Here is a 48,142-nt window from a genome sequence, read left to right on the forward strand (position 1 = left end):
CTGGCGCAGCCTGCATGCGGGCCATGCGGGCGGCGGCGTGCCGGTCATCCAGGCCGACACCTCGCCCCTCAAGATCGCGCCGAAGACGGCCGACGGCGTCGAGATCCCCGATCAGAACAAGCAGATCTACGAGCCCAAGGCCAAGGACGGCCAGATCCGCATCGTCAACCGCGAGGAGCAGCCCCTCGACGTGGCCCAGGCCGCCCGCTCGGCGCAAGGGGCCGATGCCGGCACGGGCGCGTCCCCGGGCAGCGTCACGCCGGGCGGCAGCACCCCGCAGGGCGGATTGTCCGATGCCTTCGGCGAGCCGCGCCGGGTGCGCACCGTCTCGGTAAAGCCCGACACGCCGCCCCCCGCGCCGCAGCGCGAGGCCCAGGCCGAGACGGCCACGCCGTCGCCGATCCCGACCATGACCATGCCGGGCGACGAGCCCGCCCCGCGCGCCCGCCCCGGCCGGCAGGCGGCGGCGGCGCTGCCGACGCCCGTGCCGACCCCGACCGCGCCCCCGCCCGCCGCGGAGGCGACCCCCGTGGCGGCGGCGCCGGCCCCGGTCCGCCCGAAGGCGCCCCAGCGGGTCGCTTCGGTGGCGCCGGACGCCGTCCTGCCGGTCGAGCCGCCGGCGACCACGTCGGCGACGACCTCGACCGCAGCGACCAGCCAGGCCGCAATCGGCGGATTCTCGGTCCAGCTCGGCGTGCGCACCAGCGAGCGCGACGCGCAGGTCGCGTTCAAGCAGATGCAGGCCAAGTACACCCAGCTCGCCGGCCAGCCGGAGCTGATCCGTCAGGCCGAGGTCAACGGGAAGACCATCTTCCGCGTCCGCGTCGGGCCCCTCGGCAAGAACGAGGCGACGAGCCTGTGCACCCAGCTCCAGGGTGCCGGCGGCCAGTGCTTCGTGGCCAAGAACTGAGGGCGCGCCGGGATCTAGGATCGCGGGGTTTCGGGCCAAGGTTTCGGTCTAGGCCCCGGAGATCCCGCCGCATCCCGGATGCGACAGAAGCGGGCAGCCGGAGCGCCGCCCGGCGGTTCCTCCGGGTCCGGCCTTGCCGGCGCCGCGCGGCGGCCTGATCCTGCCCGCCTCCAGTGGTCTCTTCCCGCGCCGATGCGTTACGTCTCCGCCAAATATCCCTCCGCCAAACATCCCTCGGCCAAACCTCCTTTGCCCAAGCGTCTCACCACCATGCCCGCGCGAGCCCCCCGATGACCTCCCGTGCCCTGATCCTCGGTTGCGCCGGCCGGACCCTGTCCGCGGAGGAGGCCGCCTTCTTCCGCGACGCGCGGCCCTGGGGCTTCATCCTGTTCAAGCGCAACATCGGCACGCCCGAGGAGGTGCTGGCCCTGACGCAGGCCCTGCGCGCCACGATCGGGCGCGCCGACGCGCCGATCCTGATCGACCAGGAGGGCGGCCGGGTGCAGCGCATGGGCCCGCCCCATTGGCCGGCCTATCCGGCGGGCGGGCGCCTCGGACGCCTCAACGGCTCCGGGTCCGCGATGGCGTGGCTCGGCGCCCGGCTGATGGCGCATGACCTCGCGCATGTGGGCATCAACGTCGATTGCGCCCCCGTCCTCGACGTGCCGGTGGCGGGCGCACACAACATCATCGGCGACCGCGCCTATGGCGACCGGCCCGAGACGGTGGCGGAACTCGGCCGCGCCGTGGCCGAAGGCCTGATGGCGGGCGGCGTCCTGCCGGTGATGAAGCACATTCCCGGCCACGGCCGCGCCGCGGTCGACAGCCACCACGGCCTGCCGGTGGTCGAGGCCTCGCGCGAGGCGCTGGCGGCCCAGGATTTCCGGCCCTTCCGGGCGCTGGCCGACCTGCCGATGGCGATGAGCGCCCACGTGGTCTTCACCGGCCTCGATCCCGAGCGCCCGGTGACGCAGTCGCCTGTCGTGATCCGGGACATCATCCGCGGCGCCATCGGCTTCGACGGCCTGCTGATGACGGACGACCTCTCGATGCACGCGCTCACCGGGCCGTTCCGGGCCCGGGCCGAGGCGGCCTTCACGGCCGGCATCGACGTGGCGCTCCATTGCAACGGCGAGGCGCAGGAGATGCGCGCCGTGGCCGAGGGCACCCCGGAGCTGGCGGGCGCGGCTTTGCGCCGGGCCGAGGCGGCGCTCGCCCGGATCGCGCCCGAATGCGCGGCCTTCGACGTGCGCGAGGCCCGGGCCCGGTTCGAGGCCGGCCTCTCGGCCGCCGCCTGAGACCGAGCGACGCTGGGGCCGCAAACGGTTGGTGCCCAAGCCGATTCGTGCCTTGTGTTCGCGGGGTGCGATCCTTAGGTTCGCGCCAACCCGATCACGCAGGACGGCGCCGCGCCCCCGTTAGGCCGCGGCGCAGGAGGTTGCCATGGGCAGCATGAGTATCTGGCACTGGGTCATCGTCGCGGGCATCGTGATGCTGCTGTTCGGCCGCGGCAAGATCTCCGACCTGATGGGCGACGTGGCCAAGGGCATCAAGGCCTTCAAGAAGGGCATGGCGGACGACGAGACCCCGGCCCAGGCGCCGGTGCAGGCCCCGCCCGTCTCCGCCGCCGAACCAGTGCGCACCCTCCCGCATGCGGGCGAGCCGACCCCCGGCACCGCGATCCCGGCGAGCCACATGCCGGCCGGCGACCGCAAGGCCGTCTGAAGCCCCCGCGAGGGCGCGTCGCCCGCGGCGCGCGCGTCGGGACCAGGAACCGCGGGCATCAGGGCCAGCGAGCCGCCGGGACACCCGCTCACCCGCGCGCTCGAGGCCGCAGGACCGTCGACGACATGCTGGACATGAGCTGGGGCGAGGTGATGCTGATCGGCGGCGTCGCCCTCATCGTCATCGGGCCGAAGGATCTGCCGAAGGCGCTGCGCACCGTCGGCCAGATCACCGGGAAGCTGCGCCGCATGGCGGGCGAGTTCCAGATGCAGTTCAACGAGGCGATCCGCGAGGCCGAGCTCGACGAGGTCCGCCGCGAGGTCGACGGCATCAAGCGCTCCGTGAGTTCGGGCGCGCCGAGCTTCAACCCGGTCCAGACCATCCGGGACGAGCTGAAGGGCGCCGTCGAGGCGCAGGAGGCTCAGAAGCCCAGTCCCCAGACGCTGGCCGACGCCACCGCCCAGCTCCGGGCCGAGACGGCCGGCAGCTACGACGTGCCGCGCCCGGCTGCGGCCCCCTCTGCCGCGCTCCCCTCCGCGGCCGATCCCCTCGCATCTCCCGCCACCGCGCCGGCCCAGCCGGCCCCGAACCCGTGACGCCATGATCAACGAGGCGGACGACGCCGAGATCGAGGCCTCCCGGGCCCCCCTGCTCGAGCACCTGATCGAGCTGCGCGCGCGACTGATCAAGTCGCTCGCGGCCTTCGTGGTGATGTTCTTTGGGTGCTTCTTCTTCTCGCGCCAGATCTACAACGTGCTGGTCCACCCTTACGTCTCGGTGGTGGGGGCGGAGAACGCCAAGCTGATCGCGACCCACTTCCTCGAACAGGTCTTCACCAACATCAAGCTCAGCGTGTTCGGGGCGGGCTTCCTCGCCTTCCCGGTGATCGCGACGCAGATCTACGCCTTCGTGGCGCCGGGCCTCTACCGCAACGAGCGCAAGGCCTTCCTGCCCTATCTCGTCGCCACGCCGATCTTCTTCATCCTGGGCGCCCTGGTGGTGTTCTTCCTGGCGATGCCGCTTCTGATCCAGTTCTCGGTCTCGCTGCAGCAGGTCGGGGTGGCGGGGGAGCCGACGATCGCGCTGCTGCCCAAGGTCGACGAGTACCTCTCACTGATCATGACGCTGATCTTCGCCTTCGGCATCGCCTTCCAGCTGCCCGTGATCCTGACGCTGCTCGGCCAGATCGGGGTCATCGACTCGGCCTTCCTGCGCGAGAAGCGCCGCTACGCCATCGTGCTGGTCTTCGTGGCCGCCGCGATCCTGACGCCGCCCGACGTGATCTCGCAGCTCTCGCTCGCGGTGCCGATGCTCCTCCTCTACGAGGCCTCGATCTTCTCGGTCGCCCGCGTCGAGAAGCTGCGCGCGGCCCGGCGTCTCGCCGAGGGGCTCGACCCGTAGGGGCGCGTTGCCCGTCCGGGCTCGCGGAGCGCCCAGCAGCGGACCGGCATGGACAAGGCGCCGGCCTTCTCGACGGGATCGGGTGGCCACCTGCCGAAAACGGGGTCCGGAGCGACCGCGGATCGAGGGTGTGGGATGCGCCCGCCCTTGTCCGGCCGTCCGCGATGCTGCAAAGCGTCCACGCCCCGCATCCGAGCCGCACCATGCACGACATCCGCGCCATCCGCGACAATCCGGCCGCCTTCGATCTCGACCTGCAGCGGCGCGGCCTCGCGCCGCTCTCGGGCGAGCTCCTCGCGCTGGACGACGCCCGCAAGGCCGCGGTCTCGGCCGCGCAGGCCAACCAGGAGCGGCGCAACGCGCTCGCCAAGGAGATCGGCGCCGCCAAGAAGGCGAAGGATGAGGCGCGGGCGCGGGAATTCATGGAAGAGGTCGCGCGCCTCAAGGCCGAGGCGCCCGAGCTTGAGACCCAGCAGGGCGAGGCGGCAAAAATCCTCGACGCGCGCCTCGCCGCGATCCCGAACCGCCCGAACCCGGACGTGCCCGAGGGCGCGGACGAGCACGGCAATGTCGAGTACCGCCGCTTCGAGCCGACCCATCCCTGGCTCGAGAAGGGCCGCCAGCATTTCGAGATCGGCGAGGCCTCGGGCCTCATGGATTTCGAGGCGGCGGCCCGGCTCTCGGGCTCCCGCTTCGTGGTGCTCAAGGGCCAGCTCGCCCGGCTGGAACGGGCACTCGGCCAGTTCATGCTCGACCTGCACACGAGCGAGCACGGCTATACCGAGGTGGCGCCCCCGATCCTGGTGCGCGACGAGGCGATGTTCGGCACGGCGCAATTGCCGAAATTCCGCGACGACCAGTTCGCCGCAGGCGACGGCTACTGGCTGATTCCCACGGCGGAAGTGCCGCTGACCAACCTCGTGCGCGAGGCGATCCTCGCCGAGGACGAATTGCCCCTGCGCTTCACCGCGCTCACGCCCTGCTTCCGGGCGGAAGCGGGGGCGGCGGGGCGCGACACCCGCGGCATGCTGCGCCAGCACCAGTTCAACAAGGTCGAGCTCGTCTCGATCACGGCGCCCGAGAAATCCGCCGAGGAGCACGAGCGCATGCTCGCCTGCGCGGAGGCGGTGCTGAAGGCCCTCGAACTGCCCTTCCGGGTGATGACCCTCTGCACCGGCGACATGGGATTTGCCTCGCAGAAGACCTACGACATCGAGGTCTGGATGCCCGGCCAGGAAACCTATCGCGAGATCTCGTCCTGCTCGGTCTGCGGCGATTTCCAGGCGCGGCGCATGAACGCGCGCTTCCGCCCGAAGGAGGGCAAGGGCGTGCAGTTCGTGCACACCCTCAACGGCTCGGGCGTGGCGGTGGGCCGGGCGCTCATCGCCGTCATGGAAAATTACCAGAACCCGGACGGCAGCGTCACGATCCCGTCCGCGCTGCAGCCCTACATGGGCGGCCTCACCCGGATCGAGGCGCCTGCGGCCAAGGATGCGGCCAAGGATCCGGCCAAGGACGCAGCGAAGGAAGGAACGAAGAGCTGATGCGCATTCTCGTCACCAACGACGACGGCATCCACGCCCCGGGGCTGGAGACGCTGGAGACCATTGCCCGCGCGATCTCGGACGACGTCTGGGTGGTGGCGCCGGAGACCGACCAGTCCGGCGTCTCCCACTCGCTCTCCCTCAACGACCCGCTGCGCCTGCGCCAGGTCTCCGAGAAGCGCTTCGCCGTGAAGGGCACGCCGTCCGATTGCGTGATCATGGGGGTGCGCCACATCCTCAAGGAGCACGGGCCGGACCTGGTCCTGTCGGGGGTCAATCGCGGCCAGAACGTCGCCGAGGACGTCACCTATTCGGGCACCATCGCGGGGGCGATGGAGGGCACCATCCTCAACGTGAAGTCGATCGCGCTGAGCCAGGCCTACGGGCCGGGCGGGCGCAGCGGCATCAAGTGGCACTGCGCCGCCCATCATGGGCCGAAGGTCATCGCCAGGATCCTGGAGACCGGCATCGAGCCCGGCATCCTCGTCAACGTGAACTTCCCCGATTGCGAGCCCGACGCGGTTTTGGGCACCGCGATCACCGCGCAGGGCCAGCGCAACCAGGCGCTGCTTGCCATCGATGCCCGGCAGGACGGGCGCGGCAACCCGTATTTCTGGCTCGCCTTCGCCAAGGCCCGGTTCGAGCCGGGCCACGGCACCGACCTGAAGGCGATCGCGGAGAACCGCATCTCGGTGACGCCCCTGCGCCTCGACCTCACGGACGAGCCGACGCTCACCCGCTTCGCGCAGGCCTTCGCCGAGTGAGGCGCCCGGCCCGCGCGAACGGGCGCCCGCTGACCCCTTAAGCCTTCGCGGCCCCCGCGGCCGGCCGCGCCCGCGCGCCGGCCCTGGCTTCGCCGGGCGCATCCGTGCGAGCGTGACGCCGTGCCGACGACCGATCTCAGCCTCGACCCGGACGGCCCCTGCGCGGCCGTGGAGAACGCCGCCTTCGTGCTGGCCCTGCGCGAGCGGGGCGTGCGCGAGACCAGCGTGCTGCGCGCCATGGAGCGGGTTCCGCGGGAGGGCTTCGCCCCGGCGGCCTTCCGCGACCTCGCCCGCCGGAACCTCGCCCTGCCGCTGGCCTGCGGCGCCACCATGACGGCGCCGATCGTGGTCGCCACCATGCTCACCGCCCTGAAGCTCGCGCCCGGCGCGCGGGTCCTCGAGATCGGCACAGGCTCCGGCTACGCCACCGCCCTGCTGGTCGCGCTCGGCGCCGCCTCCGTCACCAGCCTGGAGCGCTACGCCACGCTGGCGGCCTCGGCCTGCGCCCGGCTCGGTGAGGCGGGCCCGGCGCGGGTGATCCAGGCCGACGGGCTCGCCGGACTTGGGGCCGGGCGCTTCGATCGCATCCTCGTCAACGGTACGGTACCGAGCCTGCCGCTTGCCTGGGCCGACGCCCTCGCGCCGGGCGGGCGTCTGGTCGCCGGGCTCGCCGGCCCCGGCGGCAGCCGCCTCGTGAGCGTGGAGCGCGGCGAGGGCGGCCTGGCCGAGAGCCTCGGCGCGCCCTTTCGCCTCGCCGCCCTGTTGCCGGGCCTCGCGCGGGTGACGTGAGGGGATCGGGCCACCCCGATCGCGCGGCGCGGCCTGCCGCGCAGGCATCGGGCGGGCGTCGGACGGAACTTGGCAAGCACGCCCCGCCGAACAACCGGAAAGTTCCACCGAGACGGGAAACGTGGTGAACGGGAACGGTTGCTTAACCTGAATCCGATTTGAATGACGTCATCAAGTTGCGTCAGGCAAACGGGTGCGTCGATGCGGGTTCGCGGTGCTGGTCGGGGGATGCGGACGTTGTCGCGCTTCGCCCTCATCGGAGTGATCGGTGGCGGGGCCGCCGCCTGCTCCTCGGACGCCTCGCGGCTCGGGGGGCCCTTCACCAACCCCTTCGCCTCGAACCTGTCGAGCGAGCCCGCCGCCACCGGCAGCCTGCCGGATGCGGGCGACACCGCCCCGGCCCCGGCGATCCGGACCGGGCGCATCCAGTCCGAGGCGCTCGGCGCGCCGGGCGCGGCTCCCGCCGCGGTTCCGTCCCGGACCCTCGCGAGCCGCCCGATCCAGCCCCCCGCCCAGACCACCCGCGTCGCCGCGACCGGCGCCGCCGGCTGGAGCGCGCAGGGCGGCACCGCCATCACGGTGGCGCAGGGCGACAGCCTGAACCAGATGTCCACCCGCTTCGGCGTGCCGGCCTCCGCCATCCTGTCGGCCAACGGCCTGACCAGCGCCGCCCAGGTGACGCCGGGCCGCCAGATCGTGATCCCGGTCTACAACGCCTCCGGCATGAACCCCGCCGCGACCCCGATGAGCGCCCGCACCGTGCCGCCCGCGCCGCAGGAGCGGCTGCAATTCGGCAAGGCCAAGGAGGCCCCCAGGAGCGCCGAGAAGGCGGCCGAGAGGCCGGTCGACAAGGCCGCCGAGGCCAAGCGCCAGGCCGAGGCCGCCCGCAAGGAAGCCGAGGTCCGCAAGGAAGCCGAGGTCCGCAAGCTCGCCGAGAAGAAGGCGCACGAGGAGGCCGCCCGCAAGGAGGCGGATGCCAAGCGCCATGTCCGCCCCGGCCAGACTGCCAAAGCCGAGACCAAGACCGAGACCAAGCCGGTGGCCAAGGTCGCCGACAAGTCAGACCCGAAGGCCGAGGCCCTGAAGGCCAAGGCAGAGGCGAAGGCGGAGGCCGCCCGCAAGGCGGAATCCGAGGCCAAGCTCGCCAAGGCCGAGGCCGCCAAGGATGCGGCCAAGGACGCAGCCAAGGACGCGGCCAAGGACGCGGCCAAGAAGCTCGCCGAGGCCAAGGCCGCGAAGGAGAGCGCCGAGAAGGTCGCGAAGGCCGAGAAGGTCGCTGCCGCCAAGCCGGAGAAGTCCGAGCCCGTCAGCACCAGTGCCATCGCGGCGGCCGCGCCCGCCGCCCCGTCGGAGGCCTTCCGCTGGCCCGCCAAGGGCCGGGTGATCTCGGGCTACGGCTCCAGCGGCAACGAGGGCATCAACATCGCGGTGCCGGAAGGCACGTCGGTCAAGGCCGCCGAGGACGGCACCGTGGCCTATGCGGGCTCGGACGTGAAGGGCTACGGCAAGCTCGTGCTGGTGCGCCACCAGAACGGCTACGTCTCGGCCTACGCCCATAACGGCGAGATCGACGTGAAGCCGGGCGAGAAGGTGAAGCGCGGCCAGACGATCGCGAAATCGGGCGCCTCGGGCAACGTGACCTCGCCCCAGCTCCATTTCGAGATCCGCAAGGGCGGCGCGCCGATCGACCCGATGACGCAGCTCGCCAGCAACTGAGACTCCCGCCGCGCGGGCTTGATGGGGAGGGGCGGTCCCGGCCGGGGCCGCCCCTTCGCGCGTCGGGCCGGCGCCGCGATCAGTCCAGGCGCTGCCCGAGGCGGCCGGCGAGATCCTGGATGAACTGGAAGGCGGAGCGGCCCGAGCGCGAGCCCCGGGTCGCGGCCCATTCCAGCGCCTCGGCCCGGACCCGGTCCGGCTCGGCCCGGAGCCCGTAGCGCTCCACATAGGCGCGGATCATCGCCAGGTACTCGTCCTGGCTGCATTTGTGGAAGCCGAGCCAGAGGCCGAACCGGTCGGAAAGGGAGACCTTCTCCTCCACCGCCTCGCCGGGATTGATCGCGGTCGAGCGCTCGTTCTCCACCATCTCGCGCGCCAGGAGATGGCGCCGGTTGGAGGTCGCGTAGAACAGGACGTTCTCGGGCCGGCCCTCGATGCCGCCGTCGAGCGCCGTCTTCAGGGACTTGTAGGAGGTGTCGTCGGCGTCGAACGAGAGGTCGTCGCAGAACACGATCCAGCGGTGAGGGTCGCCCCGGAGCGTCGCCATCAGGTCCGGCAGGGCCTCGATGTCCTCGCGGTGGATCTCCACGAGCTTCATCGGCCGCGCCCCCTCGGGCCGCCGGGCATTGATCTCGGCCTGCACCGCCTTGACCAGGGAGGACTTGCCCATGCCTCGCGCGCCCCAGAGGAGCGCGTTGTTGGCGGGCAGGCCCTTGGCGAAGCGCTCGGTATTCTCCGCCAGCGTGTCGCGGGCCCGGTCAATGCCGGTGAGGAGCCCCATCTCGACCCGGTTGACCCGCGGCACCGGGATCAGCCGGCGCTCCGGCCCCCACAGGAAGGCGTCGGCGGCGCCGAGATCGACCGGGGCCCGCGTCGGCGGGGCGGCCCTCTCCAGCGCGGCGGCGATGCGCTCGAGGAGCGGCAGGAGCGTATCGAGCGTGGTGGGATCGTTCATGAAATGGTCCGCTTGCACGGGACGGGACGAGCCGCGCTTTTAGGGGCAGCGCGCTCGAAAATCACGGGCGTTCGGCCACCTTTCGCGCCGGAATGCCCCTGAAGTGCCTTTCGCCTCACCCCCGCGGCGTTGCTTTCACTTAGGCCGTGGCTATAGTCCGCGCGCTTTTCGGCCGGGCCCGGATATCCCCCCGGCGGCAGGCCCCCCGCTTCGGCGACCCGTTTTATGGAGTTACGCGCTTGATCACCCCCGCCTTCGCGCAAGGGGCCGGCACCGCTGCTGCTGGCGGAGCGGACATCGCCTTGCAGGTGGTTCCGTTCGTCCTCATCTTCGTGATCATGTACTTCCTGATCCTTCGCCCGCAGCAGAAGCGGGTCAAGGATCATCAGGCATTGGTCAAGAACGTCCGCCGCGACGACACCATCGTGACGAATGGCGGTCTCATCGGCCGCGTCGTCAAGGTGTCGGACGAGGCTTCCGAGATCGAGGTCGAGATCGCCCCGAATGTCCGCGTGAAGGTCGTGCGCACCATGATCTCCGAGGTCCGCGTCAAGGGTGGCCCCGTCAAGGCGGCTTGATAGACCGCTCGAAGATGCCGGCCTAACCCGCCGGCATCACACCAAGAAAAGCAGGACCGGCGGATGTTGCGCTTCTCTCGAACCAAGATCATCGCGACGCTCGCCGTCATCATCATCGGCCTCAGCCTGGCCCTGCCCAGCTTCTTCCCGGCCGAGAGCCGCAAGGCCTTCATGGCCTCGCTCCCAGGCTGGTTCCCGAGCTGGATCATCCCGCAGCGGGCGATCGTGCTGGGCCTCGACCTGCAGGGCGGCTCGCAGCTCCTGCTCGAGGTCGACCAGAACGAACTCGTGGCCTCGCAGGCCAAGGCGTTGCGCGACGACGTCCGCCGCATCCTGCAGCAGGAGACCGTGCGGGCCGAGGGCGGCATCCAGCTCCTGCCGCGCGGCGTCCAGGTCCGGATCGCGGACGCCGCCCGCGCCAAGGTGTTGCCGAAGCTGCAGGAGCTGGCACAGCCGATCGCCAATCCCCTGGTCGGCCAGACCGGCGGGCGCACCATCGAGATCACCGACCAGCCCGATGGGCTGATCCGCCTCGCCCTGACGGATGCGGGCGTCAACGAGCGCACCCGCCGCGCCGTCACCCAGGGCATCGAGGTCATCCGCCGCCGCCTCGACTCGACGGGCACCACCGAGCCCTCGATCCAGCAGCAGGGGGCCGACCGCATCCTGATCCAGGTTCCGGGCGAGCAGAACCCGGAGCGCCTCGAGAAGCTCCTCGGCTCCACGGCGAAGCTCGAATTCCGGATGCTGGCGGATTCGCCCTCCGGCGACGTCGATCTGCTGCCCTCGAAGGACGAGAAGGGCGCCAAGGTGCCGGTGGAGCGCCGTGTCATGGCCGATGGCGGCGACCTGACCGACGCGCAGCCCGCCTTCGACCAGCAGACCCACGAGCCGATGGTGAGCTTCAAGTTCAACCTGAAGGGCGCCCAGCGCTTCGGGCAGGCGACCGCCGAGAACGTGGGTCGCCGCATGGCGATCGTGCTCGACAACGAGGTGGTCTCGGCCCCCGTCATCCGCACCGCCATCACGGGCGGCTCCGGACAGATCACCGGCAACTTCACGGTGCAGCAGGCCAACGACCTCGCGGTGCTGCTGCGCGCCGGCGCGCTGCCGGCGAAGTTCACCGTGGTGGAGCGCCGCGTGGTCGGCCCCGGTCTCGGGCGCGATTCCATCGAGGCCGGCAAGCTCGCGACCCTCGTCGCCGCCGGCCTCGTCGTCGCCTTCATGTTCATGACCTACGGGACGTTCGGCTTCATCGCCAACATCGCGCTGGTGGTTCACGTCGGCCTGATCCTCGGCCTGATGTCGGTGCTGGAGGCCACGATGACGCTGCCGGGCATCGCCGGCATCGTGCTCACCATCGGCACCGCGGTCGATTCGAACGTGCTGATCTACGAGCGCATGCGCGAGGAGCAGCGGGCCGGGCGCTCCCTGATCTCCGCCCTCCAGGCGGGCTTCGACCGGGCCTTCGCCACCATCATCGACTCGAACTCGACGATGGCGATCGCCGCGATCATCCTGTTCTTCCTCGGCTCCGGCCCCGTGAAGGGCTTCGCCGTGGTGTTCATCCTCGGCATCCTCACGACCGTCATCACGGCCGTGACGCTGACGCGGATGATGATCGCCGTATGGTACAACACCTTCCGGCCCAAAACCCTGCCGTTCTGAGGCCTTGCCGTTCTGAGGCCTTGCCGACCTGAGACCTTGCCGTTTTGAGACCTTGCCGACCTGGGACCTGGCCACCCTAGGACTTGGCCGCCTCAAGGGCACTGCCGTTCCGACGGCGTGCCGGCCGAACGATGGATGCGGGGAGGGGCCTCGGGGCCGTCTTCCCAGGGAATTCGAGACCGATCATGCGCCTGCTCCGCCTCTGGCCCGACGAGTCGCACTTCGACTTCATGCGGTATCGCCGATTCAGCTTCCCGCTCTCGGCGGCGATGTCGGTGATGACCGTCGTGCTGTTCCTCACGGTGGGCCTGAATTTCGGCATCGACTTCAAGGGCGGCACGCTCGTCGAGCTGCAGGCCAAGTCCGGCACGGCCGATGTCGCCGCGGTGCGCCACACCGCCAACGGCTTCGGCTTCGGCGAGTCCGAGGTGCAGGAGCTCGGCGGCCAGGGCAACATCCTGGTGCGCTTTCCGCTCCAGGCCGGCGAGCAGGGCCAGACCGCCGTGATGCAGAAGGCGCATGCCGCCTTCGACACCGATTACGAGTTCCGCCGCACCGAGACGGTCGGACCGCGCGTCTCCGGCGAGCTGGTCCAATCGGGCACCCTCGGCGTGGTGCTCTCCGTCGTCGCGGTGTTGCTCTACCTGTGGTTCCGGTTCGAGCGGGAACTCGCGCTCGGCGCGATTGTCGGCACCCTGCACGACATCGTCCTGACGGTCGGGATCTTCATCCTCAGCCGCATCGAGTTCAACATGACCTCGATCGCCGCGATCCTGACCATCGTCGGCTACTCGCTCAACGAGACCGTGGTGGTGTTCGACCGCACCCGCGAGCTGATGCGTCGCTACAAGACCATTCCGACGGTCGAGCTCCTCAACCTCTCGATCAATTCCACCATGTCGCGCACGGTGATGACCTCGATCTCGACCGCCCTGTCCCTGACCGCGCTGGTCCTGTTCGGCGGCGAGGCGATCCGGGGCTTCGCGGTGGTGATGCTCTGCGGCGTCGTGATCTGCACCTACTCGGCGATCTTCGTCTCGACTCCGGTGTTGATCTATCTCGGCCTGATGCTGTCGGGCGCCAAGAACGCGGCGCGCGAGCGCGGCGGCTTGGCACAGGCGGCGGAGTAGGAGACACCGACCGGATGAACGAGCCCCGCCGTCTGCATGACGGCTTCGTCCCCGGCCGCCATCTCATCGACGCCTACGGCGATGGCGGCTTCCGCTTCGCCGAGATGTCCCATCGCGGCTCGATCCTGGTCCTGCCCTCGGGCGTCCGGGCCTGGGACGTCGCCGAGGCCCGGAGCATCGACCGGACCGCGCTGCGCCCGGTTCAGGCGGAATCCGCCGCGATCGAGCTTCTCCTCGTCGGGACGGGGCTCGACATCGTCCCGCTGGCGCCTGACCTGCGCGCGTGGCTGAAGCAGAACGGCATCGGCCTCGACGTGATGCAGACAGGGGCGGCCGCCCGCACCTACAACATCCTGATGGCGGAGAACCGGAAGGTCGCCGCCGCATTGATCGCCGTCGCGTGAGCGAGATCGAGACCAGCCCCCGGACCGGCAATGGGCCCGGCAACGGGCCCGACTTCGCCTTCAGCCATTGCGAGGGCCTCATCCGCGAGGGCGACCCGGACCGCTACTTCGCGACCCTGTTCGCGCCGGCGGCTTCGCGCCCGCACCTCTTCGCCCTCTACGCCTTCAGCCTGACGGTGGCGCGGGTGCGCGAGGCCGCCGCGAACCCGATGGCCGGAGAGATCCGCCTGCAATGGTGGCGCGACGCGCTGCAGGGCGAGGCCCGCGGCGATGTCAAGGCGAACCCGGTCGCGGCGGCTCTGGAGGATGCCATCGTGACGCGCCGCCTCGGGCGCCAGCCCTTCGTGGACCTGATCGATGCCCGTGTCTTCGATCTCTACGACGATCCGATGCCGCGCGCGAACGATCTCGAGGGTTATTGCGGCGAGACCGCCTCGTCCCTGTTCCGCCTCGCCAGCCTGATCCTGTGCGACGGCGCCGAGCCGGGTGGGGCGGCGGCTGCCGGGCATGCGGGGGTCGCCTACGGCATCACCGGCCTGCTGCGCGCGCTGCCGTGGCACGCGCGCGCCGGGCAGGTCTATCTTCCGGCCGACACGCTGCGGGCCCATGGCGTCACCCGCGAGGACATCGTGACGGGCCGGGGCGGTCCAGGCCTGCGCGGGGCTGCGGCGGACCTGAGGGCCCTCGCGCGGCGCCATCTCGCGGCCTACGAGGCGGCCCACGCCACGATCTCGCCCGCCGCACAGCCCGCCTTCCTGCCGCTGGCGCTGGTGGAGCCCTATCTCGCCGCCATGGAGCGCCCGACCTACGACCCGCTCAACACGGTGGTGGAGATCCCGCGCTGGCGCCGCCTGTGGCGGTTGTGGCGGGCCGCGCGCCGCATCCGGTAGGCGCCCGCCGCCGGATCATGCGGCGAGGCAGGACTTGGCCACCTCCGGATCGATGCTCACCAGCGTGTCGATCTCGGATTTGGGCATCGGCGCGCCGAAGAGGTAACCCTGGCCGAAATCGCAGCCCTGGGTCGCGAGCCAATCGACGCTCGCATTTGTCTCGATCCCTTCGGCCGTGGTCACCAGCCCGAGGCTGGCACTGAGCTTGATGATCGCGTCCACGAGCTTGGCCCGCTCCTCGCTCATCGAGATGGTGTCGATATAGCTGCGGTCGATCTTCAGCTTGTCGAACTTCAGCTCGCGCAGATGGTAGAGGCTGGAATAGCCCGTTCCGAAATCGTCGAGTGCGATCCGCACCCCGAGGTTCTGCAGGGAGGTGAGGGTCGCTCGGGCGGCTTCCAGATCCTGCACCAGCGCCGTCTCGGTGATCTCGACCTCCAGGCGGTTCGGCGCCAGCCCGGTCTCGGTCAGGATGGCCAGGATCCGCTCGGAGAGCCAGGTATCCTGGAATTGCTGCGGCGAGATGTTGAGGGCGATCTGCAGGTGGGCCGGCCAGTCCCGGGCGTCGATGCAAGCCTGACGCAGGAGGCGGTAGCTCAGATCCGCGATGAGCCCGGTCTCCTCGGCAATCGAGATGAAGCGGGCGGGTGCGAGCAATCCGCGGGTCGGATGGCGCCAGCGCGCCAGGACCTCGACGCCGATCAGGGTCTGCTCCGGAAGCGAGACGACGGGCTGGTAGAAGGGCTCGATCTCCCCGTTCAGGATCGCGGCGCGCAACTCGCTCTCGAGCTGGGCGCGCGCCTTCAACTCGACATCCATGGCGCTCTTGAAGACCCGGTAGGTGCCGCGACCGTCCTTCTTGCCCTGGTACATGGCGAGGTCGGCGGCGTGCAGCACGACTTCGGCGTCCACGTCCTCGCCGGTGATGAGCGCGATGCCGACCGTCGCGCCGACCCGCAGCGCGTTGCCGTTCCACAGAACGGGGGCCGCGATGCTGCCGATCACCGCCTGCGCGAGCCGCGCCAGCGCCTCGCTGCCGCCCTCGAGGGGAACCAGCATCGCGAACTCGTCGCCGCCGATGCGCGCCGCGACGCCGCGGGCCGGGAGCAGGCCGTCGAGGCGCTCGGCGACCGTGCACAGAACCGCGTTGCCGGCCGCGTGGCCGTAGAGGTCGTTCACGGGCTTGAAGCGGTCGAGGTCGACCAGGAGGACGGCGGAGGACGGCTCGGCCCCGGTCGCCCGCCGACTCAGCTCGACGGCTTCGAGGAAGAGCCGACGATTGGCCAGGCCCGTCAGGGCGTCGTGGCGCGCGACGGCTTCGGCGCGCGCCGCCGTGGCGTCCCGCTCCCGCATGGCCAAGCGCAGCTTCAGGGACTTGCGCAAGCTCACGACGATCATGGCGAGCCCCATGAAGAAGCCCAGCATCAGCTGGTCCGACAGGCCATGGGCGAGGATGAAGTGGTTGAGGGTCCCGAAGGCGTGGAACTGCGCCCCGATGATCCAGCAACAGGCGCCGATCATCAGAAGGCAGAGCGCGTCGTAGAGTTCGCCTTCTCCCCAGCTGCCGCGTCGTTTCTCTGCCATGAGCCGTTGCCCCTCTCCGCGCCCGAGAGGGGAGCCGGCGCGCTTAAAGCGGCGTAAACTCGAAGGGCCATTTCGTACGCGATTGTACCGTCAGGCCGGATGGCGGTCCTTTGAGGAAAAGATGCTTAAGGAACTCAGCGGATGTCCGGGCAGCGGATCCGCTCGGCGGACCTCAGCCCCCGGCCGCGGAATCACCGGCTGGCATGCATGCAACAGCCTTTGAACACATAATAACTCCGCGTTGAGCCGGCCGAACCGCTCTGCTAGCACACCCTCAAGGGTCCGACCGAGAATCGGGCCAGCGGAGGAGCGCGACGCCCGTGGAAACCTGGAATCAAGTCTACGACCCCTTCGGGAACGCATGGCTCTCGACGCTGGCGGCTTCGCTGCCCGTCATCGCCCTGCTCGGCATGATCGCGAGCGGCAAGGTCAAGGCGCATATCGCGGCCGTCCTGTCGCTGGTCCTCGCCTTCGCGGTGGCCGTCGTCATCTTCGGGATGCCGGCCGGCCTCGCCACACGCGCCTCCCTTCTCGGCATGGTGACGGGGTTCTTCCCGATCGGCTGGATCATCCTCAACGTCATCTTCCTCTACCGCCTCACGGTGGAGAAGGGCTGGTTCGCGACCCTCCAGCAATCGGTGGCGGGGATCACGCAGGACCGGCGCATCCAGCTCCTCCTGGTCGCCTTCGCGTTCGGCGCCTTCTTCGAGGGCGCGGGCGGCTTCGGCACCCCGGTGGCGGTGACGGGCGCCATCCTGATCGGCCTCGGCTTCTCGCCGCTCGCCGCCTCCGGCCTCTCGCTCATCGCCAACACCGCCCCCGTCGCCTACGGGGCGCTCGGCGCACCGATCCAGGGCCTAGCCTCGGTCACCGGCTACGATCCCTACATCCTCGGCGCCATGATCGGCCGGCAGTTGCCCTTCTTCTCGCTCCTGGTTCCGTTCTGGCTGATCTGGGTGTTCGCGGGCTTCCGCGGCATGATCCGGGTCTGGCAGCCGATCCTGGTCTGCGGTGCCTCCTTCGCGGCCGCGCAGTTCCTGATCTCGAACTACGTCAATCCCTGGATCGTCGACATCGGCGCCTCGCTCATCTCGATGGGCGCGCTGGTTCTGTTCCTGAAGGTCTGGCAGCCCGCCGAGATCTGGACCTCGCCGGCCCTGCGCGGCAACGATCCCTCGATCGGCTATGGCAGCCCCGCCCGGCCCGCATCGGTCGGCGCCGGCGTCCCCGGCGACCTACCGGGCGCCGCGCCGATCGGCCGCCAGGCCTCGTCGCGCGAGATCCTGATGGCCTGGGTGCCGTGGATCATCCTCTCGGTGGTCGTGGCGGTCTGGGGCACGGGCTGGTTCAAGGGCATCGTGAACCCGCTCTTCACCTGGAAATACGAGGTCCCGGGCCTTCACAACATGATCATGAAGGTGCCGCCGGTCGAGGCGAAGCCGAAGGCGGAAGCCGCCGTGTTCCTCTTCACCTACATGTCCTACACGGGGACCGGCGTTCTCATCGCGGCGGTGATCTCGGGCCTGATCATGCGCTTCTCGCCGATGCGCCTGATCACCGCCTATTTCGAGACGATCTGGGTGCTGCGCTACTCGCTGATCACCATCGCGGCGATGCTGGCGCTCGGCGTGCTCACGCGCTACGCGGGCGTCGACGCGACGCTGGGCCTCGCCTTCGCGGGCACCGGCATCCTGTACCCGTTCTTCGGCACCTTGCTCGGCTGGCTCGGCGTCGCGCTGACGGGCTCGGACACGGCCTCCAACGTGCTCTTCGGCGGCCTGCAGAAGATCACCTCTGAGCAGCTCGGACTGTCGGGCATCCTGATGGCCTCGGCGAACTCGTCCGGCGGCGTCATGGGCAAGATGATCGACGCCCAGTCGATCGTGGTCGCCTCGACCGCCACCGGCTATTTCGGCCAGGAAGGCAAGATCCTGCGGTTCGTGTTCTGGCACTCGATCGCGCTGGCCTGCCTCGTCGGCGGCCTCGTGATGCTGCAGGCCTACGTCCATCCCTTCAGCGCGATGGTGATTCACCCGGCCGCTCCCTAGCGCGCTCCGCCGCGCCCGCTGCCGATCAGCCCGCCCCGGTCCGCCGGGGCGGGTTTTTTTCATGCGGGCGGGATGAACGGCGGCGCCCGGGACGTGACTTTTCCCGGAGCGCGCGGACGCCACATCTCGAAGGATGTTCGTCCGTCGTGGCCCCTCGAGAGACAGCCTCGCCGCCTTGCCCGGCCTGGACACCGCGCGCCTGCGCATCGCCGGCCTCGCTCCGGACCATGCCGAGGCCGTGCGGGCGCTCACCGACGATCCGGCCATCACGGGCGCCGTCGATTTCCTGCAGGCGCCCTTCACCCTGGAGAATGCCCAGGATCTGATCCGCAGCGGGCACCGCGGCACCGATCGCTTCCTCGGCGCCTGGTCGAGGGACGGGCGGGGCCTCGTCGGCGTGGTCGGAACCCATCTCAGGGGCGAGCGCGCCATCGAGGTCGGCTACTGGATCGGCGGCGCCGCCCGCGGCCAGGGCTACGCCGCGGAGGCCGTCGGCGCCGTTCTGGCACTCCTGTCGCGCCGCTTTCCCCACCGCCTCATCGTGGCCGAGTGCCGACCCGGAAACGTGGCCTCCTGGGGCCTGCTGCACAAGCTCGGCTTCCGCGAGACAGGCGAGGAGGGCCACCGGCCCGGGCGGCGTGTCCTCGTGCGCGAACAGGCCTGACGTCGCGCCGCCGCGATCGCGCGTGATGAGTCACGTGATCCTGCCCCAATTCGCCGGACCAGGCATGAAGATCCCACGGATCGTCCGGCAGGCAGGGCACGAAGGCGACCGACCGACCCCATGGCCCGCAGGATCGCCACCCGCGCGATCCAACCCGGCGAACTATTCGGCCGCGAGCGGCGCCGGCGTGGGCGCGGCGATCCAGCCGGCGAGGTCGGCCCGCGCCCGGTCGGTCATCGCCCGCTTCTTCAGCGCCGCCTTCTCGGGCCCGCGCAGGCGCCGTCCGGTCTCGTTGCGCGGCGCCTGGGCGAGGGGCGGGAACAGCCCGAAATTGACGTTCATCGGCTGGAAGGAGCGGGGTGCGCCCGCATCCTCGGCCTCGATATGACCGCCCGTGATGTGGGCGATCAGGGCACCGAGGGCCGTGGTCTGCGGCAGGGGCGGGAGCGCGCGGCCCTCGGCTTCCGCGACCGCGAACCGGCCGGCCATCAGGCCGATGGCGGCGCTCTCGACATAGCCCTCGCAGCCCGTGATCTGGCCGGCGAAACGCAGCCGCGGCTCGGCCTTCAGGCGCAAGGTCGCGTCGAGGAGGCGGGGCGAGTCGAGATAGGTGTTGCGGTGGAGGCCGCCGAGCCGGGCGAATTCCGCGTTCTCCAGGCCCGGAATGGTGCGGAAGACCCGCACCTGCTCGGCGTGGCGCAGCTTCGTCTGGAAGCCCACCATGTTGTAGAGGGTGCCGAGCGCGTTGTCCTGGCGCAGCTGGACGATGGCGCAGGCCTTCACGGTCGGGTTATGGGGGTTGGTGAGGCCCACGGGCTTCATCGGGCCGTGGCGCAGGGTCTCGGGGCCGCGCTCGGCCATCACCTCGATCGGCAGGCAGCCGTCGAAATAGGGGGTCGAGGCCTCCCATTCCTTGAAGCTCGTCTTCTCGCCCGCGATCAGCGCGGCGATGAAGGCGTCGTACTGCTCCCGGTCGAGGGGGCAGTTGATGTAATCCGCGCCGGTCCCGCCGGGGCCCGCCTTGTCGTAGCGGGACTGGAACCAGGCCTTGCCTATGTCGATCGAGTCGCGGTGGACGATCGGCGCGATGGCATCGAAGAAGGCGAGGGATTCCGCCCCCGTCAGTTCGCCGATCGCCGCGGCGAGGGCCGGCGAGGTGAGGGGGCCCGTGGCCACGATGACGCGCTCCCAGGCGGCCGGGGGCAATCCATCGACCTCCTCGCGGGCGAGGGTGATGTTCGGATGGGCCTCGAGCGCCCGCGTGACGCTCTGCGAGAAGCCGTCGCGATCGACCGCCAAAGCCCCGCCCGCCGGCACCTGATGCGCGTCGCCCACCCGCATGATGAGCGAGCCGAGGCTGCGCATCTCCTGATGCAGTAGGCCGACGGCGTTGCCGTTGGCATCGTCGGAGCGGAAGGAATTCGAGCAGACGAGTTCGGCGAGCCCGTCCGTCTGGTGCGCGTCGGTGCCGCGCAGGGGCCGCATCTCGTGGAGGACGACCGCGTGGCCGCGCTCGGCGATCTGCCAGGCGGCTTCGGAGCCTGCGAGGCCGCCGCCGATGACGTGGATGGGTGCTGTTCCGGACATGCCCCGGCATATCGGATCAGCCGGTTTCGAATCAACGCATGTCTGAGGCGCGGGGGTGTTGCGAAGCCCCAGAAACGACAGCGCCCGCCGGGAAGGGCGGGCGCTGTTCGGTCCGACGTCCGGAGCCCCCGGCGGGCGGGCGCTCAGAGGGCGTTGCCGCGGGCGATGCGGCGGATCTCGCTGCGGCTGATGCCGAGATCGTCGAGATCGCGGTTCGACAGGCGGGAGAGCTCCTGCACCGTCTCGCGGTAGCGCAGGTAGTTGCGGATCTTGGACACAAGGAACGACATGGCGGGTACTCTGCTCTGCAGGGGATCGTCGGCGTTCTGGGCCGGCATCCTCTTGTTATGTTGCATTGCGATGTAGGCGCGGAGCCCCGTCTCCGTCAGATCCGCCGCCGGAGCCCTGCCATGCAGATTCGGCAAAGCAAGCCCAGGATTTCGACAGAAACCCGCGCTGCACACATCGAAGGCAGCCGATTTCGCGCCGAAACTCGTGATTTTTACCGAATCTTGAGAATGCTGCAGCGCACGCAATCAGTGCAGCTGGGGACTCATCAGGAACCGCTCGCGGTCGGCCGAGGTCACCGCAAGCTTGAGAATGCGCCCCTCCCGCCGAACGGTCAGGGGCACCCGCACCCCGGCCTCGCCGAGCGCCCAGACCCGGCGGAAGAAATCCGCGAGGTCGGCGATGGGCTCGCCCGCCACGGCCTCCACGACGTCGCCGGCGCGCAGGTCCGCGCTCTCCGCCGGCCCCTCGTCGGCGAGCCCCATGACCACCACGCCCTCGTCACTCTCCGTGGCGTAGAGGCCGAGCCAGGGGCGGGCGGGGCGGTTCGGCCGGCCCCGCGCGGTGAGGTCGTCGAGGATCGGCGCGAGCAGGTCGATCGGCACCACCATGTTGATCATGCGCGCGCCCCCGGAGCCGCCCTGCTGCAATTGCAGGGATCCGATGCCCAGGAGTTCGCCGGTGGCGCCGATCAGGGCGGTGCCGCCCCAATGGGGGTGCGACGGGGCCGTGAACAGGGCCTCGTCGAGGAGATATTCCCAGTAGCCCGCAAATTCCTGCCGGGCGATCACCTGAACGGCGACGCTGCGCGTCCGGCCGCCGGCCCCGGCCACGATCGCCCTGTCCCCGATTCCGAGGCTCTCGGAATTGCCGATCGGCAGGGCCGGCAAGCCGAGGGGCTGCAGGGCCTGGACAAGACCCAGGCCCGTGGCCGCGTCGAAGCCGACCACGTGCCCGGGCACGGAGCGCCCGTCATGGGTGGTGAGCCAGACCGTGTCGGCCTCCATGATGAGGTAGCCGACGGTGAGCACGAGCCCGTCGGCCCGGATCACGACCCCGTTGCCCGCCCGTTCGGTGCCCAGCGTCTCGGCCGTGAAGGCCTCGGGCGGAACGCGCGTGGACAGGGCCACCACCGCGCTCAGGGCGCGGTCGAGGTCATAGGCGTAATCGCCCGGCTTGGGCTGCACGGAAGCGGGGATCTTCCAGTCGCCGTGCGAGGCCATGGGTCTGCGATCCTTCCGGTTGGGGGGCCGCCCGCGGCGTCCTGCGGCGTGCTCCTGCCTCAGATAGGTCGCCGCCGAGGCCCTCGACACCCGGCGCGGCGCAGAGGCCGCCGGGTCGCAAGCGCGGGATCCCGCCGGCGAGCCGGCTGAGAAGTTCTACCCAGGATCGTTCCGTGATCGGGTCCACAGGGCGCGAAAATGATCTAGGGTGAGGCTCACCACCTTGGCCCGCAGGAACCCCCAACCCCATGTCGCGCAACGAGAAGGTCCATCCCCTTGCGTGACGACGCAGTCCTGGCCGGGCTCCTGCAGGCGATCGCACGCCAGGACCAGGCGGCGCTGCGCAAACTCTACGACCTCACCGCCCCGCAACTTTACGGGGTCATCCTCCGTATACAGCGCGACCGGTCCGGTGCGGAGGATGTCCTTCAGGATGTCTACCTGCGGGTCTGGCAGGCCGCCGGATCCTACACGCCGGAAGCGGGCCGACCGCTCCCTTGGCTCTGCGCCATCGCGCGGAACCGGGCGATCGACGTCATCCGCCGCAAAGGAGAGGTTCAGGGCCCGGTGCGCGAGGACGGAGAAGACTGGCTGGAGCGGCTTGCCGATCCGAGCGACAGCGAGGCGAGCCTCCTGAGCCGCGACGCGCTGCGGGCCTGCCTCGCGCGCCTCGATCCGGCGCATCGCGACTGCGTGGTGCTGGCCTATTGCCAGGGCTATTCCCGCGAGGAGCTGGCCCAGCGCTACGAGCGCCCCGTGAACACCATCAAGACCTGGCTGCACCGCGCGCTGGCGAGCCTCAAGGGCTGCCTGGAGGTGGTCTCGTGAGCGCGGGCGCCGCAGGCCCCGACGACCGCGACCTGCGCGCGGCCGAATACGTCCTCGGGACGCTGTCCGCATCCGAGCGGGCCGCGTTCGAGCTGGAGCGCACCGTCGACCCGGTGAGCGAGGCCGCGGTCAGGGCCTGGGAGCGGCGCCTCGCCCCGCTCGTCGAGGTGATCCCCGAGGTGCAGCCGAGCCAGCGCGTCTGGGAGGCGATCGTGCGGGCCTTGCCGGGCGGGGCCGCCAACGACAACCGGGTCCGCGACCTCAGCCGCCAGGTTCGGCGCTGGCGTCTCGCGACGGCGGGAGCCGGCCTCGTGGCGGCCGGGCTCGGGCTGTTCGTCGCCCTCTCGCCGCGCCTAATCCCGCCCGCGGCTCCGCCCGCGGGCGCGCGCTACGTCGCGGTCGTGACGAGCGGCGGCGCCCTGCCGGCCCTCATCGTCAATATCGACACCGCGACCGGCACGGCCTCGGTGCGGCCGGTGAGCGCCGAGACGCCGGCCGGGCGCAGTCTCCAGCTCTGGTACGTGGGCACCGGCGAAGCACCGAAGCCCCTCGGGCTGATCGGCGCCGATGCGAGCCGGATCCCGCTGCCGGACGCGGCCCGGACGGGGCAGGGCGTGTTCGCGGTCTCGGTGGAGCCGCCGGGCGGCTCGCCGACGGGCCAGCCCACTGGTCAGGTGATCTATACCGGCCAGCTGATCCGCGACTAGAGCGTTTTCGAGCGAGGTGGATGCCGGCTCGCGTCAAGAAAATGCGACTGCACAAGGAGTTAGACCATTTTGCGTGATCCAAGGATTACGGAAAGTGGTCTAGCGGGCCCCCGAGACGAGAACGCCCCCGGCTCCGGGAGCCGGGGGCGCTCGCGTGCGCCGTGCGGCCCGCCGACCGGATTATTCCGGCCTGCGGGCGTATCGCGTCCGATCAGGGCTGCAGGACGCCGTTCACGACGTGGATGACGCCGTTCGACTGCATCACGTTGGCGATCGTGACGGTGGCGGTGTTGCCCTTGGCGTCGGTCACGTAGACCTTCTTGCCTCGAGTCTGCACGACGAGGGGCGTGCCCTGGACCGTCTTGATCTGCGCCTCGCCGCCGCCCTGCTTGACCAGAGCCGCCAGGTCGCTCGCGGTCAGCCGGCCGGGAACCACGTGGTAGGTCAGGATGCTCGTCAGGGTCGCCTTGTTCTGCGGCTGAACCAGCGTCTCGACGGTGCCCGGCGGGAGCTTGGCGAAGGCCGCGTTCGTCGGTGCGAAGACCGTGAACGGGCCGGGTCCGTTCAGCGTGTCGACGAGGCCGGCAGCCTTCACGGCGGCGACCAGCGTGGTGTGGTCCTTCGAGTTGACCGCGTTCTCCACGATGGTCTTCGAGGCGTACATCGGCGCCCCTCCGACCATCGGGTTCTTGGCCAGGGCCGCGGCCGGCAGCGCGGCGCCGACCGCGAGCGCGAGGGCAACAGCGGCGAACCGGGACGCGCGCGCGCGGCTCTGCAGGGACTTCATCATGGGCGTAACCTCATCTCGGCCCCATCTTCGGGGTCACGCCGGCCTCTACGGGGTGGCCGGCGATAAGGTTTCGCGCAATCGATCTCTTGGCCTCTCTCCACGCCGATAGATCCGGCGGAGGTATCACAAACGAGAAAGCCGCCCGGCCCAGAGGGACGGACGGCTCTTCCGAGGATCGGTCCCGGCCTGGATCGCTCCAGGCCGGTGCCCGACGGGTCTCAGTACTTGCGGATGAGCGGCGCCGGAACCGGAGCCGGAGCAGCGGCCACTGTGTAGAGCGGCGCGATGATGCGGAACCAGCCGTCCGTCGAGTAGTTGTCGCGGGTCCGACCGAACGCGGTGGTGTAGGTCGCGCCGGTGGCGACGTCGCGAGCGATGTAGAACTGCGCCGTGAAGGGTCCGAAATCGTAGCCGATGAGGCCACCGAGGGCGAAGCGACCGCGGTTGCCGGCAGCGGCGCTGAACGGGCCGATGTCGAAGTTGACCGTGCCGTAACCGACGGCGCCGATCTCGAACTTGCCGAACTTCTTCGTCGCGGTGAGGTCGAGGTTCAGGGAGTCGGAGATATTGATCGGGCCGATGGCGGCGCCGACGATACCGGGGAAGCGGCCGGGCGAGTCGTAGATGTTGGCGGTCAGGTTGGCGGTGAGGTTCCAGCCGTCACCGGTGTAGCTGCCGGCGACGCCGAAGCGGTAGGTATTCGACGAGAGCTGCGGCAGCACCGGGGTGCCGGCGAGGCCGATGCCGAGCGAGCCGCGGTCGCCGTTCAGGTCGTTCAGGTAGACACCGCCGAGAAGGCTGACGCCGAAGTTGTTGCCGAGGTCGAACGCCCAGATACCGCCGACGAAGGTGCCGACGTTGATCGAGATGTCGCGGTTGGCGACGCCGGCCCGGTTACGGGTCCAGGCGAACACGGTGGGGGGAGCGACGAGCAGCTCGATGCGGCCATCGAGGGGCTTGAGCGGGGTTGACCACACGAGCACCGGGATGTTCACGGCCGTATCCGGCGAGAACGGCGCATCGGTGCGACGGTAGGTGAACGTGTTCAGGGCATACACGCCCTCGGGGAGCGGTGCGCCGGTGGCGAGACCGACCTGCTCACCGGGAACCGTGGTCGTCTGGGCAAAGGCGGCCGTCGCCGTCATGCCGACCGAGAGCGCCACCGCGCCGGCGGCGAGCCACTTCTTCATCATTTTGTCTTTCCTTCCCAAGGATTTCAGGCGTCCGCCCCGTAGCCTTGCGCACTGCATTGTCGGCCTGCCGTTACAGTCGGCTTCCGTTCCAATGGTGCCAAGCGCCCCCTTACGGCCCCACCTCAAGTCTCAACGTCGAGAACTATTCTACAGACCGCCGCCGAAAGACAGTGGAATGCCTGCGGCCTCGGCACAGAGTACCCAACCGTTGCTCAAAAGCCGCATCTTTTGCGCAGCGCAGCACAGGAATTCCTGCCTGTTTGGGACAGTTATGAGCCATCTCGGAACACGGAAACGCTGGGAATTTCGGCAGAATAGCGCAGAATGCTCAAGCTCTTGAGGCGTCCGGTGGCTCGGGAGAAATGCGCAATCGAGCCCCGGAGAAGGCGCAACGGCGCCGCCGCGACGCAGCCGGCCGGGCGGGGCCGGTCGCGGCCGGCCGGGCCGCGACGGAGCCTGCCGGACGGCCCCTTCCGCGCGATCGGCCGGGGGCCGGGTCCTCGAATCGCGGGTCCGGCGCGGCGGCGAATCGGGCGCGCCGCCTCCGGCTACTCCGCGGCGGCGCGACGGCCCAGCGGCGGCTCCGCGGCCGGGCGGCGGGCCAGAACGTCCCGGAGGAAGCGGCCGGTATGGCTCTGCTTCGACTTGGCGATCTGCTCGGGCGTGCCCTCGGCCACCAGGAGGCCGCCGCCGTCGCCGCCCTCGGGGCCCATGTCGATCACCCAATCGGCGGTCTTGATGACCTCGAGATTGTGCTCGATCACCACGACGGTGTTGCCCTGGTCGACGAGTTCGTGGAGCACCTCCATGAGCTTGGCGACGTCGTGGAAATGCAGACCGGTGGTCGGCTCGTCGAGGATGTAGAGGGTGCGCCCCGTCGCCCGCTTGGCGAGTTCCTTGGAGAGCTTCACCCGCTGAGCCTCGCCGCCCGAGAGCGTCGTCGCCTGCTGGCCGACCCGCACGTAATGCAGGCCCACCCGCGCCAGCGTCTCCATCTTCTCACGGATCGACGGCACGGCCTTGAACAGGTCGGCCGCCTCCTCGACCGTCATGTCGAGCACGTCGGCGATGGATTTGCCGCGGTAGCGCACCTCCAGCGTCTCGCGGTCGTAGCGCCGCCCCTTGCAGACGTCGCAGGTGACGTAGACGTCGGGCAGGAAGTGCATCTCGATCTTGATGACGCCGTCGCCCGAGCAGGCTTCGCAGCGCCCACCCTTCACGTTGAAGGAGAAGCGGCCGGGCTGGTAGCCCCGCGCCTTGGCCTCGGGCAGCCCCGCGAACCAGTCGCGGATCGGCGTGAACGCCCCGATATAGGTGGCGGGGTTCGAGCGGGGGGTGCGCCCGATCGGCGACTGGTCGATGTCGATGACCTTGTCGAGGTTCTCCAGCCCCTCCAGGCGCTCGTAGGGCGCCGGGTGTTCGAGCGCCCCGTTCAGCTTCTTGGCCACCGCCTTGTAGAGCGTGTCGATCACGAGGGTCGACTTGCCACCGCCCGAGACGCCGGTGATGCAGGTGAAGGTGCCGAGCGGGATCTCGACGGACACGTCCTTGAGGTTGTTGCCCCGGGCGCCGACGAGCTTGAGCTTCCCCTTGCGCGCCTTGCGGCGGGCGGCGGGCGTGCGCACGGTCATCTCGCCGGTGAGGTACTTCGCGGTGAGCGAGGCGGGATTCCTCAGAACTTCCTCGGGGGTTCCCTGCGCGATGATCTCGCCGCCATGGATGCCGGCGCCGGGCCCGACATCCACCACGTAATCGGCCTGCAGGATCGCGTCCTCGTCGTGCTCCACCACGATCACCGAATTGCCGAGGTCGCGCAGGCGCTTGAGGGTGCCGAGCAGGCGCTCGTTGTCGCGCTGGTGCAGGCCGATCGAGGGCTCGTCCAGCACGTAGAGCACGCCGGTGAGGCCGGAGCCGATCTGCGAGGCGAGGCGGATGCGCTGGCTCTCGCCCCCGGACAGCGAGCCCGAGCCGCGGGCGAGCGTGAGGTATTCGAGGCCGACATCGACCAGGAAGGTGAGGCGGTCGCGGATCTCCTTGAGGATGCGGACCGCGATCTCGTTCTGCTTGTCGGTCAGCCGCGCGGGCAAGTCGGAGAACCAGCGATGCGCGTCGCGCACCGAGAGCGCCGTGACGGCGCCGATGTCCTGCAGGGCGACCTTCACGGCGAGCGCCTCGGGCTTGAGCCGCTTTCCGCCGCAGGCCTCGCAGGGCGTCTCGCCCATGAAGCGGGCGATCTCGTCGCGGGAGGCGTCGCTCTCGGTCTCCTTGTAGCGGCGCTCGAGATTCGGGATCACGCCCTCGAAGGGCTTGTTCACCTCGTAGGCCCGCAAGCCGTCATTGTAGGCGAAGCGGATCGATTGCGGGCCCGAGCCGTACAGGATGACGTCGCGGGCGGCCGCGGGCAGCTCGGACCAGGGCACGGTCGCCTTGAAGCCGTAATGCTTGGCGAGCGCGTCTAGGGTCTGGCCGTAATAGGGTGAGGTCGATTTCGCCCAGGGCATGACGGCGCCGCGCCGCAGGCTCAGGGCCGGGTCCGAGATCACGAGCTCGGAGTCGATCCGCATCTCGTGGCCGATGCCGCCGCAGGTCGGGCAGGCCCCGAACGGGTTGTTGAAGGAGAACAGCCGCGGCTCGATCTCGGCGATCGTGAAGCCCGAGACCGGGCAGGCGAAGCGCGACGAGAAGGTGATGGGCTCGGGCGTCTCGCCACCCTCCGGCGCGTCGGCGAACTCCACCAGAGCGATGCCGTCGGCGAGTTCCAGCGCCGTCTCGAACGATTCGGCCAGGCGGGCGCCGATATCGGGCCGCACCACGATGCGGTCTACCACGACGTCGATGTCGTGCTTCAGCTTCTTGTCGAGCTTCGGCACGTCGTCGATCGAGTATTGCTCGCCGTCGATGCGCAGGCGCTGGAAACCCTTCTTCTGGAACTCCGCGATCTCCTTGCGGTACTCGCCCTTGCGGCCGCGCACCACCGGGGCGAGCAGGTAGAGGCGGCTCTTCTCCGGCAGCGTCAGCACCCGGTCGACCATCTGGCTCACGGTCTGGCTCTCGATCGGCAGTCCGGTCGCCGGCGAGTAGGGGATGCCGACCCGCGCCCAGAGCAGGCGCATGTAATCGTAGATCTCCGTGACCGTGCCCACCGTCGAGCGCGGGTTCTTCGAGGTGGTCTTCTGCTCGATCGAGATGGCGGGCGAGAGCCCGTCGATCTGGTCGACGTCGGGCTTCGACATCATCTCGAGGAACTGGCGGGCATAGGCCGAGAGCGATTCGACGTAGCGGCGCTGCCCTTCGGCGTAGATCGTATCGAAGGCGAGCGACGACTTGCCGGAGCCGGACAGCCCGGTGAACACCACGAGCTTGTCGCGGGGGATCGTCAGGTCGACGTTCTTGAGGTTGTGCTCGCGGGCGCCCCGGACCGAGATCACCCGGGTGTCGCGCGCATGGTCGAAGAGCGCCTCAAGGCGGGCATCGGCCTTCACGGCCCGCGCCGCCTCGCTCTCGGCCCGCCGGGCGGCGACCGCTTGGTCCGCGCCCACCGGACGTCCACTCGCCTTGCCGGCCTTCGCCGCAGGCTTGGTGCCAGCCGTCGAAGGCTTGGTGCCAGCCGCCGCAGGCTTGGCTACGGTCCCGGCAGGCTGGGGGGAAGCGGTCTTGACGTCGGCTTGGACTTTGGCTTTGGCCATGGGGCGACGGGTCTCTTCAGGTCGTTCGGGCGGCCCAACGGGCCTGAAACCGGGAAGCCGAGCGTGCGGACGGCGCATCGGCGTGGGGCACCGAGCTGGGGCCGCAGCGGGCCTTAGCTAGAACAAACGCGGTACATCGGCAACAGACCCGATCGGATTCCGGAACCGGAGCCGCAGAGATAGGGTCCGTGCCCGGCGAAGACTTGGCCGTACATCGATTCCACCATGGCACGCGCGAGGCCAACGCGCGGATGCGCGCTCAGGACTCGGCGAGAGAATCACGCAGACGCCCGATACTCCGGCCCAACCCGGTTCGAGCCACAGGACAGCGAGCTCTCATGTAAGGCTTCCTGCGCCCGATCCAACCCGGGCGAGCCCGTCCGGAGCGCCGCGCGGGCCGCGTTCGACGTCGGAATCGGCGTGAGGCCGGCCAATCCTGCATATTTATTTGTCTATTTGCTTCAATATTGGTCATCGGAATAAGCGGAAACCAGTCATTTACGGCATGCCAGCAAGAGAAGCCGATCTACACAACCGAAGATCGGCATGGGCATGAAGTCGGGTGGTTTCGTCGCGTCTCTCCGGGGCCGTATCTTGGCGGTCGCGCTCGCGCCCTGTCTCGCCTTCGCGGCGGTCGCGGGCCTCGCGGTCTCCGATCGGATGGCGCAGCGCTCCGACATGGCGGAGGTCCAGGGGCTCGTCGGCCTCGCCTCGCAGGTGAGCGCCTTCGTGCACGAGGCCCAGCGGGAGCGGGGCGCCTCCAGCCTGTTCCTCGGCTCGAAGGGCACGCAGTTCCGGGCCGAGCTCGATGCCCAGCGCAGCCGGACGGATGCGGCCCGCACGAAGCTCACGGCCGCGGTCTCCGAGGATGCGGTGGCGGGCTTCGGCCCGGCCTTGGCGCGCCAGGCGAGCCTCATCCGCGACGGCCTCGCCCGGGTCGAGGCGCAGCGCAAGGCGGTCGACGCGCTCCAGTCGACGCCGCCCCAGACCATGGCCTTCTTCACGGGCCTGATCGGCCAGGGCCTTAGCATCGTGCAGGAGATGGCCAAGGTCGCCCGCCATGTCGGCATCGCCAACCGGATGGCGACCTACGGGTCCTTCCTGTCCCTGAAGGAATTCGCCGGCCAGGAGCGCGCCGCCGCCTCGGCGGCCTTCGCGATGGGCAGCCTGGACCTCGCCGGACTCGAGCGCCTGACGACCCTCTCGGCCAACCAGGCCACCTACGAGAGCCTGTTCCGCCTGCGGGCGGAATCCGCGCAGGTCGGCGCCTTCGAGGCGAGCGAGGCGGGCGAGGCGGCGCGCGAGGTCGCGCGTCTGCGCAGGCTCACCCTCGGGACGCCGCCCGGCGAGGCGCTCGCCTTCCGCGACAGCCCCCTCTGGTTCAAGCTCTCCACCCAGCGCATCGACGGCCTCAAGGGCGTCGAGGACCGGCTCACCGGCGACCTGATGCAGGCCGCCGGTGAGGTCCGCGCCGCGGCCGACCGGAGCCTCGCCCTCTGGGCCGGGGCGGGCCTTGCCACCTTCCTGCTCTCGGGCGCGCTCGCGTTCGGGCTCGGCACCGCCGTCGCCCGGCCGCTCATCCGGATGTCGCGCGCGCTCACGGCGATCGGCCGGGGGGAGGGCGCGGTCGAGATCCCGCAGGGCGGTCCCCGCGAGGTGCGGGCCATCGCGGCCGCCGCCGTCGCGTTCCGCGACAGCGTGAGCGAGCGCCGCCGGATCCACCTGGAGCAGGAGGCGATGGCCGAGCGGAGCGCCGCGACCCAGCGCGCGGCGGCCCTCGGCCTCGCCGACAGCTTCGAGGCACGGGTCGGCGGGATCGTGGAGGCGGTCTCGAGCGCGGCGGCCCAACTGGAGGCCGCAGCCGGCGGGATGGCCAGGGCGGCGGGCGACACCGCCACGCTCAGCCAGCAGGTCGCCCAGGCCTCGCACGAGGCCGCGCTGTCGGCCGACACCGTCGCGGCCGCCACGGAGGAGCTCTCCGCCTCGGTGCGGGAGATCGGCACCCAGGTCACCGCCTCCGCCGATCTCGCCGCCGCGGCCGAGCGGGATGCCGAGGGCATGGCCGGGGAGGTCAACCGCCTCGCGGCCGCCGCGGGCAGCATCGGGCAGATCGTCGGGCTGATCTCGGACATCGCCGGCCAGACGAATCTCCTGGCCCTCAACGCCACGATCGAGGCGGCGCGCGCCGGCGAGGCGGGGCGCGGCTTCGCGGTGGTGGCGAGCGAGGTCAAGAACCTCGCGGGCCAGACCGCGCGCGCCACCGACGAGATCGCCGCCAAGGTCGCGGAGATCACGGCCTCGACCCAGACCTCGGTCGCCGCCATCGGGGGCATCACGGGGGTGATCCAGCGGCTCGCCCGCATCGGCGGCGACATCGCGGCGGCGGTCGAGGAGCAGGGTGCCGCCACGGGCGAGATCGCCCGCACCACGGCGCAGACCTCGGAGGGCACGCGCGCGGTCTCGGGCCACATCGCGGGCGTCAGCGAGGCGGCCGGCACCGCGAGCGCCGGCTCGGCGCAGATCCTCTCCGCCGCGACCAACCTGTCGGCCCAGGCGCGCGACCTGCGGGGCGAGGTGAGCCGCTTCCTGGCGACCATCCGGGCGGCCTGACGGCCGCGGCGCCTGACGGCCGCGGCGCCTGACGGCCGCAAGGCATGGTGACCTGACGGGCGGCGCGGCCCGCCCGCCTCGATGCCGGGACGGGGCGCGGATCGGAGGGGCCGCCGACGGAACCGGCGCCGGTCCCGCGCCATCCGGTGTCCCGGAGCGGGCTTCCTCCTCAATCCACGGATTGGAAGCCGGCGAGGGGCGCCTCCACCCGGCAGACGACGCCGCCCGGCTCGTAGAGGAGCGACACCTCCCCGCCGATGGCGCCGGCGAGGCCCCGCTCGATCAGCCGGGAGCCGAAGCCCCGGCGCGCGGGCGCCCGGACGATGGGGCCGCCCTGCTCGGTCCAGGCCATCCGCAGGCTCGGCTCGGCGCCCCCGTCGAGGATCTGCCAATCCACCACCACGCGGCCCTCCGGCACCGAGAGGGCACCGTATTTCACCGCGTTGGTGGCGAGCTCATGCATCATCAGGCTGAGGGAGAGGGCGGCCTTCGGCCCCACCTCGATCGCGGGGCCGCGGATCGCGAAGCGTCCGGGCTGGCGATCGTCGTGGATCGAGAGGGCGCCCGTGATCACCGCATCGATGTCGGCGCTCTCGCGCGCGCCGGTGAGGAGGATGTCGTGGGCCTTGCCCAGGGCGATCAGGCGGGCGGCGAGCGATTCCTTGGCGGTCTCGAAATCGGGTGCGTTGCGCAGCGTCTGCGAGGCGATGGCCTGGACCATCGCGAGGGTGTTCTTGAGCCGGTGGCTCAGCTCGCGGTTGAGCAGCCGCTGCTGATCCTCGGCCTGGAACCGCCCGAGGGCGTCCCAGGCCCGCTCCGCCACCTCGCGGGCGAAGGCGACCTCGCCGGGCGCCCAGTCGCGCGGCTCGGACGCGTGGGCGAAGAGCACCCCGACGAGGTTGCCCCGCTGGATCAGCGGGACCTCGATCAGGGCCCGCACGCCGAGCGCGGCGTAGCCAGCCGCATCTCCGGCGAAGTGCGGATCCCCCGTGACGTCGGGCACCGCGACGGTCTCGCCCCGGCGTAGGCACTGGGCGGTCGCGGGGAAGTCGGCGAGGGGACGCGGCGCGGCATCGGCGGCGGCCGCGGAGGCCGGCCAGATCCCCCCCGGGGCGGACAGGCCCGCCCGCGGGTCGACCGACCGGTACCCGGCGCGGGCCGTGCTCAGGGTCCTCCCCAGGATCGCCGCCGCGGCGTTGAGCATCGATCCCCGCGCGCCGGAATCGCGCAGGGCGTCGCCGAGCTCGATCAGGGCGCGCTGGCGCTCCTCGGCCAAGCGCTCCTGCGTGATGTCCTCGATCATCGCGGTGGTCTGGATCGCGTCGCCGAGGACCTGCGAGACAAGGTTGACCCGGCCCCAGATCAGGCGCCCGTCCGCGCGCCGGTAGCGCTTCTCCAGGGTCTCCTGCATGATCTCGCCGTTGGCCAGGCGCCGGTGCAGCGCGTCGCGCGCCACCGCATCCTCGGCCGGCGTCCACTTCGCCACCGATTGCCCGAGAATCTCCTCCGGTTGGGCCCCCCAGATCTCGCAGAGCTTGGCGTTGACCCGGAGCGCCTTGAGGCTGCGCGGATCGAGTTGGACAATGCCCAGATTGGCGCCCTCGAACACCGCCCGGAATTGCGCGCCCACCTGGTTGCGCTCGGTGACGTCGAGGAGGGCGCCGATCATGCGCAGCGGCGTGCCGGCCGCATCCCGCACCATGTAGCCGCGGTCGAGTACCTCCGCGTAGGTGCCGTCCGCCCGCAGGAAGCGGTACTCGTGGCTCCACTCGCTCACCCGGCCCTCGACCACCGCCCGGATATCGTCGTCCACCTGCGCCCGGTCGTCGGGATGAACCCGCGCGATCCACCACGCGCCGGTCGGCTCGACCTGATCCGGCACCCAGCCATAGGCGGCCTGCAGCGCCTCGTTCCAGACCATCGTGCCGGTGCTCAGATCCCAGTCCCAGATGGCGTCGTTGGTGGCCCGGGTGACGAGACGGTAGCGGTCGCGGATCGCCTGAAGGGCGAGTTCCCCTTCCTTGCGGGCGCTGATGTCCAGCAGGGTGCAGACCAAGCGGGTCGCGCGTCCGCCCGCCACCACGCGGCGCCCCCGCGCGCTGAGCCAGCGCCGCGCCCCGTCGGGAGCGCGGATGCGGAACGCGCTGTCGAACAGCCCGGTGCGGCGCGGATCGAGGCAGGCCTGGATCTCCGCGTCGATGCGGGCCCGGTCCTCCGGATGCAGCCTCGGCAGGAAGCTGCCCGCATAGGTGACGGGCTCGTCGGGCGCCGCGCCGAACAGGGTGCGGGTGCGCCCGTCCCAGGTGAGCCGGTCGGCCACGAGGTCGTAATCGAACACGCCCAGATCCGTCGCCTCGATGGCGAGGCGCATCAGGAGCGCGGTCTCGCCGAGCCGGACCGCGCTCGCCTCGCGGATCTCCTGCGTCTCCTGCCGCTGGACGATGTCGGCATTCCGCCGCGACACCGCGCGACGCAATTCCAGCCGCGCCATGATCTGGCGGGCGAGGGCACCGAGGCCCGCCGCCTGCCCCGGATTGAGTCCCGCGGGTCGCGGGACCACGTCGAGCACGCAGAGGGTCCCGAGCCCGAGGCCGTCCGGCGTCTCGAGGCGGGCGCCGGCATAGAAGCGCAGGCCCTCGGGGCCGGTGACGCCGGGATGGTCGCGGGTGCGCGGATCGGCCGTGAGGTCCGGGATGACGAGGAGGCCGGGGCCAGCGAGAACCGCGGCGCAGAGCGCGTCGTCGAGGCCCGTCTCGCCGGCCGCGGGACCGATCCGCGCCGCGACCCTTGGCCGGCCTGTCGCCACGAAGCACAGCCGGGCGGCGGGCGCCGCGCAGAGTGCGCTCGCCACGAGCACGGCATCGTCGAACCCCGCCTCGGGCGACGTGTCCATGAGGCCGTAGGCGAGGAGGGCGGAGACCCGCTCGTCCGTGACCTCCGCCTCAGCGCTGGCCGAATCCTGCGTCATCGTCTCGGTCGGCGGGTTCTCTCAGGATGCTGGAGCGATGAACGTGCGAAGCGCCGGTTGAGATGCGCCGGGACCGGTGAGCCGCCGCGTCGGTCGGGGCCGGGCGGGAATCATCGGTTCGCGCGCTCGATCACCGCTGCCGGGTCGAGGCTGCGCGCCGCGCGGGCGGGCTCCGGCGGACGAACCCGGAGGAGCTGGCCATCCGGGCCGTAGACTGCGCCCAGCACCGTCTCGAAATGCCGCTTGACGTTGCCGTGGCACTCGCAGGCGACGCGCTCCATCTCGGCGCGGTTGCGGATGGTGATCCGCCCGCGCCCGACCTCGACCAGCCCCTGCTCCTGCAGGATGCGGAGGATGCGCGTGAGATAGGTGCGCTGCACGCCGAGCATCGCGGCGAACAACTCGTGCGTGACCGGCAGGGTGTCCGTGCCGAGCCGATCCTGCAGGGTCAGGAGCCAGCGCATGCAGCGCTCCTCGATCGGGTGCAGGGCGTTGCAGGCCACCGATTGCAGCACCTGCGCCAGGAGGCAGTCGGAGTAGCGGGTGAACAGGTTGCGCAGGGAGGCCGAGCGGCGCTTGGCCTCCTGAAGCCGCACCGCGTCCAACTGGACCACCGGGCCGCCGATCTGCACCATCGCGTGGGTGGAGGCGGGCAGGCAGCCGTTGCTGACGACGCCGCCGACGGCGCCCTCCCGCCCGATGGTGGCGGTCTCGGCGCTGCGGCCGTCCTGCATGGCGATCACCAGGGTGGCGACGGTCCGATCGCAGGGGAAGGAGATGAACGACACCTCGCTCCCGGCCGAGAACAGGGTGTCGCCCTTCTGGTATTCGCGGCGCTCCAGGTGAGGGGCCAGCAGGGCACGATCGTCGTCGTGCAGCGCCCTCAGGAGGAGATTGCCTTCAAAGTAGGATTCCGGGGCCGTGGACATGCGATCGCTGAGTACCGATGGGGTCTCAACGCTCCTAACGCAGTGCTCCGGTCGCAGTCTGTATACTTGTAGACAGATCGCGAAACAATTTTTCGCTTCCACCGACCGAACGAGGCGAATCCTGCCGCCGCGCCGCTACTTTTCCGTACAGAGCCCCTGACCGGCCAGGCGCCGATGATCGCGCGGATCGCAATCGGTGGACAGGAACGAGGCCCATTCGGAGGGGGAGCCGTAGAAGGCGTTGCGGTCCACGTCGCCGCGCACGCCCGGCACCCGCCCCGTCGAGGTGAACTGCCAGAGCATCCACCGGCGGTTGACGAAGCGCTGCTCGGGCTCGGCCGCGGTGGAGCGGACCCAGTGCGGGTAATCGGGCAGCTCGTCCTCGAGCACGTCCTTGTGGAAGGTGATGTCGGTGTAGATGATCGGGCGCTTGCCGGTGTAGCGCTCCATCTCGGTGAGCATGTACCGGATCATGCCGAGCGCCTGCGCCTTCGGCAGGCGCTTCGGGCAGGTCTGCGAGTGGCCATTCCACTCCACGTCGAGGACCGGCGGGAGGGCGCTCGGGTCGTTCGGGACGTTGCGCTTGAACCAGGCCATCTGGTCCTCGGCCGAGCGGCACCAGAACACGAAATGGTAGGCGCCGCGCGGGACGCCGGCGCGTCCGGCCCCGTCCCAGTTCTCGCGGAAGCGCTCGTCGACATGGTCGCCGCCCTCGGTCGCCTTGATGAAGGCGAACTGGGTTCCGGCGCTCCGGACCGAGGCCCAATCGATCGGCCCCTGCCATTTCGAGATGTCGATGCCCTGAATCGGGTGGTTCTTGGCCCGCGCCACACCCGGATGAGGCTTCGTGTCACCCTTGGTCGGGTAGAAATCGTTGTTCGAGGCGCAGGCCGCGAGGCTCGCCAGCAGGGCGGCAGACACCGCCCGCTTCGCCCAGCCGCGACCGCGGCGCAGGCCGGCCGGAACCGGAGCGGCCGACTTCAGGGAGAACCCGTTCCACAGCGACATCGATGCCAGGCCCGCCGTCTTGTGCGCCAAATACTTGGGTAATCGATGGCCCTGGCGCGGTTAACAGACCTTTGCGGTCAATGCGGCGGAATTCCGGAAGCCGTTGCGCCGGCGCGACATGGGGCGCGCGAACCCCCACTCCCGCTGCCGGCGCCGCGTGCTTAAGTTGCGGTCGTTCCTTGATTTTCGAAAGGCGGCGCGGTGCACAAGACTGTGTTTACCATCGGGTACGAAGGCCTCGACCAGGAGCGGCTGGTGGCGGCCCTGCGGGATGCGGGCGTGGGGCTCCTGGCCGATGTCCGCGCGGTGGCGAACTCGCGCAAGCGCGGCTTCTCGAAGGGCGCCCTGAAGGCCGGCCTCGAGGGGGCGGGCCTCGCCTACGCGCATGCCCGCAGCCTGGGCACGCCCAAGGCCGGGCGCGCGGCGGCCCGCGCCCACGATGCCGATTTGATGCGCCGGATCTATTGCGAGGAGGTGCTCGACACCGCCGATGGCGGGCTCGCCCTCGACGCCCTGGCGGAGATGGCCGCCGCCGCGCCGACCTGCCTCCTCTGCTTCGAGCGCGACCCGGAGCGCTGCCACCGGCGCGTCCTGGCCGAGCGGCTGGACGCGCGCGGCTTCACCACCGTGGACCTGTTCGGCTGAGCCGCCCCGCGTCAGCGGCCCGGGACGGCGAAGGGCGGCCGGCCGAAGGCCTCGCGCAGGCGCAGGACGCCCTCCGCCCAGCAGGCCTGCCATGGCCGACGACGCCCAGCGAGGCGAAGGCGAAGGCCGGAGAGCGGTGTCCGCAAAGCCGCGAGCCGGGTGCGGGCCGCGATGGCGGGCGTCGGACGACCCCGGGCCTCCGGGGCGCCCACGGTCCGGACCGGGACGGCGGGCGCGACCGGGACGTAGATCGCCTCGAAGAAGGACAGCGCGAAGACCGTGTCGCCGGCCTCGTCCGTCACCACGATCGCCGCATTGAGGAGCCGCGGCTCGCCGCCATGCTGGGCCACCAGGGCGCGGATGATCGTGCGCGCCACCGCGCGCGCCGCCTCCGGTCCCTCGACGCATTGCCCGGTGCGCTCGGGCAGGTAGGCGTCGTCCAGGCGGATGTTGAAGAAGAAGCGGGCCATGGCGGGCTCTCCCGGTTCATCCGAGCACGGCCCCATCAGGCCGCCTCGGCTCCATCGACCGGCTCGGCCCGGATGGCGGCCTTCGGACAGAACGCGTCCGCCAGGAGGTTCAGGCGCTGCGCCATGTCCCGCACCTCGTTGAGGGCGATGGATTTCTGGCCTTCCTTCACCGCCCGCGTGATGTCGCTGATCTGCGTCGTGGCGATGCGCTTCAGCTCCACGGCGAGCTGATCCTTGGTCATCATGAGCGGGTCCCGAGCTGGTCTTGAGCCCGGACCATGACCCGGCGCCCGTTACCAGCCGGTTTCGGCGCGGTGCGCGCCGGGGTGGCGCCGGCCATCGGCTGCCGGGCCGGCCTCCCTGCACGGGGCCCGAAAAGGCGCCGTGACCGGGCCGCGCCAGGGATCAGGCGCGCGCCGAGATGGCCTCGGGCGCGTGGCGCAGGCTGTCGCGCCGAAGCTTGTGCTCGCACAGATCCGCCAGGGGATTCTGGCGGTCGACATGGCCCGCGGAACGTCCGGTCTGGCGCTCGCTCTCGCTGAGATAGGTGTCGAGGGGCTTCAGGATGTCGGTCATCAGGATGCGGGCGCCGAGGGCGTCGGTGACTTCATCGAGCAGCATGGGATCGCTCCTCCGGGAGAGCGTCGGCCGCACCGAGCCTCTCCTGGAGGGATTACCGCGCGGAAGGGCCCGGGTTCCCCCGTGCCTGTTGGGTTCAGCCAAACAGCAGCATCGCGCCCGGCAGCCCGACAATTCCCCCGACGGCGCCCGCCGCGAGCCAGGTCTCGAGACGCCGCGAGGCCATGGCCCGCAGGCGCTTGGCCGCGAGTCCGGCTCGGACATGGCGGCCGTTGATGCAGGAGCAGAGGAGGCGGTGCGCCTGTCCCTCGCGCAGGCCGAAGAAGCTGCGGGCATCGCCGTAGGTGTCGCCGGACAAGCCGCTGGCGCGGAGCAGCGGGTCCGCGAAGGCGAACGAGACGGCCGAGCCCTCGACGCGCAGGGACCGGCGCTGCGCCCGCGGCAGGAGGTCGACCTCCGGGAGGGTCGGGAAGGTGCGGCCCGGCTCCTGCTCCAGGAGTGCGGCCCAGTGCTCCAGCCGGGCGCGCCGGGTGGTGAGGAGCGTCGGTTGCGGCGTGACATCGGCCACGCCCTGCAACTGCTCGACAGATTTGTGTTCCATGATGAACCTCTGGCTGAGCCGAACCGAGCGCATGGGATGATGCCTCGGGCACGCAGCCTCGATCCGACCGCTGGCCCCTGCCTTCACTTTGTTTAAGCCCTGCCGCAGAAGCCGGGCGCCGCCGACGAACCGGATTGCCCGATCGCAACCGTCCGGATCGCGACCGTCCGGATCGGAAGCGAAGCTCGGGCGTTGTCTCGTCTCGGGCTCCGGTCCCGCGCAGCGCCTGCGCGCGAGCCCCCGCGCCCGCGATCTGGCCAGGAGTGCCCGCGATGTTCGATCTCACCAGCCTGATGGACGAGCTGAAGCGGAACGACGCGGCCATGGCCGCCATGACGGTGCTGGAAGCGGCCCTCGGCCGGCGCACGCCCGAGGAGCAGGGCGCGTTCTGGCACGCGGTCGGCCTCTACTACGTCTCGCGCAAGCACCCGGGTGATGCTGGCAATTCCACCGCCGGGGAGAGAGCGATCACCGCCGCGGGGGTGTAGGCACCCCGGTTCCGGAGATTTTAGCGGTTTTGCAACGATCCCTTCCGCGCCCGCGCGGGGCACCATCCCCTCCCGCACCAGGCATCAACCGAGGAGACCGGCATGTCCGAGCATATCTACAAGGTGATCGAACTCGTCGGGTCGTCGCCGACCTCGATCGAGGATGCCGTCCAGGCCGCGGTCGCACGCGCCGGCCAGACGGTACGCAACCTGCGCTGGTTCGAGATTCTGGAGACGCGGGGCCAGATCGCGGAGGGCAAGGTCCAGCATTACCAGGTCACCCTGAAGGTCGGCTTCACCATGGACGAGGCCTGAGCGCGGGCACGGCCACGCCGCCGGCAGCGTCGCGGAGGAACCCTCGCGGGGAGCCGCCCCCGGGGCCGAGCCGGCGGGCGCGGCCAAGGTTGCGGCGCGCGCCATCTGCGGCGGGATGAGGCTCGGTCCCGGCACGGCGCTTCCCCGCTCCCGCGGCAATGGGTGCGGGAGCCTCGGGGCGTCATGCGGCGTTGCGTCCGTCTGAACCGATAGGATTTCGACGCCCATGGCCGCTAACACCCAAGGTCTCTCCGACAAGGCTCTCTCGATCTTCGCCTTCGCGGCCTATCACCGTCTCCTCAGCGGCGAGCGGGTCTCCTCGGTGATCCGCCGGGACGGACACGGCCATGAGGCGGACCCGGCGGGGGTGGCCGAACTCGAGACGCGCGGCCTCGCCAGCGCGAGCGAGACCGAGATCAGCCTCGGGACGGAGGCGCAGGACTTCGTCGACGCCGTGGCCGACGCGATCCGCGCCGCCTCGGCCTGAACGAACCGGTTCTTCGCGCATCGATGCCGGCGGGAGGGCGGATGCCCCCGGGACCGAGCCCGCTCGCGCCGGAAGCAACCCGGACGACCACGGGCATTCGGTTGAAATCCGACGGCAGAATAAAATTTCTGATTGAATTCGATTCGTCGATGCGAGCACAATCGCGCCGCGCGGACGCCTGAAAACAAGATTTTCTCCCGGAGGAACCCTGATGCGCCGTGCGATCCTGATTCTCGGCTTGTCCTTGACGCTGTGCCTCCCCGCATCGGCAAGGCCGAAAGTTGCTTCGGGATCTCCACCAGCCGACCAGACCGATTCCATCCTGGTTCAGCGCCGCAACATGGAACAGCGGTCGCAGGATGCCGAGAAAGCCCAGCAGGCGCGCAATCAAATCTTCGACGCGAAGGTCAAACGCGCGACGGGCTCGATCTGCTCGGGCTGCTGATCTTGGCGGATAGCTAATCTTGGCGGAATGCTGATTTTGCCCGGTCTCGCCGCCACGCAGCGCCCCTTCGATCGACGCGCCGTTCCGGGGAGCATGGCCGGGCTGCCATCGCGGCACGGCGCCGGGGAGACCACCGTCTCGCGTCCGCTGTCATGGATGTCGAAGGACCGGTCGGCCTGAGGGCAACGATCCGGTGATCAGAGGGAAACACCAACTCAGTTGAGTTGGTGCGGCCAAGAGGACTCGAACCTCCACGGAACGAGCCATCCCCTTGTTTAACAATGGCTTACGGTCCGCCAATAGCCTCATTGTGTGAGACCTCGGTGTGACCGTCAAGCCGACATCAGCGGCAGCGTGGCTGACGCCCAATGATACCGGTTCAGCGGCTGTGACGCGTGAGGCCCGCAAGGCTTGATGCAGCGATCACACAGCCGAGCCCAAGCAGGCAGAAGAATCCCAGGAACTGCGCCGGTCGCCCTCGTGCGAGAAGCGCTGCTGAAGCCGCAAGAGCCAGAAGTAGGCAGGTGAGAATGCTCATGCGGCGCCCTCCTCAGTGTGCGAGAGGGGCAATCCTAAAGCTTAGCCATAAGGGCGAAACTGCAAAGGTTAAGATCTCTTAAGGGTGTGACATAGGGAAGCTATCCCTGCCAACCTCAGTCGTTCCTTTGAGCACCATCCCGCGCACCTCAGCGCTTCCCCAGCATGCTCTTGTTCACCAACCGGCTAGTGGTGAAAATCTGACACTTGGTACCCGACGAACAGAGGCGCTTTGCGAACGCAGCGCGAGCACAGGGCAATCGGCGCTGTCACTTCGGCGCTGAATGCGCCATGTTGATCTATGTTAGTTTGCGATCCAGAGGACTACGCGTCCATCGACTTCTTCGTCGCCATCGGCGCGTCAGGCCCGCGGGGTCTCAACGACATTGAGCGTCTGCTAGCCCGCTTGCCTCCCGACTTGCGTGCTGTCGTGCTGATCGTCCTGCACCGGCCCTGGGATCGAGTCAGCTACTTGCGAGAAGTGCTGAACCGGCATTCCGCCATCCCCATCCATATCGCAGAGGATGGCGAGCGGCTGCGTAATGGATACGGCTACATCGGGGAGCCCGGCGCCCATCTTGCGTTGGCTGCCAACAGCCTCGGCGACCTGATAGCCGATCCGCGCAACCTTCACCGAAACCGCACCGTCGATGCCCTGTTCCGATCCGTGGCCGCGCACGCCCGTGGCCGCTTTATTGGCGTCGTTCTTTCCGGTGCTCTCGATGATGGTTCTCGTGGGCTGGCTGCCATTCACGAAGCGGGCGGTGTGACAATGGTTCTGACGCCACACGACCCGCCTGGACGCGGCATGCCTGAGAACGCCATTGGCTACGATGGCCCCATCGACTTCATCGGAACGCCGGAAGCGATTGCAGCCAACATCGTGGAACGCGTGCAGGCGCGGGAGCCCGCACGGCGAACGACCGAATGACCCTGCTACACGGTACCAAGCGTCTGATTCTAACCACTAGGCTGCCTTGCCTCGATCCTGATCTCCCTGATGCTGTCCGTGGTGCTGATCGGCTTGTTTCGAGGTTTCTGATCCCTGCCATCGTGGTTCATGCCTCGGATAGCGTGGCGAAGGCCTACAGGATGGTGACCCTGGCGACCATGAGGGATGCCTTGGAGCGCGTCCGCTACGTCTTCTGTGGCTAAGGCTCGTCTGTTGTGGGTGGTGATTACGAAACTCCTACGGTGGAAGAAATGGCTGAGGAGTTGAGGCGGTTCTCTCGGTTCGCACTTGAAGACTGACCGTCAAGGATGTCGGCAACAGATGCACATTCGTTCTTACAATCACGAGATTGACGAGGCTGAGGCGCTCCTGATCTTTGACCGGATTTTTCACATCTCTCACTCGTTCTTGGAAAAGACTGAGCAAACCGAGGCTCGTCAGCATCTAGAACTTCTTCTGAGGCACTCGGGTGCCTTGCTGGCAGAGATCGAGGGCAAGGTGATCGGCTTCATCACCGTGGATGACGAGGGCTACATTGCGGCGTTGTACGTGGATGGGCCACACGCCGGCCGAGGGGTAGGATCTGCCCTCCTACAGGCTGTACAGGACCGACACGACAGGCTGGGTCTTCACGTCTTCGCGGAGAACATTTCAGCCGTGCAATTCTATCAGGCTCAGGGCTTCACAGTGGTCGGTGAGGATAGACAAATTGACAGCTTGGGACGTCGGCACGACCGCTTGGAAATGGAGCGGCATTCCTATCAAAGTATGATCGCGAGCTAAGCCGTGTCCCTGCCACGCCGACCACCGGAACGGTTTGAGCCAACTCCTCGTTCGCTTGTAGGTGCCACGCAAAGGCGCTGATAACGATGAGGCAAACGTCATGGCTGTAGATAAGGACCGCGTTGAAGGCTCGGCCACGAACTTGGGCGGCAAGGTCAAGGAAGGTGCTGGCAAGCTGACAGGTGACGAGAAGCTCAAGAATGAGGGCGTTGCCGACCAGGTGAAGGGCAAAGTTCAGAACGTCGTGGGAAGCGTGAAGGACGCTCTCAAAGGCAAGTGAGGTCTGAGCCAGGGCGGACGTTTGTACATGGGCATCCGCTCCGGCAGACGGGAGTTGCGGCCGTGAAGTGTGTGACTGACGCGCAGATTCGGGCAGCCAGAGGTTTGCTCGCTTGGACCATTAGCGACTTGGCGGAGCGCTCCGGCGTTCAGCAAGGAACCATTACAGCTCTGGAGACCGGACAAACGCTTGGTGATCCAAAGGTGTGTGATGTCATCGCCCGGACCTTCGAGGGGGCTGGGGTAATCCTCCTCGATAACTGCTGTACGGCCGAAGGTGGTCCGGGTGTTCGGCTTCGTCGGCATGGGCCCTGCGATGAGGGACTTCATCCAAACCAGCTATCCACCGAGAACGATCAGTAACGCCTTAGCTCCGAGGCCGCCTAACTAGTTCTCCGAGACGGGCTGGGCATCCGAGAGCGCGGGCACGTAGGCGCACCAGTTGCAGTAGCCCTTGTCGGCTGTCCGTTGTTCGTTGCGCTGAGAGCAAAGAGGACAGACCTTCAGCGAGAACCGCCGGCCATTCATCACCGCGAGCCCCCGTCCACGAAACGTAATATCACCTTGAAGCAAACTGTCGGCTGTCGTGGTGCTTGGCATTGAGTCCCCTTGATGAGACTCCCTTAGCGCAAGTTAGGGTTTTAACGGCTTGTTCGTTTCGCGTGACAGGTCTGCTTTCTGCCGCCAGTGCGTTGCGCGACGTATCTTTGCGGTGGCACTGATCGTCCCAAAAGCCTTTGACTAACCCGAGGGGCCACGCATCTAAGATGCCTCCCGTAGAGCGCAGTGGCAGGTTTCTCTATGCCCGCCCTGGGGTTACCCCTTCGGCCGAACCTGAGGGCGGCTCTTGCTGCCCCTCAAGTCCGACCTTTTTTGCGCTCTCTGTTACCGCCTCAGTGCGCCCCAGAGCTACTGCCCTTGCCCTTTGCTCCCGGCGAGGAGCCTGAACCGGCATCATTCGGGCCGGTGCTGTTTGACGTACCCGAACGGCTCATCCCGCCCGTTGAGGGACCGCTTCCGGCCGCCCCCGGTGACGAGCCTGCTCCAGCGTCATTCGGACCGGTGCTGTTCATGGTGCCAGAGCGACTTGTGCCAGAAGTCCCAGAGCCCCCTTCCGCAGCCATGGCGGCCGTTCCAAGAAGCAGCGTGCTGGCGATTGCGACTGTGACGGCCTTCATGAGGCTCTCCTAAAGTTTCCACCCTACGGGTAGGATCAACCCAAGCAGTCAACAGCCGTTCCGCTGAGCCTGAGGCTGACGACGATAGCCTCGGGGGCTGCGACGCTTAGCCCGGTTTGCGGACGGTCCAGGAGAAGTGGAAGTCCGACGGATTGTTTGCCTTCGCTTTGGGAACATTCCTGCTCACCTCGACGCTTCCCACCATGCTCTTCTTCTCGAACCGGTTCGGTTGTCTCGGCTTGCTCCTGATCTCCCTATTGCTAACGGTCGTGCTAATCGCTGTCTCCCGATGGTTCTGATCACACGCAAACCTTCCTGGCTAAGCGTAGCCGAGACGGCACATTGGGGCGCTCTCGCGTGTCGATCGTCACACCGCGTGAGACTATGGCGACATGGAAGGCAACTTCAGGATCTTTGCCTAATAGCCTGAGAAGGCAAGCATTTTCAGGGAGGAACGAAGTATTCTAAGGGGCAGCTTCGATACTTGCTGCTTCTACGCCGTACCCTAGCGTACCAACAGGAACATTGATTTAAGGTAAGCCATTCCGCATAACATGGATTGAGTATACGATTCGCTGAGCGCCGCAGCTCAACATCATTGCAGCACGAGCCGAGACTGAAAGGTCATCCGCATGGCCCGCTACTTCTTTGACATTCATGACGCCCAATTCTCTGTGCGTGACGACCATGGTGTAGACTGTGCGGATCGCGATGCCGTTTCGTCTGAGGCGCTACGGGCTCTGTGTGAGATCGCAGCCGATCACCATAACCGTTATGTAAGCGGAAAGCTCCGTACCACCGTGCGTGATGCCAAGGATCGAACTGTCCTTTCCGCGTCCATAAGCTTGACTGCGGCCTGGCACGTCGAGGGAGAGCGATCAGAGGCAGCATAGGTGAGGAGTGATTCAGCGGGGCAGTGACACGCTTGTCGGTTGAGGCCCACGGGACCTCTCTGAACCCGGCAATGGTCCAGAGCTTAGCCTTGTTCTCTGCCGTCCTGGTACGGATACAAGGCCTTGGGAACGGTCTTTATACTGAATGCATTACAATGCTGAGCCACAAGATCGAGGCTTGGCGGTATGCCGCGCTACCAGTTCAGCATTAAATTCGGCCATCAGAGTCCAAGCCACTTAAAGACAGTTGAGCTTCGGGACGAAAGCAGAGCATTGGCTGCGGGCAAGCGGGTGGCCGATGTCGTTGCCGTTCGTCTCCAAGGTAATAAGCAGCTCGCCAACGCCACCTTGATAGTTTCGGATGCGGGCGGGTTGGTTGTCTGCGAATTTCCCTTCTCAGGGGACCTTGCGTCAGCCTTGAAATCGCTCGGTATGCTCGACTAACTTGGGCGCTTAGAACACAAGCACCGTCTTCAAGCAGCTTCTCTGGCCATTGTTCAGTGTTCCAAGGATCTGCAGCGGCACGGTATCACGGTATTGACTTCCTTCACCGGGTAGCGGCCTTGCTCCTCGGACCGTCAGAGCCATGGGGATCGATGGCAAACGAACGTTCCTGCACGACGCTGGCGTATCTCGGAGTGGCGGTGCAGATGCCTTCGCGCTCTCAGCGACGCTTTACGGTGCTGAGGCCGAGCCTGAGGGGAGTGGAAAGATCGGCGCAGCAGAAGAAAGCTGCTCTCCTGCCCACCGCACGCTGGCCCCCGTGCGGGGCTTCTTGGTCGCGGTAAGTACGACATGACCAGCATTGTCACGAGCAGTCACGGTTGACGCGGATTGCTGCCCAGGTTCGGCGCCAGCTGCTGCCCTGAGTAGCTCAAGGGCGTGATGCAAAACACCTTCACTCCCGTCGCACTCCGTCCCCTCATCATCCCATTCAGTGAGGCAGTCTCTGTGTAAGTCGAAAAAGTATCGTGACATGAGCTCGACCATACTGGTGAGGCAAGCGGGGGTGGCCAACGCTGGCTTCTGAACGAGCGCCTACGCCGTGAGATACCAAAAGGTTAACCTGGATTAAGGTTCCGCCTTGCGGCGTGCTAGTTCGCTCCGGCGCCTGGGTCGAGATGCTCAATGAAGCGCATACCGTCCCAGAGTTCGATGGGGCGGCCGTCCAGCAGCTTGCGAGCGAGGTCCAGGGCCGCGTCGTCGTCATGTGCCGGGAGATGCTCAATTCGTAGCACCGTCTCGTCAGCATCGAGAATGAAAGCACGGTAGCGACTCGGCCTGATGCCCTCGCGCAGGATCGTGCCGTGGTCGATGGGCTCTGACATCTTCTCCGCCCTCTGTAGCTCCGCCCTCAGTGATGCAGAGCGGTACCTGAACGGAAGCTGAGATCGGCTTGGCCAAACCGCCTCACCCTTAGTATGTTCCTACTCCGTTCTGGGATGAACGGGAAGCTCTATGACGTGCTATGCATCGTCGATTGGAAGGGTGACGCTCAATCCACTCCGATCACTGGCAAGCCACGAAGCCGCTCAAACCTTAGGCAGCATCAGCGATGTCCGCAGGATCAACCTGAGTGTGTCCCAGACGGTTTGCGGGAGCGGATTAGAGCGACTCAAGCACCATGACAGCGGCCCCCCCTGCCACCGAGCATGGCGGCACTTGACGCGGGCTTAGAGCTGCCTCCGCGCTGACCTCGCCCAGCTTCAAGCAAGCTCCAACAGGGAGTTGCAAGCAGGCAATTTGCAACAGTGGGATGAATTCCACGGGTGTATAGGTCATCTCGGATCGCCCCAAACTAATGGCACGGCTGGCCTCTGAGTACTAGCTGAAATTGCATCGAACTATCCGAGCACTCCGCTCCAAGATCACTTCTCTTCTCGAGAGAGGCGACTTAACGCTCCCCTACGGCTCAACCGAGCGGCACTTGTCGGCTAAGAGAGTGATCACGGTTTAGGGCCTAGGGGCCCCTCAAGAAGCTTTTCGGAGGTTCAATGGCGGGCGAAGGGTTCAGGTTTTTTGGCTGGATGAGTTCACTGCAGCGCACCTTGAGGCGCTCGTTTACGGGGAGATGGAGCGCCTAAAGATCCAGCTTCATGAGCACCGGGACAATGCTCACCGGATCGCATGGGCTCGCGTCAAGCTGCACATATCGGGGCTTCACAGTATATGGCGTGAAATATCTGTCCAGCGAATGCTACTCGGCGCGATTCCTGCTGACGTGATGGCGGAACTCAACTCCAACATCACGCGGGTCGCGCGGGAGATGCCTCGCTCGAAGGCGAACGCTGAAGCCCTGCGAGCCGAGAGAGCGGCGCGACAGGCGAATCGAGCGGCAGCTCTGAGGGCGCTGAACGCTGCTAAGGCAAGGCTGAGACGCCTCTGACCACGGCTTTAGCGGCTGAGGTGACGTAACGCTCACCAGAGGTCGGCATGGACCGTTCGCTGCCTGAACTACCCGACAGGGCTGGCATTCGTTCTTGGCCTCGTGCCGCAATACAAGGATGAGCATCCGCGATGGGTGACCACCTCACTCCAATTACATCGCACACTTGCCTGACAAGGGCGCAACCAAGGGCCAGACGGCTCGCATCGAAAGGCACAGCTATGAGCAACGAACGGAAGCCGGAACTGGGATTTGGTATGGGTAAGGTGATGGCCCTCGCAGTTCCAGTCGAAGCTACGGCAGACCACACGCCGCATCAGCTTGACGCCTTTACCATCGAACTGGACGACGACGCAGATATGGCGACCATCTACCTCTCAGAAGTGGACATGGCGTCAGGGCGTCTCCTAGTCATTCGAGAATCGATGAAATTCTCGTTGACGATGCTAGCTGGAGTTGCCCCCATCAAACCGGACACGGGGCTGGTTGGATCTGAGCACGAATGAACTCGCGAGGC

General features: G+C 68.7%; 50 protein-coding genes (1 of these 50 cut by a window edge). 31 read left to right on the forward strand and 19 right to left on the reverse strand.

From position 1 onward, the window contains the following. The 9 genes from F6X53_RS20530 to F6X53_RS20570 all read left to right on the forward strand — a co-directional run. On the forward strand, positions 1–910 hold the 3' portion of the coding sequence (locus F6X53_RS20530; RefSeq protein ID WP_151002076.1) for an SPOR domain-containing protein. The gene continues 548 nt to the left of window position 1, outside the view; 910 of the gene's 1,458 nt are visible here — the last part of the coding sequence; its start codon lies beyond the left edge, outside the window; it ends in the stop codon at positions 908–910. A gap of 290 nt (positions 911–1,200) precedes the next feature. After that, on the forward strand, positions 1,201–2,208 hold the full coding sequence (gene nagZ / locus F6X53_RS20535; RefSeq protein ID WP_151002077.1) for a beta-N-acetylhexosaminidase: 1,008 nt from the start codon (positions 1,201–1,203) through the stop codon (positions 2,206–2,208). 145 nt (positions 2,209–2,353) lie between these two features. Further along, the gene (locus F6X53_RS20540) at positions 2,354–2,635 is read left to right on the forward strand and encodes a twin-arginine translocase TatA/TatE family subunit (protein WP_151002078.1); all 282 of its coding nucleotides are present in this window, start codon (positions 2,354–2,356) and stop codon (positions 2,633–2,635) included. A gap of 125 nt (positions 2,636–2,760) precedes the next feature. Continuing rightward, positions 2,761–3,231 carry a Sec-independent protein translocase protein TatB gene (tatB, locus tag F6X53_RS20545; protein WP_151002080.1) on the forward strand — a complete coding sequence of 157 codons (471 nt, stop codon included), beginning with the start codon at positions 2,761–2,763 and terminating at the stop codon, positions 3,229–3,231. Between the two features lie 4 nt (positions 3,232–3,235). Next, positions 3,236–4,036, forward strand: coding sequence for a twin-arginine translocase subunit TatC (tatC, locus tag F6X53_RS20550; protein ID WP_151002082.1), 801 nt, complete (start codon positions 3,236–3,238; stop codon positions 4,034–4,036). A gap of 203 nt (positions 4,037–4,239) precedes the next feature. Beyond that, a complete protein-coding gene (gene serS, locus F6X53_RS20555; protein WP_151002084.1) occupies positions 4,240–5,580 on the forward strand; it encodes a serine--tRNA ligase in 1,341 nt (446 codons plus the stop codon). Next, a complete protein-coding gene (gene surE / locus F6X53_RS20560; RefSeq protein ID WP_151002086.1) occupies positions 5,580–6,344 on the forward strand; it encodes a 5'/3'-nucleotidase SurE in 765 nt (254 codons plus the stop codon). The genes serS and surE overlap by 1 nt, the downstream gene beginning before the upstream one ends. Before the next feature lie 120 nt (positions 6,345–6,464). After that, a complete protein-coding gene (locus tag F6X53_RS20565) occupies positions 6,465–7,133 on the forward strand; it encodes a protein-L-isoaspartate O-methyltransferase family protein (RefSeq protein WP_151002087.1) in 669 nt (222 codons plus the stop codon). A gap of 201 nt (positions 7,134–7,334) precedes the next feature. Beyond that, the gene (locus F6X53_RS20570; RefSeq protein ID WP_151002089.1) at positions 7,335–8,849 is read left to right on the forward strand and encodes a peptidoglycan DD-metalloendopeptidase family protein; all 1,515 of its coding nucleotides are present in this window, start codon (positions 7,335–7,337) and stop codon (positions 8,847–8,849) included. Positions 8,850–8,928: 79 nt separating this feature from the next. Here F6X53_RS20570 and F6X53_RS20575 read toward each other — a convergent pair whose 3' ends face one another. Beyond that, positions 8,929–9,804, reverse strand: a complete 876-nt coding sequence (locus F6X53_RS20575; protein WP_151002091.1) for an ATP-binding protein — start codon at positions 9,802–9,804, stop codon at positions 8,929–8,931. 239 nt (positions 9,805–10,043) lie between these two features. Here F6X53_RS20575 and yajC point away from each other — a divergent pair, with 239 nt between their 5' ends. The 5 genes from yajC (at position 10,044) to F6X53_RS20600 (ending at position 14,474) form a co-directional block, all read left to right on the forward strand. Then, positions 10,044–10,382, forward strand: a complete 339-nt coding sequence (gene yajC, locus F6X53_RS20580) for a preprotein translocase subunit YajC (RefSeq protein WP_151002092.1) — start codon at positions 10,044–10,046, stop codon at positions 10,380–10,382. 63 nt (positions 10,383–10,445) lie between these two features. After that, complete coding sequence (gene secD / locus F6X53_RS20585) at positions 10,446–12,050, forward strand: protein translocase subunit SecD (RefSeq protein ID WP_151002094.1); 1,605 nt, start codon at positions 10,446–10,448, stop codon at positions 12,048–12,050. A gap of 185 nt (positions 12,051–12,235) precedes the next feature. Then, positions 12,236–13,180, forward strand: a complete 945-nt coding sequence (gene secF / locus F6X53_RS20590) for a protein translocase subunit SecF (protein ID WP_151002096.1) — start codon at positions 12,236–12,238, stop codon at positions 13,178–13,180. Between the two features lie 14 nt (positions 13,181–13,194). Next, positions 13,195–13,584, forward strand: coding sequence for an Mth938-like domain-containing protein (locus tag F6X53_RS20595; RefSeq protein ID WP_151002098.1), 390 nt, complete (start codon positions 13,195–13,197; stop codon positions 13,582–13,584). Then, the gene (locus tag F6X53_RS20600) at positions 13,581–14,474 is read left to right on the forward strand and encodes a phytoene/squalene synthase family protein (protein ID WP_151002100.1); all 894 of its coding nucleotides are present in this window, start codon (positions 13,581–13,583) and stop codon (positions 14,472–14,474) included. The genes F6X53_RS20595 and F6X53_RS20600 overlap by 4 nt, the downstream gene beginning before the upstream one ends. A gap of 15 nt (positions 14,475–14,489) precedes the next feature. Here F6X53_RS20600 and F6X53_RS20605 read toward each other — a convergent pair whose 3' ends face one another. Next, entirely contained in the window at positions 14,490–16,058 is a 1,569-nt protein-coding gene (locus F6X53_RS20605; RefSeq protein ID WP_151002101.1) for a putative bifunctional diguanylate cyclase/phosphodiesterase, read from the reverse strand. Between the two features lie 320 nt (positions 16,059–16,378). Here F6X53_RS20605 and F6X53_RS20610 point away from each other — a divergent pair, with 320 nt between their 5' ends. Together F6X53_RS20610 and F6X53_RS20615 are read left to right on the forward strand one after the other, a co-directional pair. Further along, the gene (locus F6X53_RS20610; protein ID WP_151002103.1) at positions 16,379–18,106 is read left to right on the forward strand and encodes an L-lactate permease; all 1,728 of its coding nucleotides are present in this window, start codon (positions 16,379–16,381) and stop codon (positions 18,104–18,106) included. Between the two features lie 133 nt (positions 18,107–18,239). Then, positions 18,240–18,770, forward strand: coding sequence for a GNAT family N-acetyltransferase (locus F6X53_RS20615; protein WP_151002105.1), 531 nt, complete (start codon positions 18,240–18,242; stop codon positions 18,768–18,770). A gap of 162 nt (positions 18,771–18,932) precedes the next feature. Here the strand turns inward: F6X53_RS20615 and trmFO are convergent, their stop codons facing one another. The 3 genes from trmFO to F6X53_RS20630 all read right to left on the reverse strand — a co-directional run bounded on the left by trmFO (position 18,933) and on the right by F6X53_RS20630 (position 21,868). Beyond that, the gene (trmFO, locus tag F6X53_RS20620; protein ID WP_151002107.1) at positions 18,933–20,357 is read right to left on the reverse strand and encodes a methylenetetrahydrofolate--tRNA-(uracil(54)-C(5))-methyltransferase (FADH(2)-oxidizing) TrmFO; all 1,425 of its coding nucleotides are present in this window, start codon (positions 20,355–20,357) and stop codon (positions 18,933–18,935) included. 143 nt (positions 20,358–20,500) lie between these two features. After that, positions 20,501–20,647, reverse strand: a complete 147-nt coding sequence (locus tag F6X53_RS20625; RefSeq protein WP_151002108.1) for a DUF1127 domain-containing protein — start codon at positions 20,645–20,647, stop codon at positions 20,501–20,503. A gap of 246 nt (positions 20,648–20,893) precedes the next feature. Further along, positions 20,894–21,868: a S1C family serine protease gene (locus F6X53_RS20630; RefSeq protein ID WP_151002110.1), complete on the reverse strand. Its 975-nt coding sequence runs from the start codon at positions 21,866–21,868 to the stop codon at positions 20,894–20,896. Between the two features lie 276 nt (positions 21,869–22,144). On the opposite strand from F6X53_RS20630, the gene F6X53_RS20635 reads away from it, so the two are divergent. Both F6X53_RS20635 and F6X53_RS20640 read left to right on the forward strand, forming a co-directional pair. Then, positions 22,145–22,696, forward strand: coding sequence for an RNA polymerase sigma factor (locus tag F6X53_RS20635; RefSeq protein WP_151002112.1), 552 nt, complete (start codon positions 22,145–22,147; stop codon positions 22,694–22,696). Continuing rightward, positions 22,693–23,403, forward strand: coding sequence for an anti-sigma factor (locus F6X53_RS20640; RefSeq protein WP_151002114.1), 711 nt, complete (start codon positions 22,693–22,695; stop codon positions 23,401–23,403). Before F6X53_RS20635 ends, F6X53_RS20640 begins: the two co-directional genes overlap by 4 nt. A gap of 211 nt (positions 23,404–23,614) precedes the next feature. Here the strand turns inward: F6X53_RS20640 and F6X53_RS20645 are convergent, their stop codons facing one another. The 3 genes from F6X53_RS20645 to uvrA form a co-directional block, all read right to left on the reverse strand. After that, positions 23,615–24,190 (reverse strand): fasciclin domain-containing protein, encoded by a 576-nt coding sequence (locus F6X53_RS20645; RefSeq protein ID WP_151002165.1) that lies wholly within the window; start codon positions 24,188–24,190, stop codon positions 23,615–23,617. A 221-nt stretch (positions 24,191–24,411) separates the two neighbouring features. Next, positions 24,412–25,386, reverse strand: coding sequence for a transporter (locus F6X53_RS20650; RefSeq protein ID WP_151002116.1), 975 nt, complete (start codon positions 25,384–25,386; stop codon positions 24,412–24,414). A 548-nt stretch (positions 25,387–25,934) separates the two neighbouring features. Next, positions 25,935–29,072: an excinuclease ABC subunit UvrA gene (gene uvrA / locus F6X53_RS20655; protein ID WP_238298709.1), complete on the reverse strand. Its 3,138-nt coding sequence runs from the start codon at positions 29,070–29,072 to the stop codon at positions 25,935–25,937. Positions 29,073–29,618: 546 nt separating this feature from the next. On the opposite strand from uvrA, the gene F6X53_RS20660 reads away from it, so the two are divergent. Beyond that, on the forward strand, positions 29,619–31,682 hold the full coding sequence (locus tag F6X53_RS20660; protein ID WP_238298711.1) for a methyl-accepting chemotaxis protein: 2,064 nt from the start codon (positions 29,619–29,621) through the stop codon (positions 31,680–31,682). 169 nt (positions 31,683–31,851) lie between these two features. Here F6X53_RS20660 and F6X53_RS20665 read toward each other — a convergent pair whose 3' ends face one another. The 3 genes from F6X53_RS20665 to F6X53_RS20675 form a co-directional block, all read right to left on the reverse strand. Beyond that, complete coding sequence (locus tag F6X53_RS20665) at positions 31,852–34,650, reverse strand: PAS domain-containing sensor histidine kinase (protein WP_151002118.1); 2,799 nt, start codon at positions 34,648–34,650, stop codon at positions 31,852–31,854. Between the two features lie 110 nt (positions 34,651–34,760). Then, complete coding sequence (locus F6X53_RS20670; RefSeq protein WP_151002120.1) at positions 34,761–35,579, reverse strand: Crp/Fnr family transcriptional regulator; 819 nt, start codon at positions 35,577–35,579, stop codon at positions 34,761–34,763. 135 nt (positions 35,580–35,714) lie between these two features. Continuing rightward, complete coding sequence (locus F6X53_RS20675; RefSeq protein WP_238297599.1) at positions 35,715–36,587, reverse strand: glycoside hydrolase family 25 protein; 873 nt, start codon at positions 36,585–36,587, stop codon at positions 35,715–35,717. 201 nt (positions 36,588–36,788) lie between these two features. Here F6X53_RS20675 and F6X53_RS20680 point away from each other — a divergent pair, with 201 nt between their 5' ends. Continuing rightward, positions 36,789–37,232 (forward strand): DUF488 domain-containing protein, encoded by a 444-nt coding sequence (locus F6X53_RS20680; protein WP_151002122.1) that lies wholly within the window; start codon positions 36,789–36,791, stop codon positions 37,230–37,232. A gap of 11 nt (positions 37,233–37,243) precedes the next feature. Here F6X53_RS20680 and F6X53_RS20685 read toward each other — a convergent pair whose 3' ends face one another. From F6X53_RS20685 to F6X53_RS20700, 4 genes are all read right to left on the reverse strand, one after another. Beyond that, entirely contained in the window at positions 37,244–37,702 is a 459-nt protein-coding gene (locus tag F6X53_RS20685; protein ID WP_151002124.1) for a DUF6894 family protein, read from the reverse strand. Positions 37,703–37,737: 35 nt separating this feature from the next. Then, on the reverse strand, positions 37,738–37,947 hold the full coding sequence (locus F6X53_RS20690; RefSeq protein ID WP_151002125.1) for a hypothetical protein: 210 nt from the start codon (positions 37,945–37,947) through the stop codon (positions 37,738–37,740). Between the two features lie 160 nt (positions 37,948–38,107). After that, positions 38,108–38,323 carry a hypothetical protein gene (locus F6X53_RS20695; RefSeq protein WP_151002127.1) on the reverse strand — a complete coding sequence of 72 codons (216 nt, stop codon included), beginning with the start codon at positions 38,321–38,323 and terminating at the stop codon, positions 38,108–38,110. 94 nt (positions 38,324–38,417) lie between these two features. Continuing rightward, complete coding sequence (locus tag F6X53_RS20700; protein WP_151002129.1) at positions 38,418–38,882, reverse strand: hypothetical protein; 465 nt, start codon at positions 38,880–38,882, stop codon at positions 38,418–38,420. A 272-nt stretch (positions 38,883–39,154) separates the two neighbouring features. Between F6X53_RS20700 and F6X53_RS20705 the strand changes: the two genes are divergently transcribed. The 4 genes from F6X53_RS20705 (at position 39,155) to F6X53_RS20720 (ending at position 40,617) form a co-directional block, all read left to right on the forward strand. Then, entirely contained in the window at positions 39,155–39,370 is a 216-nt protein-coding gene (locus F6X53_RS20705; protein WP_151002131.1) for a hypothetical protein, read from the forward strand. Positions 39,371–39,472: 102 nt separating this feature from the next. Continuing rightward, positions 39,473–39,685 (forward strand): dodecin, encoded by a 213-nt coding sequence (locus F6X53_RS20710; RefSeq protein ID WP_151002133.1) that lies wholly within the window; start codon positions 39,473–39,475, stop codon positions 39,683–39,685. A 226-nt stretch (positions 39,686–39,911) separates the two neighbouring features. Beyond that, the gene (locus F6X53_RS20715; protein WP_151002135.1) at positions 39,912–40,172 is read left to right on the forward strand and encodes a hypothetical protein; all 261 of its coding nucleotides are present in this window, start codon (positions 39,912–39,914) and stop codon (positions 40,170–40,172) included. A gap of 211 nt (positions 40,173–40,383) precedes the next feature. Then, positions 40,384–40,617, forward strand: coding sequence for a hypothetical protein (locus F6X53_RS20720; protein WP_151002137.1), 234 nt, complete (start codon positions 40,384–40,386; stop codon positions 40,615–40,617). Positions 40,618–40,996: 379 nt separating this feature from the next. Here F6X53_RS20720 and F6X53_RS32925 read toward each other — a convergent pair whose 3' ends face one another. Next, a complete protein-coding gene (locus F6X53_RS32925) occupies positions 40,997–41,155 on the reverse strand; it encodes a hypothetical protein (RefSeq protein WP_210386398.1) in 159 nt (52 codons plus the stop codon). 300 nt (positions 41,156–41,455) lie between these two features. Between F6X53_RS32925 and F6X53_RS20725 the strand changes: the two genes are divergently transcribed. From F6X53_RS20725 to F6X53_RS20740, 4 genes are all read left to right on the forward strand, one after another. After that, positions 41,456–42,085 (forward strand): chemotaxis protein CheB, encoded by a 630-nt coding sequence (locus F6X53_RS20725; protein WP_151002139.1) that lies wholly within the window; start codon positions 41,456–41,458, stop codon positions 42,083–42,085. A 342-nt stretch (positions 42,086–42,427) separates the two neighbouring features. Further along, positions 42,428–42,889 carry a GNAT family N-acetyltransferase gene (locus F6X53_RS20730; RefSeq protein WP_151002141.1) on the forward strand — a complete coding sequence of 154 codons (462 nt, stop codon included), beginning with the start codon at positions 42,428–42,430 and terminating at the stop codon, positions 42,887–42,889. A 100-nt stretch (positions 42,890–42,989) separates the two neighbouring features. After that, on the forward strand, positions 42,990–43,169 hold the full coding sequence (locus tag F6X53_RS20735; RefSeq protein ID WP_151002143.1) for a CsbD family protein: 180 nt from the start codon (positions 42,990–42,992) through the stop codon (positions 43,167–43,169). A 71-nt stretch (positions 43,170–43,240) separates the two neighbouring features. Beyond that, entirely contained in the window at positions 43,241–43,531 is a 291-nt protein-coding gene (locus tag F6X53_RS20740) for a helix-turn-helix transcriptional regulator (protein ID WP_151002172.1), read from the forward strand. Positions 43,532–44,061: 530 nt separating this feature from the next. Here F6X53_RS20740 and F6X53_RS33865 read toward each other — a convergent pair. After that, a complete protein-coding gene (locus F6X53_RS33865) occupies positions 44,062–44,346 on the reverse strand; it encodes a hypothetical protein (protein ID WP_151002147.1) in 285 nt (94 codons plus the stop codon). A gap of 632 nt (positions 44,347–44,978) precedes the next feature. Between F6X53_RS33865 and F6X53_RS34040 the strand changes: the two genes are divergently transcribed. Continuing rightward, entirely contained in the window at positions 44,979–45,239 is a 261-nt protein-coding gene (locus F6X53_RS34040; protein WP_373876035.1) for a DUF6894 family protein, read from the forward strand. 186 nt (positions 45,240–45,425) lie between these two features. Continuing rightward, the gene (locus F6X53_RS20755) at positions 45,426–45,683 is read left to right on the forward strand and encodes a hypothetical protein (RefSeq protein WP_151002149.1); all 258 of its coding nucleotides are present in this window, start codon (positions 45,426–45,428) and stop codon (positions 45,681–45,683) included. A 231-nt stretch (positions 45,684–45,914) separates the two neighbouring features. On the opposite strand, the gene F6X53_RS34045 is transcribed toward F6X53_RS20755, so the two are convergent. Then, entirely contained in the window at positions 45,915–46,229 is a 315-nt protein-coding gene (locus F6X53_RS34045) for a DUF6894 family protein (RefSeq protein WP_425324697.1), read from the reverse strand. Between the two features lie 104 nt (positions 46,230–46,333). Further along, positions 46,334–46,567, reverse strand: coding sequence for a hypothetical protein (locus F6X53_RS20760; protein WP_151002151.1), 234 nt, complete (start codon positions 46,565–46,567; stop codon positions 46,334–46,336). A 1,279-nt stretch (positions 46,568–47,846) separates the two neighbouring features. Between F6X53_RS20760 and F6X53_RS20765 the strand changes: the two genes are divergently transcribed. Then, positions 47,847–48,131, forward strand: a complete 285-nt coding sequence (locus F6X53_RS20765) for a hypothetical protein (protein WP_151002153.1) — start codon at positions 47,847–47,849, stop codon at positions 48,129–48,131. Positions 48,132–48,142 lie beyond the last annotated feature (11 nt).

The sequence above is a fragment of the Methylobacterium soli genome (genome assembly GCF_008806385.1).
GTDB classification, from domain to species: domain Bacteria; phylum Pseudomonadota; class Alphaproteobacteria; order Rhizobiales; family Beijerinckiaceae; genus Methylobacterium; species Methylobacterium soli.

What these genes read in the sequence shown, in the direction of transcription:
- nagZ (WP_151002077.1), top strand. Translation starts at nt 1,201, where the DNA reads ATGACCTCCCGTGCCCTGATCCTCGGTTGCGCCGGCCGGACCCTGTCC.
- F6X53_RS20540 (WP_151002078.1), top strand. Translation starts at nt 2,354, where the DNA reads ATGGGCAGCATGAGTATCTGGCACTGGGTCATCGTCGCGGGCATCGTG.
- tatB (WP_151002080.1), top strand. Translation starts at nt 2,761, where the DNA reads ATGCTGGACATGAGCTGGGGCGAGGTGATGCTGATCGGCGGCGTCGCC.
- tatC (WP_151002082.1), top strand. Translation starts at nt 3,236, where the DNA reads ATGATCAACGAGGCGGACGACGCCGAGATCGAGGCCTCCCGGGCCCCC.
- serS (WP_151002084.1), top strand. Translation starts at nt 4,240, where the DNA reads ATGCACGACATCCGCGCCATCCGCGACAATCCGGCCGCCTTCGATCTC.
- surE (WP_151002086.1), top strand. Translation starts at nt 5,580, where the DNA reads ATGCGCATTCTCGTCACCAACGACGACGGCATCCACGCCCCGGGGCTG.
- F6X53_RS20570 (WP_151002089.1), top strand. Translation starts at nt 7,335, where the DNA reads ATGCGGGTTCGCGGTGCTGGTCGGGGGATGCGGACGTTGTCGCGCTTC.
- F6X53_RS20575 (WP_151002091.1), bottom strand. Translation starts at nt 9,804, where the DNA reads ATGAACGATCCCACCACGCTCGATACGCTCCTGCCGCTCCTCGAGCGC.
- secD (WP_151002094.1), top strand. Translation starts at nt 10,446, where the DNA reads ATGTTGCGCTTCTCTCGAACCAAGATCATCGCGACGCTCGCCGTCATC.
- secF (WP_151002096.1), top strand. Translation starts at nt 12,236, where the DNA reads ATGCGCCTGCTCCGCCTCTGGCCCGACGAGTCGCACTTCGACTTCATG.
- F6X53_RS20595 (WP_151002098.1), top strand. Translation starts at nt 13,195, where the DNA reads ATGAACGAGCCCCGCCGTCTGCATGACGGCTTCGTCCCCGGCCGCCAT.
- F6X53_RS20605 (WP_151002101.1), bottom strand. Translation starts at nt 16,058, where the DNA reads ATGGCAGAGAAACGACGCGGCAGCTGGGGAGAAGGCGAACTCTACGAC.
- F6X53_RS20615 (WP_151002105.1), top strand. Translation starts at nt 18,240, where the DNA reads ATGTTCGTCCGTCGTGGCCCCTCGAGAGACAGCCTCGCCGCCTTGCCC.
- trmFO (WP_151002107.1), bottom strand. Translation starts at nt 20,357, where the DNA reads ATGTCCGGAACAGCACCCATCCACGTCATCGGCGGCGGCCTCGCAGGC.
- F6X53_RS20625 (WP_151002108.1), bottom strand. Translation starts at nt 20,647, where the DNA reads ATGTCGTTCCTTGTGTCCAAGATCCGCAACTACCTGCGCTACCGCGAG.
- F6X53_RS20630 (WP_151002110.1), bottom strand. Translation starts at nt 21,868, where the DNA reads ATGGCCTCGCACGGCGACTGGAAGATCCCCGCTTCCGTGCAGCCCAAG.
- F6X53_RS20645 (WP_151002165.1), bottom strand. Translation starts at nt 24,190, where the DNA reads ATGAAGTCCCTGCAGAGCCGCGCGCGCGCGTCCCGGTTCGCCGCTGTT.
- F6X53_RS20650 (WP_151002116.1), bottom strand. Translation starts at nt 25,386, where the DNA reads ATGATGAAGAAGTGGCTCGCCGCCGGCGCGGTGGCGCTCTCGGTCGGC.
- uvrA (WP_238298709.1), bottom strand. Translation starts at nt 29,072, where the DNA reads ATGGCCAAAGCCAAAGTCCAAGCCGACGTCAAGACCGCTTCCCCCCAG.
- F6X53_RS20660 (WP_238298711.1), top strand. Translation starts at nt 29,619, where the DNA reads ATGGGCATGAAGTCGGGTGGTTTCGTCGCGTCTCTCCGGGGCCGTATC.
- F6X53_RS20665 (WP_151002118.1), bottom strand. Translation starts at nt 34,650, where the DNA reads ATGACGCAGGATTCGGCCAGCGCTGAGGCGGAGGTCACGGACGAGCGG.
- F6X53_RS20670 (WP_151002120.1), bottom strand. Translation starts at nt 35,579, where the DNA reads ATGTCCACGGCCCCGGAATCCTACTTTGAAGGCAATCTCCTCCTGAGG.
- F6X53_RS20675 (WP_238297599.1), bottom strand. Translation starts at nt 36,587, where the DNA reads ATGTCGCTGTGGAACGGGTTCTCCCTGAAGTCGGCCGCTCCGGTTCCG.
- F6X53_RS20685 (WP_151002124.1), bottom strand. Translation starts at nt 37,702, where the DNA reads ATGGCCCGCTTCTTCTTCAACATCCGCCTGGACGACGCCTACCTGCCC.
- F6X53_RS20690 (WP_151002125.1), bottom strand. Translation starts at nt 37,947, where the DNA reads ATGATGACCAAGGATCAGCTCGCCGTGGAGCTGAAGCGCATCGCCACG.
- F6X53_RS20695 (WP_151002127.1), bottom strand. Translation starts at nt 38,323, where the DNA reads ATGCTGCTCGATGAAGTCACCGACGCCCTCGGCGCCCGCATCCTGATG.
- F6X53_RS20700 (WP_151002129.1), bottom strand. Translation starts at nt 38,882, where the DNA reads ATGGAACACAAATCTGTCGAGCAGTTGCAGGGCGTGGCCGATGTCACG.
- F6X53_RS20705 (WP_151002131.1), top strand. Translation starts at nt 39,155, where the DNA reads ATGTTCGATCTCACCAGCCTGATGGACGAGCTGAAGCGGAACGACGCG.
- F6X53_RS20710 (WP_151002133.1), top strand. Translation starts at nt 39,473, where the DNA reads ATGTCCGAGCATATCTACAAGGTGATCGAACTCGTCGGGTCGTCGCCG.
- F6X53_RS20715 (WP_151002135.1), top strand. Translation starts at nt 39,912, where the DNA reads ATGGCCGCTAACACCCAAGGTCTCTCCGACAAGGCTCTCTCGATCTTC.
- F6X53_RS20720 (WP_151002137.1), top strand. Translation starts at nt 40,384, where the DNA reads ATGCGCCGTGCGATCCTGATTCTCGGCTTGTCCTTGACGCTGTGCCTC.
- F6X53_RS32925 (WP_210386398.1), bottom strand. Translation starts at nt 41,155, where the DNA reads ATGAGCATTCTCACCTGCCTACTTCTGGCTCTTGCGGCTTCAGCAGCG.
- F6X53_RS20725 (WP_151002139.1), top strand. Translation starts at nt 41,456, where the DNA reads ATGTTAGTTTGCGATCCAGAGGACTACGCGTCCATCGACTTCTTCGTC.
- F6X53_RS20730 (WP_151002141.1), top strand. Translation starts at nt 42,428, where the DNA reads ATGCACATTCGTTCTTACAATCACGAGATTGACGAGGCTGAGGCGCTC.
- F6X53_RS20735 (WP_151002143.1), top strand. Translation starts at nt 42,990, where the DNA reads ATGGCTGTAGATAAGGACCGCGTTGAAGGCTCGGCCACGAACTTGGGC.
- F6X53_RS33865 (WP_151002147.1), bottom strand. Translation starts at nt 44,346, where the DNA reads ATGAAGGCCGTCACAGTCGCAATCGCCAGCACGCTGCTTCTTGGAACG.
- F6X53_RS34040 (WP_373876035.1), top strand. Translation starts at nt 44,979, where the DNA reads ATGGCCCGCTACTTCTTTGACATTCATGACGCCCAATTCTCTGTGCGT.
- F6X53_RS20755 (WP_151002149.1), top strand. Translation starts at nt 45,426, where the DNA reads ATGCCGCGCTACCAGTTCAGCATTAAATTCGGCCATCAGAGTCCAAGC.
- F6X53_RS34045 (WP_425324697.1), bottom strand. Translation starts at nt 46,229, where the DNA reads ATGGTCGAGCTCATGTCACGATACTTTTTCGACTTACACAGAGACTGC.
- F6X53_RS20760 (WP_151002151.1), bottom strand. Translation starts at nt 46,567, where the DNA reads ATGTCAGAGCCCATCGACCACGGCACGATCCTGCGCGAGGGCATCAGG.
- F6X53_RS20765 (WP_151002153.1), top strand. Translation starts at nt 47,847, where the DNA reads ATGAGCAACGAACGGAAGCCGGAACTGGGATTTGGTATGGGTAAGGTG.